Here is a 57,671-nt window from a genome sequence, read left to right as displayed (position 1 = left end):
CGGCAGATGACATCTGTGTAGTTCGATGTTCATCCGCCGCTTTAGCGGGCTGCGCCCACCATGCTTCTGGTGGTGCCAGCCTTACTCAGCCGCAGGAACGTACGGAGTTACCTCGCGGGCAGCACGCAGGCGCGCCAAGGTGGACTCTTTGCCCAAAAGCTCCATGGACTCAAACAGCGGTGGCGAAACCTGGGCACCAGAAATGGCTACGCGCAGCGCACCGTAGGCCTTGCGCGGCTTTAGCTCTAGGTCCTCAATGAGCGCCTTGGATAGCGCGGCTTCAATAGCATCGGTCTTCCACTGCTCTACCGCTTCAAGGGTGTCAATGCCCACCTCGAGGGGTTGGACGGCATCTTCCTTCAGGTTCTTCTTGGCCGCCTTTTCGTCCAAGGTGAGCTCTGCATCGGGCGTGATAAGGAAACTGAGTAGCCCATAGGCATCGGCAAGCGTCTTAATGCGCGTTTGCACCAGGTCCGCAGCGAAGGCGAATTTCTCGCCATCATAATCGGCCGGGAAGTCGGTGTACTCCGTCAGGTAATTGCGCAGGCGGAAGGCAAATTCCTCAGGATCGAGAAGTCGAATGTGGTCGGCGTTGATGGCCTCGAGCTTCTTCTGGTCAAAGCGGGCCGGGTTACCCAAAACGTCGTTTACATCGAAGTTTTCAATCAGCTCATCCATGCTGAAGATGTCCTGATCCGCGGACAGGGACCAACCCAACAGCGACAGGTAGTTGAGCATGCCCTCGGGGATGATGCCGTTATCGCGGTGATTGAAGAGGTTGGACTGCGGGTCGCGCTTGGACAACTTCTTCTTCCCCTCGCCCATCACGAAGGGAAGGTGACCAAACTCCGGAGTAAATTCCGCGATGCCGATTTCCTTCAGCACGTCATACATGGCCAGCTGGCGCGGGGTGGATGAGAGAAGATCCTCGCCGCGCAGTACGTGGGTAATGCGCATCAGCGCGTCATCTACCGGGTTTACCAGGGTGTAGAGCGGAGCTCCGTTGGAGCGCGCCACCACGTAATCAGGCTGAGTTTCAGACTTGAAGGACATCTCGCCGCGCACGAGGTCGGTCCAGGCCCAATCCTTGTCCGGCATGCGCAGGCGCCAGACAGGCTTGCGGCCTTCAGCCTCAAAGGCCTCGATCTGTTCCTGCGTCAGGTCACGGTCGTAGTTGTCATAGCCCAATTTAGGATCGCGCCCGGCTGCCTTGTGCCGCTCTTCTACTTCCTCCGCGGTGGAGTAGGCGGGGTAGACGTGCCCGGCATCGATAAGCTTATTGAGCACGTCTTTATAAATGTCCATGCGCTGGGACTGCCGGTACGGTTCATGCGGGCCGCCCACATTGACGCCCTCATCCCAGCCCAATCCGAGCCAGGTCAAGGAATCAATGATGGCCTGGTAGGACTCTTCCGAGTCGCGGGCAGCATCAGTATCTTCGATTCGGAAAATCAACTTTCCGCCGGTGTGGCGGGCGTAGGCCCAGTTAAATAGGGCGGTGCGCACCATGCCGACGTGCGGGGTACCAGTGGGAGAAGGGCAAAATCTAACGCGAACTTCAGTCATGGCCACCATCGTAGTGGAGCCGCGGGACACAGTCCGCACCAGCCCAAACCAGCGCCTCACTCTACTACCCAAAAGTGCGTCTTCATTTACTTTCTTACACACAAAAAGGGGTAGATGATAACGAGTTTCATTATGAACCCACAGGTAAACGGGAATGAAAATCAACAGATTATCCAGTATTGGGAATCATTTTCTATAGTTTCGAGGTGAACTACTGACAACTGCAGAAAGGTAACGCGCTGGTGGCATCTCCTCGTATCCGCTTCATAGCCACGCTCAGCACGATCGCGCTGATCACCCCGGCTACCGCCTACGCCGGCCCAGACGATGGCAAACACATCGCAACCCAAACCCACGTCGACTCCCCCAAGAGCTTTTGGGAAGAAGACAACTTCCTGCTGAAATCCGAATTTTCCGGCCAAACTCCGCTTATCGATGACACCGTTGCTTGGATAGGCAAAGGCTATACCCGCGAAGACGAGGACGGTAAGCGCCACCAGAACTTTATGTATTCCCTGCCTGAAAACGGCACGCAGGACTACATCGGTGACCCAGGCACCACCTACTACACGGCTCCCTACCAGGCCTCCGCCAACCAAGAACCCATCTGGATCGGTTTCGGCGCAGACACTGGGCTTCCCGTGAAAGATTTCCGCGATAACATCGCCTTCCTCGACCTTTTAAGCGTGGATGGCCCGGGCGACGTGGAGCTTTTTACCAACAAGGACGATGAAGACGGCGCCGAGCTCCATCGCATGTTGGGCTCCTTCCAAGACTCACCGCACTCCACATACCTCAATGCCGGTACCCACACTCATAACGCCACTCTCTTTACCAAGCCCGGCCGTTATCGCTTGACCTATCGCACCACCGCGCGCACGGCGGATGGGCAGCTCGTGGCCAGTAAGCCGCAGACCACCAGCTATCAAGTGGGCGGGCAAAAGCCAAAGGATGAAAAGACCCCCAGTCTCAAGGAGCGCTTCGATAGCGCCTCCTCGGGCGATGCCACCGCTGCTGGATACAGCCTGAGCATGGACAAAAAACAGAATCCGGAAAAGGACGGTGACGATAAGCTCACCACCATTTCCTTCGATGCGGAAAATAAGGCATCCGGTACGCTTACGCTGCTTATCGATGGCTACTTCCTCACCGATCTGCCCGTCGCCGACGGCCACGCCGAGTGGGATGAGTACATGGGCCCAACATCGTCTAATATCCAGGCCGTCTTTACTCCAGAAGGCGATGCGCCGCGCTGGATTTCGGAGCAGGTGGAGTTTACCCCAGGCTCTCCCGCCCACACCGATTCTTCCGCTGAAGCGGAGGCATGGGAAGAAAGCTCCAATCCGCGTGAACTGGCCCCCACCGAAGAGGTAACGCTGCAAGAAACCGGCTACACGGTGCGGATGCGCCAGCACGGTAAAGGCGGGACCAAAATCATCATCGACATGGATGATAATAACTTCAGCGGCGTGATGACCGGTGGTCTCTATGACGACAAGAACGACGCGGAACCCACGGCGCCAGTGGAAGCCCCAATTACCAACGGGCACGGAGAGGCTACTTTTACCAATGGCGAGTACTTTGAGAACAAGATTGCCAAAGTAAACGTCTTCCCGCACTCCACGGTCAAGGCCGGCCACGGTAGCACGGTGCTAGCCGAGCCCTTCGAATTCGGTGAAAACTACGAAGCAGAAGGCGAGCTTTCTACCAGCGCGGACGGGAACGCCGCTACTCCAGGCGAAAAGCCTGGGGCTGGCGATTCACTTGCGCCCGGCGATACGCCGGCACCATCTCAACCGCCACAGGACGAGGAGGCTCAACGCTGCAGCGAAAAGCAGGTACTTGACCGCGGGCACGTCGATATCAAGGCGCTGCCTACTGACGACGGTTTCCGCACTGTCCTACGCGATGACACAGGCCAAGTAGATAAGGAGTCGGTAGACCGCTCGCTGGATGACGTGGTGCTCGGCGTGCACAAAAACGCGCTTACTCCCCGCTCCCGACAGCTGGGTGATAAGGAGTTCGATTTCCTTGGCAATATCGGAGACCGCTTCTACCACCTGCCGCAGACGCAGAACCAAGCCATCATCTGGCCGGGGTATAACACCGAAAAATTGGATTATTCCAAGATGAAAGATGGCACGGTCAATTTGAACCTCAAGTCCACGCACACGCCAGAGGGCGCTGAGTGGGGCGCATACATCGATAAGGCCAGGGGTGTCGGCTATGACGTCCTTGCCAATTCCGCCGAAAACGATCACACGATCGAGACCACTTTCGCATCGCACAAGCATACCCATTGGGCTTTTACCAAGCCGGGCATCTACACGTTTGAGGCAACCTATACGGCGACTACCACCGATGGTAAAGAACTTGCATCCAAACCACAGACGTTGACCTTTGCCATTGGTGATGAGGCGGTGAAGTCCTGTTCTACGGCTGCGCCATCCGATGCCCCATCGGAAAAGCCTTCCGAGACGCCGTCCGAAAAGCCTTCGGACTCGGCAAAGCCATCTAAGCCCTCGAAACCGTCTAAGCCTTCGAAGCCGTCCGAGCCATCTAAGCCGTCTACTCCTGCGGGGCCATCGTTTAATCCTTGGGCTCTGGTCTTGCCTGCGGTTCTTGGCATCACCTTCAAGGCCTTCTACAACTTCTTCCGCGACAACCAAGATCTCATTCGTGAGCGCTTTGGCTGGCGCATCTAACTACTAATCCACAGCTAATGGGAACCCCAGCCCAAACGCTCTAAAGGAATAACAACCATGGATACCAACACCATTTCACGCACCAGAGCTCACCGGCCTGGCAGCCGCATCATCGCGGCGGTAATTACCGCCCTCATCGCGTTTTTCGTTCCGGTCACACCGGCCTTGGCCTTCGATGAGGTCTTTGATTCCGGACATATCGACGCGTTCTACGTCACGGCACCTGATGGCCAGCTACACCTATCCATGCAGGAAGATGTCACCGGCTCGCACGTCCAGCGCCCTGGCGATGACGTGCTGCTCCAGGTCGTGGAATCGGCATGGTCCGATGCCACCGAGGCCGTTCCCGAGATTGGAGAATCGACCTACTTCCTGCCCCAAACCCAAGACCCAAATATCATCTGGCCGGGCTGGGATACTCAGCCGGCACGCGATGGCGGATTCACCAGCGTTGACTTCGAATTCACCAATATCTCTGGGCCGGGCTCAGTCTATGTTTTTGAAACCTCTGGGTTCGGCAACGTCGGTGCCGTGACCAATTCCGGTTCGATGGAGCTGACCAGCGGCGAGGTTATTAACCAGCCGAGTCCTGCACACCGGCACGTCAACTGGGCCTTTAGTGAGGCAGGTACCTATGAGATGACTGTTCAGGCCTCCTCTAATGGCCAAACCAGTAACGCAGTGACCTATACCTGGCAGGTAGGCGAAGGCGGAGAGACAGTCTCCGGTCACCGTTCTGCGGGCGGTTCTGGCGAGGCAGATAACTCCGGCAATGACGCTGGACACAGCAATTCCGAGGGTGGCCAAGGCGGCAACGCTGCAAGCGGCGGACAGTCCACGGATCCAGAGTGCCGTCCGGGTATTATCCCGCAGATTAAAGACGATACGGTCTCGCCGCCGCAGTGGCGCGATGCCGATGGCGCAACTTTTTACCTCTCCGATAATTCCAGCGTCGAGCTGCCAGAAGATGTTGGACCTGTTTCGGCCGGCCAAGCCTGGATGATTGGTTCTACGCAGGTCGATGGCGTGCCGTGGCTCGGTGCGAATACCCAGAGCCCCTCCATGCGCGAACACATTCCAGGTGATGTTACTTGGGAGCTCGTCGATATGAAGGGCCCTGGTGCCATGATGGTCTACAGCCAGGGTGGCCTGGGCAAAATCGTCGGCGATGAATGGTTCCGCGGCGCGAACGGCGCTGTGGAAGGCAGCTACAATATCGCCCCCAATACCCACGTGCACCCTAACTGGGTCTTCGAAAAGCAGGGCACCTATGACGTGACGATCCGCCAGGTGGCCCAGACCTCTGCCGGCAAGCAAGTAGCAGGCCAAGCAACGCTGCACTTTGTCGTCGGCGGTGGCAGGCCAGATGGCTCCTTCGATAATGGCCACTTCGACCTGGGCGCGGAAGTGAACCCGGATGGCGGCGACTGTGGTGTTGGCGCCGCAGCCGGCGCGGGCTCTAATGGTTCCGGTGCTGGCCAGGATGGCGCTGGCGGTTCCGGTGCGAATACGTCCGGTAAGGGCAGCAACGCGGCTCTTGCCAATACTGGGACCCCCACCATGCCTCTCGGAATCGGTGTGCTCGGCCTGGGCATGCTGTTCCTTGGCCTGGGTATTGCACGACTCGCTGTCGCGAGGGCAAAGAATTAATGCCAGTGCCCCACTACCGTTTCGTACCGCGCGGGCTGCAGGCCGTAGGGGCGCTCTGTAGCGTCTCCCTCCTCGCGGCAGGCTGCACGACCTCGGCAGCGGTGGATACCTCTGATCGCTTCAGCGTGGTTGCGACGACGCCGATTCTGGCGGATATGGCCCGCCACGTCGCAGGCGAGGATGCCTCGGTCACCGGCCTTATCCCAAGCGGAAAGGACCCGCACACCTTTGAGCCGACGCTGCGCACGGTGCGCAACGTGGCCAATGCGGATCTTGCCTTGAGCAATGGATACCTCTTGGAACCGCAGTCCCTGATAGATACCTTGCACGAGTCCACGGATGCGCCCGTGGTAGAGGTCGCTGACTCCGCCTCCACCCGCGGCGCTACCCTCGTGCCGCTGGTAGAAGATGTCTCCCTGGATGCCATCTGGTTGGGCCTGCGCATTAGCGGTGCCGAGCAGCGCAACTCCGGCGTGGATTTCCGCATGGTCTCTGCCGAGGGGCCAGGCGATGTCGCAGCCTACGTGGTCTCCACCTTCGGCACGCCGGAAGTGCTGTTTAATAGCGCCGATGGCATCGACTCAGGCGAAGATGCGGTCACCCTCCCGGCCAACGCGCACACGCACGTCTCGTGGGGTTTTTCGGAGCCGGGCATCTATAAGCTGGGCTTTCAGGCAGATGGCACTGAGGTAGAGCATCTAACCGTCGCGGTAGGCGTGAACCCGCCGGAAGATGTGGATGTCATTGATTCCGGCCACGTGGATATTGCCGCTGATGTGGCTAAGGGATCTATTGATCTGCGCGATCAAGACCAGCATTTTGATCCCGCTGATACCGCGGTGGCGGTCCCCTCCTCGGTATTGCAGCCCATTCCGCCGGATCCCGCCTACCGCTTCTTGGGAACCCCCGGTGCGGATACCTACCTGCTCCCCCAAGCGGTCTTAGGTAAACACATCCACGGCGAAGTGGACCCGCACCTATGGCACAACGTGGACAATGCCATTGCCTATGTCGATGTCATCGCTGAAGAAATGGCGAATGCGGATCCGTCGCACGGCGCCGATTACCGCGCCCGTGCCGAGTCCTATATCGCAGAACTGCGCGAGCTTGACGGGTATGTGGACCGCGCGATCTCTTCCATCCCGCAGAGCAACCGGCACTTGGTCACCACCCACCACGGCTATGCCTACTTAGAGCAAGGCTATGGCCTGTCGGTGGCTGGGTTCGTGACGCCCAATCCCGCCATTGAGCCTTCGCCACGGGAGGTCATTGCCCTGCGCCGGACGCTGGAGAACCTGCACCTTCCCGCGGTCTTTGTGGAGCCGGTGGAACAGGCTAGTGCCAGCACGCTGAAGGAGGCCGCCGCGCAGCAAAACGTGGAGCTGTGCCCCATTTACGGCGACACGCTTGATGATGCCGTGCCTACTTATATCGATCTCATGAAATTCAATGCTGACTCGCTGCAGCGTTGCCTACATCCTTCGAATGGAGATAACCATGCTTAACCTTGCCTCTCGTACCGTTGCCCGCGCGGCCACTCGCACGGCGGCCTGCATCGTCACTGCGGGCCTCGCCGTATCCGCAACGCCTGCCTGGGCCGGCGACCTCGCGCAGGTGGTCGGCGCGGATGAGACCGTTGCGCCAGAGGGCGAAGAAAAGGTCATCGATGCGGGCCACGTTGATATCGGCACGCTGCTCAACGGGTCTGATGCCGAGCTATTGGCCCGCGATGATGCGGGCGAATCCCCGGTGTGGCGCCACCTCGATGACCTGGTATTTTCGGTAGGCGATGCGGCCCAGCAAACGCTGCCGGATACCGAGGACTTCAGCTTCGTCGGCGCACAATCCGGCGAGGATGTCTGGGTTGTCCCGCAGACTGAGCAGGTCGGCGTTCCGTGGCTGGGGTGGAATACCCAGGCGCCTTCGCTTGTCGATAACGCCGATCGCGGCGTCACCATGGAATTCCTCGGCCACTCCGGCCCTGGGGATTTTTCCCTCTTTTTGCAAAACGGCGGCTTTGAGGCACCCCAGCTGCTGTGGTCTACGGCAGAAAAAAGCGAGTCTGAGTTCTGGGTAGATCTCAATACGCACACCCACGCCAACTGGACTTTTACTGAGCCGGGCACCCACCAGGTGGGCATCCGGATTAAGGGTGAAACCACAAACGGCGAGGAGTTTAGTACCGACGGCGTGCTGACCTTCGCTGTGGGCGACGATGCAGATACCCAGGCCGCCCAGGATGCGGAGTGGAACCCAGCAGATGCCACGACCGAGGATTCTTCCCTGCCGGTCTGGGTTTATGTTTTGGCCGGCGGCGGAATCATCGTGCTGGTCGCTGGTGTTGCCGTGCTCGTCAAGTCCCGCAAGCGGGGCGATGGCCATGCCTAAGCCGTGCATTCAGGTGCGCGGATTGCAGGTAGCCCTATCTGGCCGCACCGTGATTGAGGGCGCCAACCTCGAGGTAGGTACCGGTGAATTCATTGGGCTTCTAGGCCCCAACGGTGCGGGTAAGACCACGCTGATGCGCTCTATTTTGGGCCTTATCCCCTCCTCTGGCACATGCTCCGTCACCGGCTCTGTGGGCTATGTTCCCCAGCGCCACGAGGTGGAATGGGGTTTTCCCATCAACGTGTACCGCACCGTGCTCAGCGGGCGTACCGGGCTCATCGGGTGGTTTAAGCGCCCTGGGAAAAAGGATCACGCAGCCGCCGCGGAGGCGCTGCGCTTGGTACATATGGAGGAATTTGCCTCCCGGCCCATAGAGGAGCTTTCCGGTGGCCAGCGCCAGCGCGTATTGATCGCGCGCGCCCTAGCCATTCAGCCGGAGGTCTTACTACTCGATGAACCTTTTACCGGGCTCGATGCCCCAAATACCGAGGCCTTATTAGAGCTTTTCGCCGAGCTTGCGGCGCAAGGAAAATCCATCGTGATGTCTACCCATAACCTGTCGGAGGCGGCGCACACGTGCAAGCGCCTGGTGCTTTTTAATCGGACGGTTATTGCAGATGGTCCCGCCGATGAGCTTTTGGCCGAGAAGGATCCGTGGACCCGCGCGTTTGGCGTCAGTGCCTCTTCCCCGTTGCTCGCTGCGATTGGAGTAGCTGCATGATTGATATCTCATTTATCGATTTCTTGCGGGATTTGACCAATCCCCACCTCGATTTCCTCGCCCGGGCGGTGGGAATTTCGCTCATCGCCGCCATCGTGTGCGGGGTCATCGGCTGTTATGTGGTGCTGCGTGGCATGGCCTTTATTGGCGATGCCGTCTCGCACGCCGTGTTCCCTGGCCTGGCCATCGCCTTTGCGCTGCAGACTTCGGTGTTGCTGGGCGGGGCGGTTGCCGGCGCGGTCGTCGCGGTGCTCATCGCTGCGTTTTCGCAACGCAACCACGTGCGCGCGGATTCCATCATCGGCATATTTTTTGCCGCCGCCTTTGCTTTTGGCATGGTGATTATTTCGCGCACGGATGGCTATAGCGCATCGCTGACCAGCTTCCTCTTCGGATCGCTCACCGGCGTTTCGCGTTCAGATATCACCGTCGCGGCGAGTGTCTGCCTAGTGGTTCTGGCCGTGGTCGTGGCCTTTGGTCCGCAGCTGAACGCCACCTGCTTGGACCGGGAGACCGCCCGCGCCATGGGCCTGCCGGTCTTCGCCCTGGATATCATCCTCTACCTGTGCGTGACCGCCGCGGTGGTCATTTCCGTGAGCACCATCGGCAATATCTTGGTCCTCGCCCTGCTGATTACCCCGGCCGCCACGGCGCGCCTGCTCACGGCCAACCTGACCACGATGATGTTCCTCTCCGCCATCATCGGCGCAGTGTGCAGCTTCTTTGGCATCTATTTGGCGTGGGCCATCGATCTTCCCGCGGGCGCAACCATCGTGCTCACGCTCACGGTCCTCTTCCTCATTGTCTGGGCCCTGCATCCCTTCCTGCGCTCTCGCCGCAAACCGGGCCACTCTTCTCCTCGCGTGCCAGCTAACGCCTCCGAGAACACCCCACGAAAGGAAACCATCGAATCATGAAACCCTTGTGCCGTACCGCTCTTGCCCTAGGCACCGCCGGATTCCTCAGCGTGGGAACCCTCACCGGTGTGGGTCTACCCTCTTCCGTTATGGCCACCGCGCATGCCGCAGAGACCTGCAGCGCAGAGGACTTTATCCGCATCACCGAAGGCCACCAAGACATGGCGCTCAAGGATGAAGGCGGGGATATCAGCTTTGTGGTCAAAGACGACCAAAAAGAAAAGGAATACCAGTCCGAAGAATTCGCGGTAGAGGTAGCGGAGAAGAACAAGCAGCGTATTTCTGATCTCAACATCCCTTCCCTGCCTGACGAGGGATGGGTGCTCCCGCAAACCCAGATTGAGGATGTTCCGTGGCTGGGCTTTAATACCCAGGAACTCTCGGAGGAATACCTCGGCTCGAAGCAGACCGCGACCTTGAGCATGGCCATCGCGTCTGGCCCAGAGGATGGGCGCATCGTGGCCTTCCAAAACGAGGGCATCGGCGATCTCAAGGTCCGTATGGATACCGAGGACGGCACCGCTTGGGACTATCCGGGCAGGTCCCACTCCCACCCTGCCTTCGCTTTTACCAAGCCGGGCACCTACGCCGTGAGCTTTACCTTTGAGCTTCCCGATGGCTCCCGCCACCACCTGCACGCCGGATTCCTCGTGGGAGATGACGCGGATCCAGCAGAGCTGTGTGGTGTGGACTACGACGAGTCCGATGATGCCGAGGGAAGCGTCCCTTCCGATGGAACCTCCCGCCCGAAACAGCTGGCCAAGGACATCAGGGGAGTAGATAAAGCCATCGCGGGCCTGGATAAGGAGCTGGAAAATACTTTGAAGGAAGGCCAAAAATTCCTCGAGGGCGATAAAAAGAAGGAGAAAGATTCCAAGGATAAATCCGGCGATAAGCCGTCTAAGCAGGGCCAGTCCGGTGGATCCGGCGGCTCCGGTGGGAAGGCCGCAGAGAAAAATTCTGGTTCGAAGCAGGGATCCAACCAAGGCTCCAAGTCTGGGTCGAAGTCCGGTTCCACCAAGGGCTCTGCTCGCGGTTCTGGCCAGAGCAAGACTAACCAAGCCCACGGTTCTGGGGCAGGCTCTGGTGCTGCGTCGCGCAATTCGGGTGGGGGCTCATCGAAGGGATCATCGGCAAGCAGCGGCTCTCGCTCCGGTTCTAAGGCTGCGCACTCCAAGTCCGGCGGAAGTTCTGGCCAGAAATCCGCGGGCAAGTCCTCCCCGCAATCCAAGAGCAACAAGTCTAAGGACAGCAAATCAAAAGGAACGAAGTCTGGAAAGCACAGTTCAGCTCCTGCGCCCAACGCGTCTGCAGGTGGCAAGAACCAGAACAATGAAGCGCTTGCCGGTGCCGCCTACACCGCCTCACTGACCAAGAGCAGCTTTTGGGCGGGCATCTTGGCGGGGCTCGGCGCATTCGCCCTCGTGCTAGGAATTGGCCTGTTGGTCTATGTCCAATTCTTCCGCAAGAAGAAGCAAGCTGGAGAACAGTCTGAGCAGCCAGAACAGCCTGGGCCGCCGCAAGCAGATGATGCCACGACGCAGATCCCGCGCGTCGACTAGAAGCTCTAAAAGTACTGCCTAGGGCTACACACGTGTCTTGGTGGAAAGGAAGTCCCACACAACATTCGGGGTATCCGGTTGCCAAAACCACGTGTGTTCAGCAGGCACCTTGATCAATTCCACGTCCTTGTGGCAACCGTTGAAGTTCAGGCGCTCGGCTCCTCCAACCTCCGCCTGGGTTTGGAAGGTCATTTCGCAGCGATTGCGGTTAAGATAGCCTCCCAAGACTGTGCGCACGGGAAGATAGCCAGCTTCGTGCCGGTCGCCGCCTTCATAGGTCATCATCTGATCGTGGGTGCCATGCATGATGAGTGTATGCATTGGCGCGTCGCCGCAATTGGTTTCAACGGGGTTATAAAAAGCTCCGGAGACCATGGCAACCGCAGCAAACGTATCTTGCGCGTGACAGCCCAAGACGGAGGTGAAACCGCCTCCATTGGACATTCCCGTGGCGTAGACGCGATTGCGATCCACATGATAGTCCGCATCCACCGCATCCAAGATGTGCTTGATGAAGCGGATATCTTCGCCATCATGGGTTTTGGCATATGGAGCTGCTTCCCAAGCGCGTTCGTAGCCCTCCGGGTAAATGATGATGGCCTCATCGGTGGCTGACGTATTTCCCATTCGTGCGTAACTAGAGAAATTTTCCGGGGAATCTCCCCAACCGCCAAATCCAAAAAGCACCGGGGATGGCTTCTCGGGAGAGTAGTGATCCGGGATACGCACGAGGTAGCGACGCTGTTTTCCCTCGTGTTCCATTTCAAGCGACTCCATAGTTCCCGGTGCAATGGCCGGATCAGGATTAATGCCGGGATCAGCAGAAGGCATGGGTGGAGTCGGCTCCGAATTGCCCGGATGTGGTGACTCACCGGGAGCGGACGTATGCTCCTCAGGATTGCGGGGAGTCGATTCAGTGACACCTTCTGGGAGCAAATGCGAGCCATCTGGTTTTGGAATCACGGGCTCGCCGGAGTGGTGGTCTTGTTCTGGCACAGGTTCCGGGTGCGTCGGTTGTACCGGCGATCCGGCGCCTTCTTGTTCCTGCGCCGTCGCCGGCACACTTATGGCGGCGCCTATCACTAGGAGCGAGGTCAAGAGATAGGTAAATCGAAGAAAAACTTTAGTCACAGTAGCCACTTTGGTAACAATAGTTACATCGGTTGTGTCACAGGGTGCCCACACGCTTGGCGAGGGCAATTTCTACCAACTTTTAACGAGGCACTAAGCTAGATCCCCATGCACGAAGACAGACCAAGCACCGCCCCCGATTTCTTGCTCTCCCGGGCAACGGGGTCTGTCCGTACCCAAGGTGCGCGGAAAACCTTTACCAGTGCCGAAACCGCGGTTGACGCCTTGCACCGAGGCGAGGCCGAGATGGTCGTTGGCGCCATCCCCTTTGACTCCGATACCCCCGCCGCCCTGACTGTTCCAGAATCGATCATCCGCGAAGACGGCCCGCTAGAACCACATGCGTTCTACCGCAATCAAACCCTCAATTCCCGCGTCGTGGGCTTTGACCCTGAGCCCGAAGAACACCTGCGCCGCGTGGAGGCGGCCATCGGCACCATCGAAACCTCGAAGCTAGAAAAGGTGGTTCTCGCCCGCGCGGTCGATATCGAATTTGCCTCCCCCATCGATCCCAGGCTGGTGGCCGCGCGCCTTATCGATCTCTCCGTCAACCGCGATGGCTTCATTGCGGATCTCTCGCCCGCAGGCCGCCCAGGGGCCATGCTGGTCGGTTCCTCTCCGGAGGTGCTCATCAAACGGCAAGGCTCGACCGTGTCTGCATTCCCGCTCGCCGGCTCCACCCCGCGCCGGGCCAATAAGGCGGCAGACCACATTGCCAGCCAAGACCTCTTGCACTCCGCCAAGGATTTGCTGGAGCATTCCTTTGTAGTAGAACACCTGCGCACTGTATTAGAACCGCTGTGCAGCAGCCTCGATATCCCCGAGACCCCGCAGCTCATACACACCAATGAGATGTGGCACTTGGGCACGCCGGTCACCGGCACGTTGCGGGATAAAGACCTCACCGCCCTGGAACTGGCAGAAGTAGTCCACCCCACCCCCGCAATCTGCGGCACGCCGACGGAAGCGGCGCAGGCGCTTATCGAGACCGCTGAGACCGACCGCGGCTTCTATGCCGGCACCGTCGGCTGGTGCGATAGCTCCGGCGATGGCGAATACATGGTAGCCATCCGTTGCGCGGAAGTTGCCGGCGATGGCCTCTCCGCCCGCGCGTGGGCCGGCGGCGGCGTGGTCGGTGCTTCCAATGCCCAAGCCGAGCTGGAAGAAACAACCGCCAAGCTCCAAACAATCCTCCGCGCGCTCAGCCTTTAAACGGTGCGGCTTAGAGCCGTTTCGCCACGAGGACCACGTCGCTTGTGTGGTGGGATCCGGCACCGCTAGTAACATGGCGCGACGATCGCCGCAGGGTCTGCACCGTCAATTCGGTAAGATTATCCGCCAGCCATTCCGGCATGGCAATCTCTTCTGACTCCATATCATGGTGAACATAGAGCAAGGTTCCACCCGGGGCGACGAGTCTTTCTAACAGCGCCACTTCCCCTGCGGTGGCACGGACGCTGCCGTAGTGAACGGTAACCAGGTCAAAAGAATCGTGGCTAAATTCATCAAAGGTAGCAACCTCGGCGGCAACTCCACGTGCCCTAGTCCGCGCTACGGCAGTAGGAGCAAAATCGATGCCGAGCACCTGCCAGCCACGATCCTGTAGCCACTGCGCATCAGCGCCTTCCCCACAGCCGATATCGAGTGCGGTACCTGCCGGAAGGTCGCTGACATAGTCCACCAGCGTGGCATTCGGGCTCCCTGACCACACCTGCGCGGTGGCACGGTAGCGCTCCTCCATCTCCTGCGCGCTCGGCGCGGACCCGCGGTGGCCTTGATGTGAATGATCCGGCACGCCGTTCTCCTTCTACCAATACCTCACCAGCGGCAGCTGACGCGAGATGAAACTATTGCGCCCTAGAGATGGTATTGCGCAAAGTACCAACCCCTGGGATCTCAATTTCAATGGTATCGCCCGGCACCATCGGTGCGGTTCCTGCTGGCGAACCGGTAGTGATGACATCGCCAGGCAGCAAGGTATAGGCGGCAGAGATTTCTTCCAAGATGCCGCCCATCTTGACGATCATCTGATCCGTATTGGAATCCTGCTTCTGCTCACGGGAACCATCGTGGGTCAGGTAAGCATTGATCTTCTGATCATCAAGATCCAAGCTATCCAGGTCCGTTTCAATCCACGGGCCCAGCGGGCAGAAGGTATCAATACCCTTGGCGCGCGCCCACTGGCCGTCCTTGAACTGCAGGTCGCGGGAGGAAACGTCGTTGCAGATGGTATAGCCCAGCACGTGGTCTTTCCAGTTTTCAGCCTGGATATTCTTCGATGGCTTGGAAATAACCACGGCCAGCTCACCCTCAAATTCCACGTTGGTGGCATAATCGGGAATCTTGATGGCCTCATTCGGGCCGATAACCGCAGTCGATGGCTTCAAGAAGATGGTTGGTGGCAGCTTATCGGAGGACTTCTTGAATACCTCCGCGACGTGGTCGGCATAGTTGCGGCCGAGCGCCACTACCTTGGTGGGCAAGGTCGGCGCCAACAGTCGCACCTCGCCCAGCTTCCATTCCCGGCCGGTGGGCTCCGGCGGGGTAAATGGAGTGCCGGAGATTTCTTTAGCTACGAGCTCCTCCATCGGGGCATCTTGTGGCCCTTCAATGATGGCAAAGCAAATTCCTTCTGGGTGTGCAATTCGTCCTAAACGCATAACGGCCATCCTACTAAAAGGTAGCCTTTACATGTGTGCAAAGTTTGCGGTGTTAATTTGCAAAGATTATTCAGTTCCCTGACAACACCGCATTCATGCGAAGGACTTCTTACGCTTAAGCCTGCAGGCTCTCCGCGATGCGGTCCCCCACCTCAACGGTCTTGATTGGGGCATCGCCGCGCTTGGCGATGTCCTCCGCCACCGCCTTTTCAATCCTCTGCGCATTGCCTTCATCGCCCAGCTGCCGCAAGAGCATCGCTGCCGACAAGATGGCCGCGGTCGGATCCGCGATGCCTTGTCCGGCGATATCGGGCGCCGAACCGTGCACCGGTTCAAACATGGAGGGGTTTACACCCGAAGCATCGATATTGCCCGAAGCAGCCAGCCCAATCCCGCCGGTAATAGCGCCTGCTAAGTCCGTTAAGATATCGCCGAAGAGGTTATCGGTAACGATGACATCGTAGCGGGACGGCTCCGTCACCATGTAGATCGTCGCGGCATCGATGTGGTTATAGTCCACTTCCACCTGCGGATACTCTGCCGAGACTTCTTCTACCGTGCGGTGCCACAGATCGCCGGCGTTGACGAGGACATTCGTCTTGTGCACCAGGGTGAGGTGATTGCGGCGCTGCGATGCCCGCTCAAAGGCGTCCCGCACCACGCGCTCCACCCCGAAGCGGGTATTTTGCGAAACCTCGCTGGCTACCTCGTGCGGCGTTCCTTCCCGCAGCGTTCCGCCATTGCCGCAGTACAGACCCTCGGTGCCTTCTCGCACCACGACGAAGTCAATCTCGCCCGGGTTATCCAGGGGCGAGTGGGCCGTGGGATACAAGATGGAGGGGCGCAGGTTCACGTGCTGATCGAGCGCAAAGCGCATCTTCAATAACAGGCCACGCTCCAGGACGCCCGGGGGGACCTCGCCGGGTGCGCCGATGGCGCCCAGCAAAATGGCATCGTGTTCGCGCAGGCTAGCCAGGTCCGCGTCTGTTAAAAGCTCGCCATTGCGCAGGTAGCGCCGCGCGCCCAGGTCATAATCGGTGGTTTCAATATCGCTGCGCACCGCCCGCAGCACCTTCAGGGCTTCCGCCGTTACTTCTGGCCCAATGCCGTCGCCGCCAATAACCGCTAATTTCATTAGATAGGATTCCTTTCTCACATAGTGGATTAGGCTTTAGCTTACCAAAGGAAACCCGCCCATCGCAGCAGAAATCTACGCGATGGGCGGGCACGAGTACGCGGTTAGGCCACTCTCCTAACCTGCGCTGAGGTTATTCATCCATGTCGAATTGCTGGCACGTAGCGCCAAGGGCCGAGTTGATCTCCTCGATGAGAGAATCTGGTACCTCGGACTCCACGCGCAAGATGAGCACGGCATCCGTTTCCTGCTTGCCCTGCGTCAAGGCTGCAGCGATGATGTTGATGCCCGCCGCGCCCAGCTTGGTACCCACGGTACCAAGCGCACCTGGGGCATCGGCATAGCGGAAGAACAAGTTGCGGCCCTCGGCCCGCATATCCACGCCGCGGCCATTGATGCGCACAAACTTTTCGGTGCCATCGATGCCAATGAGAGCACCGGTGAGCGAAGAGGTCACGCCTTCCGCGCTAATGACCTTGACCTGCAAGGAAGAACGGTGCCCCCTGGATTCTGGGTTGGTGGATACCGAAACTTCGACCCCACGGCTCTCAGCAATCTGCATCGCGTTGACGAAGGTAACCGGCTCCGAGGTCACACCGCTAAACAGGCCGCGGACGGCGGAAAGGCCCAGCACATCCACATCCTCAGTGGACAGCTCGCCGCAGGCTTCGATCTCCACGGCGACGGGAGCCTGATCAAGCAGGCGCCCGGCGGTAAGGCCCAGCTTGCGGGCGAGGTCGAGCCAACCGGCAACCTCTTCGCCCACCGTGCCGCCGGAGACGTTGACCGCATCGGGAACAAACTCGCCGGCCAGAGCCTTGAGCACAGATGCGGCGACATCGGTACCCGCGCGATCCTGTGCCTCCACGGTGGACGCGCCCAGGTGCGGCGACACCGTGACCTGCGGCAGCTTAAACAACGGGGAATCCGTGCACGGCTCCGTGGAGTAGACGTCAAAGCCCGCACCGCGGTGGTGGCCGGAAGTAATAGAATCCGCCAAGGCCTGCTCATCTACGAGGCCGCCGCGGGCGGCGTTGATCAGAATCTGGCCTTCCTTTGCCTTGGCCAAAAGCTCCGCATCGAACATTCCGGCAGTCTCGGGCGTCTTGGGCAGGTGAATGGTGACAAAGTCTGCCTGCGCCATCAGCTCTTCAAGCTCGACCAATTCCACGCCAAGCGCTGCCGCACGCGCCGGATTGGCATAAGGATCGTAGGCAATAATCTTCGTTTCAAAGGCGCTCAACCGCTGTGCAAAAAGCTGACCGATGTGGCCGAAGCCGACGATACCAATAGTCTTGCCGTAGACCTCCACGCCCTTGAAGGAAGAGCGCTTCCACTCGCCCTCGCGCAAGGACTGATCCGCCGCTGGAATCTGGCGGGCAGTGGCCAAAAGCAAGGCAATCGCCTGCTCGCACGCAGAGTGGATATTGGAGGTAGGAGCGTTGACCACCATGACGCCTTTGTTGGTGGCGGTGTCAATATCCACGTTATCGAGTCCCACGCCCGCGCGACCCACAATCTTAAGCTTGGGCGCGGCTTCTAGAACTTCAGCGTCGACCGTGGTGGCAGAGCGCACGAGCAGCGCATCTGCTTCTGGAACCGCAGCAAGCAATTCCTCGCGGTTCGGGCCATCTACCCAGCGCACCTCGACAGAATCCCCCAAAGCCGTCACTGTGGATTGGGCCAATTTATCGGCGATAAGAACTACCGGCTTCGACATATCATCCTTCGTTTCAATTCGTTGTGCATTACGCGAAAATCACCGCGTGTGAAGGAAGTGTAGTTCAGTTTGGGGTGCCCTGCCTTATTTTTTCCTTAAATTCTTTCACTTGACCGAATTCCGGGCCCAAAGCAATCAGTGAACCCTCGTCCAGCCCCGCCACCATGGCCATACTCCGCTTATCTTCCAGCGGATCTGCCGTCGGCATCACCAATACCGAGCCACCATAGGCCGCGGCCGTAATGACATTGGCTACCGGGCTATCCGCCGTGGCCACAATATTGGGCGCCATCTGGCCATCGCGCCGCGACTGTGCCGGAACGGGCGATAACTTTTTACCATCGTCGTCGGGCTCACCCTCATAAGGAATCCAGGCAGGGCGCAACTCAACGTAAGGTGTTTTATCCAGCCGCGCGATGTCCTTGACCATTTGTTTCGGCGAGGCGACCACCTTGGACTCATATTGGAATGCCGTGAAATCTCCCAACGCTTCGTGCGTTCCCGGGTCCTTGATGACAGTGAAATCACCGCTGGATTGTGTCCATGGAATATCGCCAATGATGACGAGTCGTTTTACTTCCAAGTCACCTACCAGGTTGAGGATGTCACCGCGGCGCGAGCGATCGTATTCCACGGCCGGCAGGTGCTGGTTAATAGCCAACGTCGCCGCGCGCAGTTCGGATTTAGCATCGGGTGCAAAGAGCACCATCGAGTCAGAATCCTCGAAAAAAGTCCGCGCAGCGTCAATGCCGCTAGGATCATCGATGATTTCAAACTTGCCAGCGAATTTGGGATCGATAAGGCGGTTTTGATTCTCTGACTTGGCGCGCTCAAGCTCAACGTCGGACTCGGAGAGATCCGACAGCCCACGCTTTACCAGTTTGGGCTCCTGCAAGGCATCGCCGCAGCCGACAAGTACAAGGGAGGCTGCGATAACCGCTGCAGCCGCCCGGAACCTCTTAGCGGCCAAATGCATGTGGCCCCTCTTCACCGCCGGCCAGGTTTGCTTCATCGACATCTCGAATGACGGGAATGCCCAAGGTTTCTTCCACCAGGTTCACAAAACGATGGCGCCGATCCGCCAAGAATTCCTGAATCTTCGATTCCCTTAAGTTAGCGACATCGAGGTCGTGCGACGCCAAGACGGCATCAAATTCCTCGTCTTCCATGATGGACTTGGATTGCACGCGTGGCAGGTAGCGATTCGGTGCGAATCCATCGAGGACGACCTCTGTGCGTTTGCCCATCGGGGTAAAGTTCATAACCGACTGCGCCAAGACCGAATCCACCCCGTGGCGCTGGCACCAATTCAGTGGGAATACTGGGAAAAATCCAGGCTTGAGCTCTTCAAAGGTATGGCGAGTAAACTCGCTGCCCGTCCGCCAGTCCTTCGCGCCACGAGCCATGAGTAAGGCGTAGATTCCGTGCCAAACGCCATCGTTTTCATCGACCGAGAGCAGGCGGGATTCCCGGAATCCTGCATCTGCGACCGTTTTGGGAACGTCATCGGTGGCCCCGGCCACCCACTCGGTCACTTCATCCACGTCGCGGGCGGCGCGCAGCGGCACCGCGGAAGAGCCATAGAGCTCACCAAAGACGCCACACCAGAACCACTGGTCGATGCGATCCCATGCCTGCTGGCTAGAAAGCGCCCCAGGCCGCTTGGCCAAGCGCGCGATGATAACCGCCAGCGGCACGATCTGTTCCGTATAAGGAACCTGATCCAGGCTTAAAATACGGCGCTGCGCCAAGAATTCGGCGACCTCGTGGAAGGTGATGCGCAGGTCGTGCGCGGCCGCCTTGTACTCGCATAGGGACAGCTTCAAAATATCTTCGCGCTGGCCGCCGGCATTGCCCTTCTCCCCTGTGACCAAGAGGGATACTGCGGAGAGGAATTCATTGCGTCCGATGCCATCGAGCGCGGGAGAATCCCGCAGGTCCTTTTCCACCTGCTGCCAATCGTTGGCAAGGTGGAAGGTGGGATCTTCAGAAGCAAAGACGGCGGTTAAGAGATCGAAGACATCCATCTGCAGGCCGGCGGAATTCGCCTGGGCAAAGATGGAACCGATTCCGGCCCGCTCCGTTTCGCGGGATAGCCGGATCATCGGGATGTCATAGCCCGCCAAGGGACGCACGATGCGGTTATTGAACGCAGCGAGCTCGGCGCTGTACCGCTCGTGTGTGGCGGCGAGCTCGAAAAGCATGCTGGTGCCTTCCTCGCTGAGTAGCGAGGCCACAGGGATGCACATATTATCCAGGCCATCCTGGCGGCAGGTGATAGCCCCATCAATATCGGGGCCGAAGTGCGAACAGATCTCGCCGTTCTGGTCGACGGCGAAAATGGCGTCATCGGCAAGCAAGTCCCCGCTTACCGCGGCCCGGACGTCAATGAAAAAGCGGCGGCGAACCTTCTTTTTCCGGAAGTCGGTGGTCTTGACAAAACCCTCGCCGTTAAAGCAGTGATAAAGGGAGGTAAGGCGCTGTTGGCCGTCCAAAAGGAGCAGCCCAGGCTCGACGCCAGCCTCGGGCGCACCCGCCAACACTCGGGGGCGGAAACGCATCTTTTCATTGCGGATATCCAGGGCCATCAGTGCGCCGATGGGATAACCACGCAGGACCGTAACGATAAGTGAGCGGATGCGGTCTTCATCCCAGGCATAGCTGCGCTGGAAATCTGGAAGCTGGATATCGCCCCGGTCAATCCGCGAAAAAAGATCCTTGAGATCATAGCTTGGCGTCGTAAAACCCATAGGGCCAATACTACCCGCAACACCTCTGCGATACCTCACGGACTTAAGTGCTGGGATAGCACGTAGCCAAACCGCAAAAGCGGCCCGCCGGGAACCTCCCGCGGGCCGCACTGGCTTCAGCTATTGCCTAGGCAGTAGCGTCCAAAGGATTCTTTACCCAGCTCATGAGATCGCGCAGCTTGGTGCCGGTCTTTTCGATCTCGTGCTGTGCAAATTCCTCGCGCAGGTCTTCCAGTTCCTTGTTGCCGCCTTCAACGTTGGCGAGCAGCCGCTTGGTGAAGGTGCCGTCCTGGATATCGGACAGGACATCCTTCATGCGCTGCTTGGTATCAGCGTTGATGATGCGCGGGCCGGAGATGTAGCCACCGAACTCGGCGGTATCAGAAACCGAGTAGTTCATGTTGGCAATGCCGCCCTCGAACATCAGGTCCACGATGAGCTTCATCTCGTGCAGGACCTCGAAATAAGCCATCTCTGGCTCGTAGCCGGCCTCGGTGAGGACCTCAAAGCCATTGCGGATGAGGAACTCGACGCCACCACACAGGACGGCCTGCTCACCAAAGAGGTCGGTGACCGTCTCTGCCTCGAAGGTGGTGGGGATAACGCCGGCGCGGGCGCCACCGATCGCAGCGGCATAGGACAAGGTCAGGTCATGGCCCTCGTTCTTCGGGTCCTGCTCGGTGGCAATCAAGCAAGGAACGCCCTTGCCGTCAACGAACTGGCGGCGGACCAAGTGGCCCGGACCCTTTGGCGCAACCATACCGACGGTGACGGACGCAGCCGGCTCAATCAGCTTGAAGTGGATATTCAGTCCGTGACCGAATAGCAGTGCATTGCCGTCTTCCAGGTTCGGGGCAATGTGCTCTTCGAAGATCTCCTTCTGGGAGGTATCCGGCGCCAAGAGCATAACGACGTCGGCCCACTTGGATGCCTCCGCGACGGACTTGACTTCGAAGCCAGCCTCTTCCGCCTTGGCTGCGGACTTAGAGCCCTCGCGCAGACCGATAACAACCTCAACGCCGGAATCGCGCAGGTTCTGGGAGTGGGCGTGACCTTGGGAGCCGTAGCCGATAACAGCTACCTTGCGGCCCTGGATGATCGACAGGTCAGCATCGTCGTCGTAGTAGGTATCAATAGCCATTTCAAATCCTCAATTCTTTGGTAGGAGAAGCTGTAATGAAGCGTCCTAACGCAGAGTATATACCACTGCGCGAGACATTGTGTTCACATCGTGAGATTTTATTTACTTTTTGGGAGCTGTCGCCTTCGGGCCGCGCCCCAAGGCTACGTGGCCCGATTGCACGAGTTCACGAATCCCGAAGGGCTCGAGAACTTCAAGCAGCGCCGCGAGCTTGCCCGGCGTACCGGTAGCCTCCACGACAACCGATTCCTTTGCCACGTCCACCACGCGGGCGCGGAAGATATTTACCGCATCCACCACCTGCGCGCGGTTGGAATTATCGGCCGATACCTTCACCAGCATGATGGCGCGAGCAACGGTGGAATCTTCTTTAAGTTCCACGACCTTGATGACCGGAATGAGCTTATTGAGCTGCTTCGTTACCTGCTCAATGATCACCTCAGAGGCATCCACAACGATGGTCAGCCGGTTAATTCCGGGGGTTTCCGTGTGCGCGGAGACCAAGGACACCAGGCTGTAGCCACGGCGGCTAAACATTCCCACCACGCGGGCGATGATGCTTTCTACATCCTCAACTAATACCGATAAGGTATGCCGAGTTACCTCGTTTTGCGTCATGGTTTATGCCTCCTGGATGGTTTCGTCAATCTCAGCCGGGGTTTCCGCGGCGGATTCAGCTTCATCAAAAAGCGGGCGCAGGCCGCGGGCGTATTGGATTTCCTCATTGGAGGCACCTCCACCGATCATCGGCCACACCTGCGCATCTTGGCCGACGATGAAGTCAATGACAACTGGCTTATCGTTAATTGCCTGCGCGCGCTTAATGGCCGGAACGACTTCTTCTTCGCTCGTGACCCGGATGGCTTCACAACCGAGTGCCTCGGCCAAACGGACGAAGTCCGGGGTGAAGGCGTTTTCTTCGCGCAGCTTGGTGTGCGAATAGTGCTGGTCATAAAACAGCGTCTGCCATTGCCGGACCATTCCAAGGTTTCCGTTATTAATGACGGCAACCTTAAACGGGAAGCCTTCCACGGCGGCGGTGGTAAGTTCCTGGTTGGTCATTTGGAAGCAGCCATCACCATCGATGGCCCAGACTTCCTTTTCTGGACGCGCTGCCTTTGCACCCAAGGCAGCGGGAACGGCATAGCCCATGGTTCCAGCACCACCGGAGTTGATCCACGAACGCGGGTGTTCAAAGTCCAAGAACTGCGCGGACCACATCTGGTGCTGGCCCACGCCCGCACAGTAGATAGCTTCCGGCCCCACGGTCTCACTGAGCTTTTCCAAGACGAATTGCGGGTTCAGCAGGCCATCATCGGTGGGCTCATAACCGCGCGGGAAACGCTGCTGCATGCCGCGCAGGTAATCATGCCACTGTTTCACCTCGGCGGCCGGCTGTACATCCTTCTTGCGGTACTCCTTACTCAACGCGGTCAAGCACTTTTTGGCATCGCCGACGATGGGGACCGTAACTTCCCGGATCTTGCCAATCTCAGCTGGGTCAATATCGGCGTGGACGACCTTCGCATTGGGTGCGAATGTTGAGGTATCGCCGGTCACGCGATCATCGAAGCGGGCACCGATGGCAATGATGAGATCGGCGCGCTGCATCGCCGCGACGGCTGGGACCGTGCCGTGCATGCCCGGCATTCCCAGGTGCAGCGGGTGGGAGTCCGGAAAGGTCCCCAGCGCCATCAAGGTGGTAACCACAGGGATATTCGTGAGTTCCGCAAACTCCAGCAACTCTTGGGAGGCATTAGCTTTAACGACTCCGCCGCCGACGTAGAGCACGGGCTTTTCCGCTTGCGACATCAATTCCACGGCCTGGGCCACCTGCCGGTGGTGTGGCTTGGTGACTGGCTTGTATCCCTGCAGGTCAAGCGTTTCCGGGAAGCGATAATCTACAAAGCCGTTTTGCACGTCCTTCGGGATATCCACGAGCACCGGACCGGGGCGGCCGGTGGAAGCCAAGTGGAAGGCAGCCGAAATTGCAGAAGGGATCTCGGCGGGATCCGTCACGATGTAGTTGTGCTTGGTAATGGGCATGGTGACACCGCGGATATCGGCCTCTTGGAAGGCATCGGTGCCCAAAAGGTTGCTGCCCACCTGGCCGGTGATGGCGACGATGGGAACGGAGTCCAGGTTGGCATCGGCAAGCGCGGTAACCAGGTTGGTCGCACCAGGACCGGAGGTAGCGATGCACACGCCCACCTTTCCGGAAGCCTGCGCATAGCCCTCGGCGGCGTGGCCGGCGCCTTGTTCATGGCGGGTTAGCACATGGCGAAGCTTCGTTGAACCATGCAGTGCATCGTAGAGCGGAAGCACGGCACCGCCGGGAATACCGAATACGAGATCGGTGCCCAGATCTTCCAGCGTGCGGACAATAGCATGAGCCCCACTCATTCGCTCCGCAGACGCAGCAGAAGTTGCAGCGGCCGCGGAAGCAGGCGTGGGCGAGGATGTCGTTACCACGGTGTATGTGCTCCTTGGTTTGGTCTGTCATGGAAACTGATCATCGAAAACGCCCTAGTTACAACTAAAGCCCCCGCGGGCCGGTGGTCTGCGGGGGCGAAAGCGTCGACGTTCAGGAAACGTCGCGGTCACCGCCGCGCTCGTACCACCTGAAGTCGAATAATGATCATATTTCCAACTATATACCGATAGAATTATATCTGGAAGCGATTACCCCCTTTTGGGAAAACTTTCCCATATGTTGAAACGCGGTGGAAAAATGGTTCGCTTCCCCACCACATGGTCAATTAGGCTGGCTGACTATGACCCCACCAGCACAGGACAAACAACCTCGTCAGTCCACCACCCAGGCAGAGGTCTTCACCCCTTCCCGCGACCACATCTTGGGCATTTTAATTCTGTCCACGATCGCCTTATTAAGCATTGGCTGGGCGCCCAAATACCTGGGGTGGCTGCTGATTATCCCCGTTATCGGCCTCTGGTGGGTCCTCAAGGCCCGCACACGGGTCTCTGAGAAAGGCATTTCCATTTCGTATGCGTTCCGGAAGAACGTTTCTATCGCATGGGATGATTTCGCCGGGATTGGCTTCCAGCGCGCCCGGGCCTTCGCGCAGACTAAAAATGGTGCGAAACACAACCTGCCTGGCGTAACCTTCAACTCACTGCCCCGCCTGGCGCAGGCATCCCGCGGGCGCATTCCCGATGCCCTCACTCAAGGCCGCGAGGCAGCCGATGACAAGGTCGTCATCGTGCACCGCGACGGTCAGCAGATCCTCCTAAGCAAAGAGGAATATGCTGCATACCTAGAAAAACACCCCGAGCTTAAAGATTCGGCAGAAAACTAAATCTACTTTCTCCTCCCCCCATTGACCAATCTAAAAGGAATGGTGACTTAAACCATGTTCCCACTGCGCTCTAAAGTAACCACCGTCGGACGTCAAGCCTCCGGTGCGCGTGCCTTGTGGCGCGCTACCGGTACCAAAGAAAATGACTTTGGCAAGCCGATTGTCGCCATCGCCAACTCTTATACGCAGTTCGTCCCCGGCCACGTGCACCTGAAAAATGTCGGTGATATCGTCGCCGATGCCGTCCGCGAAGCCGGTGGCGTGCCCAAGGAGTTCAATACCATTGCCGTGGACGACGGCATTGCCATGGGGCATAGCGGCATGCTGTACTCTTTGCCCTCGCGCGAAATCATCTCCGATTCCATCGAGTACATGGCCAATGCGCATACTGCCGATGCCCTCGTCTGCATCTCCAACTGCGATAAGATCACCCCGGGCATGCTCAATGCCGCAATGCGGTTGAATATCCCCACGATCTTCGTCTCCGGCGGACCTATGGAGGCCGGCAAGGCCGTCGTGGTCGATGGCGTTGCTCATGCTCCGACCGACCTGATTACCGCAATCACCGCATCCGCAAACGATAGCGTGAGCGATTCCGGCTTGGCCCAGGTCGAAGAATCCGCCTGCCCCACCTGCGGTTCCTGCTCCGGCATGTTTACGGCCAACTCCATGAACTGCTTGACCGAGGCTCTCGGTTTGGCGCTTCCTGGCAATGGCACCACCCTAGCCACCCACAGCGCGCGCCGTGAGCTCTTTGAAAAGGCCGGCTCCACCATCGTGGATATGTGCCGCCGCTACTACGGCGAGGAAGACAAGTCCGTCCTGCCGCGCAATATCGCCACCAAGGAAGCCTTTACTAATGCCATGGCCCTCGATATGGCCATGGGCGGATCCACCAACACCATCCTGCACACCCTCGCCGCAGCGCAGGAGGGCGAAGTGGACTTCACGCTGGATGATATTAATGACATCTCCTACCGCGTGCCTTGCCTGTCCAAGGTTGCGCCCAACGGCACCTATCACATCGAGGATGTGCACCGCGCCGGCGGCATTCCGGCCATTTTGGGCGAGCTGCGCCGCGCGGGCCACCTCAACCTCAAGGTGCACACCGCCCTCTATGACAATGCGGAGCAGTGGCTCGATGATTGGGATATCCGCAATCCCCGCGTAACCGATCAGGCCCGCGAGCTGTACTACGCCGCTCCCGGTGGCGTGCGCACGACGGAGCCATTCTCCCAGTCCAACCGGTGGGATGAACTAGATACTGACGCGGTCAATGGCTGCATTCATGATGCCGACCACGCCTTTTCTTCCGACGGCGGCCTGGTGGTCCTGCGCGGCAACCTGGCGCCAGACGGGGCCATCGTCAAGGCAGCCGGCGTGGAAGAAGAGCTGTGGACCTTCTCTGGCCCAGCCCGCGTGGTGGAGTCCCAAGAGCAGGCCGTGTCCATCATCTTGAATAAAGAAGTCCAGCCAGGCGATGTCGTCGTCATTCGCTACGAGGGCCCCTCCGGTGGCCCCGGCATGCAGGAGATGCTCCACCCGACGTCCTTCCTCAAGGGCGCAGGTTTAGGCAAGGCCTGCGCCTTGATTACCGACGGCCGCTTCTCCGGCGGCACCTCCGGGCTCTCCATCGGCCACATTTCTCCTGAGGCCGCCCACCAGGGGCTTATCGGGCTCATTGAGAACGGCGATACCATTTCCATCAATATCCACGAGCGCGAGCTCACGCTCGACGTGGACGATGATGTTCTGGAGCGCCGCCGCGCCGCGCAAGAACAACGCGAAAAGCCATGGACGCCGGTGGACCGCAACCGCCCGATTACCAAGGCGCTGCGCGCCTATGCCGCGATGGCGACCTCCGCGGACCGCGGCGCGGTGCGCGTGGTAGACGGCTTTGTGAACTAGCACAATTGGCTGCTAAATCACTGTGACCTCGGTGGGGTGCGAGCTCTGTAGTTAAAAATCGCGTAACTTGTACCGCGATGAAATTCGCTCGTACCCCGTTATTCCGATATACCGTGGCCCTGCTGGGGTTCCTTTTCGGCGCTCGGAAGGTCGTTGAAGACACCCGCATCACAGACTTCCCCATCGATATGGTGGTCTACCGCGAGGGAGTCAAGGCCTTCCTCGAGCACCGCTCCGTCTATAGCGCGCCGATGCCCGCCGGCGATATTCAGCTGCCCTTCATTTATCCGCCCTTTGGCGCCTTAGCGATGGTGCCGTTGACGGCCTTTGACGCCATCGACCACACCCTGGCCGGCAATATCATGGTGATCCTTTCGGATCTCCTAGTGCTCGTGTGCCTCTACTTCGTTTTCAGGGCGGTGCTCAAAAAGCCAGAATTCCTCTTGCCCGTAACCGCCATTACCTGGGCCATTGTCTTACACTTTGAGCCGGTCGACCTCAATAACAACTATGCCCAAATCAATATAGTGGTCATGGCGCTTGTTATCTTCGACCTCGTTCCGCGCAAGCGATTCCTGCCGCAGGGAATCCTCGTCGGCGTGGCGGCCGCCATCAAGATAACCCCTCTGGCGATGCTGCTCTACTTCCTTGTGCGCAAGGAATGGAAGCAGATTGCGACCGCACTTTTCTCCGCCGTAGCGGCCACCCTTCTTGCCGCCGCCTTCCGCTGGGAGGCTTTCGTGGAGTTCTTCAGCTCCACACTGCTCGACATGGGCTCCGGCCGCGACTTCGGCGTGGGAACCGAGTACCAGTCCAATAGCTCCATCAAGGGCGCCATTCAGCGCATGTATCCATCCATCGAACCCATGGAGGCGAATGGCCTGACGATAGGCTTCGCGTGGATCGCGGCCTCCCTTATTGTCATCGTCGTTGCAGCGTGGCTCATCAAGCGCCTGTGTGAGGAGCATTTGCTTGTCGATGCCCAATTGGTCACCGCCCTCACCGTCCTGCTCATCTCCCCTGTTTCTTGGTCCCATCACTGGGTCTGGCTCACGCTTATCATCCCGGTCTTCGCCTACCGCGCGTGGAGCTGGCTTTCTACCGGATGGGCTGCCCGCAACCTCCTGGCCGTCCTCATCGCCTGGGCAGCCCTGTTGCTCACCGTTCCACCGAAGTGGTGGTGGGGAGATCAAGTCGATGTCCATGCCATGAACCACTTCCAGAAATTCTGGGTGGATGACTTCGTCTGGCTCACCGTGCTTACCGTAGCGCTGTATGCGGCCGCATTCTGTGCCGCCCAGCGCAAGCAGACCACACGTAGCGCTACTCCTGCTCCGCTAGCGACTTAAGCGCGGCGAGGTGGGCATCGAATGCGGACTTGCCGGTAGCAGTGAGCATAACCCACACGGTGTCCTTATCGCGGGAAGACCCGTACTCGCGGAATCGGCTGATATAGCCTTCGTTTTCCAAGGCGGTTAATTGTTTAGATAAAGTAGCGGCCGATTGCCCCACTTCTTCCCGCAGCGCCGCGAAGCGCATTTCGCGGCGCACCTGTCCCTCCACCGCACCCCGCGCGTTTAATACCGCGCAGATCTTGAAGCGATTGAGAGGATAGATAACCGGGTCAATATCACTGAGCACTACGGCCTTCTCCTTGCCGCGCTGCAAGGTCCAAGGCACGAGATTGCAGCACCCAGACCATTGCCACTGCCCACACCGCGATGAAGATCACCAAGGCCCACATGTGCTCACGCAGCATGTTGGTGATAAAGATCGGGATAAGTATTACTGCCATCCCCGCGTAGTATTTCTTATCGGCCTTGGGCTGTGAATGTGGGTCCTGGCGATAGCTGGTCCGCACCTTGCTCTGATGATGAAGCAGCGCCCACACGATGAGGCCTATAAGGACAAAGTAGAAAATGAGAAACGCGACGGGGTGTATTATCTCCGCGAATACTGTTATTCCCACATAGAACACAGCGAATGCGATCACTAGGAGGATATTTTGCATAAGCCGCTTTCGCTCAGCGCCTTGATCCTGCAGGCTGTCATTAAACTCGAGCGACTTCTTTAGCTCATCTTCCATTTTCTACCACCATCCCCAAAATCCAGATTCCATACTTTCCGTTATGGCAATTCTTTCACTTTCCATGATGGAAAGCAAGGGTGAAAAGAAAATCCCCACCGCATTAACTGCGGCGGGGTTCCACTTACGCGGTAGCGAGTAACAGGCTAAGCGATGGGGTTTACGGCTGCGCCAAAGAACCACACGGCAACCAAGATGGCGATACCGACCACCACAAAGACCCACGACGTACCCAGCGGGCGCCGCGCCCAAGAGCGACCAAAGTCCAAGGAAATGAAACCAGGACCGGTAAATTGCAGGCCAATCGCGATAACGAAAAGGACCAGCGATAGCCATACCGAGTCCGGCCAGTCAAAGACCTGCAGACCAGCGCCCGATTCCGCCAGTTCGTGCAAGGCGGTGAAACCGGTAACGACCAAACCGAGCATGGCCGCAAGAGGGCTAATCAGGCCCAAAAGGAGGAATGCTCCGGCGATCAGCTGCACGGTTGGTACCGCCAAGGCAAAGGAATTAGCCCAAGCGTACTGCGAGTAATCGCTTTCCAGTCCGGAGACTCCGGCGCCATCGCCCAGCGAGAAGAACGTGGACACGCCAGCGATGATGAGGTAGGCGCTCATAGCCAAGCGGACAAAGAAGAGGCCAAAGTCAATGGTGCCGCGGCGCCCATAACGCTTGTAGCCTTCCTTATCCTCCTGTTCCTGCTGAAGCTTGCGCTCTTGTTCCGCCAGCTCTTCTGGACTCAAGCCGGCATCGTCTGCCGCAAAACCTTCGGCCTGCGACGCCGCTGCGGGATCCAATACCGCGGTATCCTCACCTGCGGATTGCTGGTTTCCCTGCTGCGTGGCCCCATTAGCGGCATTGGGCAAAACCTCCGTCTCCGCCGCCTCTTGCTTCTGCGGCCGAATTTCTTGCGGTTCGGCGCGCCCTGCGCGGGCAAAGACATCGGGGTTATCCTGCCGCATGGAATCGTAGGCTGGAACGTTAAGATCCTCGTCTAAGGGATTGGCTTTATCCGGTTGCTGCTTATCGCTCATATGACCAACTTAAGACAGTTGCCTGCAGTTTTGCGGTACCGTTATCGGCGCGCCGCAATTGTCCCCGCACTCCTCTTCCCCCAGCCCCCATCTTGTTGTAATATCAACAATGTCACATAGTTGACATATAAACATTAATTACCGGCGGGGACACTTTCCCCGCCTTATGAATCCACCAGAATTGGGAACGAATCGATGACTTCACACGACTCCGACTGGGCCGGAGATGCCCGCAATGCTTCACCAGATGGCGAGTTTATTCGCGATACCACCTATATCGAAGACCGCATTTCACCAAAGGTATCCGAGATAACCGCGCAGGATGATGGCACCTTTTACTGGCCCATGGAGGCTGGCCGTTACCGCCTGGTGGCGGCCCGTGCCTGCCCGTGGGCGCACCGCGCGGTCATCGCTCGCCGCCTGTTGGGCTTAGAGGACTCCATTTCCTTGGCCCTCGCCGGGCCCGTACACGATGCGCGGTCCTGGACATTCGACCTCGACGAGGGCGAAGTAGACCCGGTTTTGGGCTACAAGCGCCTGCAGGAAGCCTACTTCGAGCGCTTTCCAGATTACCCCCGCGGAATTACTGTGCCAGCCTTGGTAGAAGAATCCACCGGCCGGGTAGTCACCAATGATTACCCCTCGATGGTGCGCGATTTTATTGAAAAGTGGACGGACTTCCAGGCAGAAGGCGCTCCCGATCTCTTCCCTGAACAGCACCGCGAGGAGATGAACGAGCTCAACGAGTACATCTTCCACGGCATCAATAATGGCGTGTACCGCTGCGGTTTTGCCGGCTCGCAAGAAGCCTACGAAGAGGCTTATGACCAACTGTGGGAGGCGCTCGATTGGGCCGAGGAGCGCCTGGGCACCCAGCGCTATATGGTTGGCGATCACATTACCGAAACCGATATCCGCCTATTTGCCACCCTCGTGCGCTTCGATCCCGTGTATTACTCGCACTTCAAGTGCTCGCGCCACAAGATCCAGGAACTGCCCAACCTGCGCGGCTACCTGCAAGAACTATTCCAGCTACCGGGCTTTGGTGATACCACCGATTTCACCGAGATCAAACAGCACTACTTTGCCACGCACACCGAAATCAACCCCACCCGCATCGTTCCGGTGGGACCGGATATGTCCTGGCTAGCAGAGCCGCACGACCGCGATCGCTTTGGCGGGCAGCCCTTTGCCCCTGGCGTGCGACTCCCGGGCCCCATTCCCTCCGGCGAGGAAGTAAAGAATCCGGAAGACTTTCAGCTTAAGCTCTTCCCAGCCCCGCAGCCGCGTTAATCACAGACCGCGTCAGATCGCTTAAGACCTCGGATTCTAGGCGCCAACGCTGCCAGTAGAGGTCGATGTCGAGCTGGTGGTCATCGAGAAGCAGCAGCTCTTTCGATTCCACCAGCGGCTGGGCCTGGACCTGCGGCAAAAGCCCCCACCCCAGGCCCACGCGCACGGCCTCCAGGTAGCCTTCCGAAGAGGGAATTTGCGAGACCCGTGCGCGCACGACGTGGGAGTCAATAAAGCGCTCGCGCATGGCATCATCGAGCACTTGGTCATTGGGGCCATAGCCCACCAGCGGCATCGTCTCCCAGGTAAACCGCCCTGAATGAAAGCCTTCCGCGATATGCGGGGCGGCAACGGCGAAATAGCGCATGGTCCCCAAAAACGTGGAATCGCACCCGGATACCGGCGAATGCTCCCTCGTTACCGCACCCAAAACATCGCCGCGCCGCAGCATCGCGAGCGTGCGGGCCTCATCCTCAATGCGTATGCGCAGGGCAACGTCTCCCTGCTGCGCGGTATCGCTTAATACCTGCGTAAACCAGGTGGCGAGCGAGTCGGAGTTGATGGCCACCGACAGGGGCACGCGCGCTAGGCGCTGGCCCAACCGGGCATCGGTTTCCGCCTGCACCAACGCCATGCGCCGGGCCGCCTGTACGAGGACTTCGCCGGCTTCCGTCGCCCCCACCGGATTCGCCCGCCGCACCAGCACACGGCCGGTGCTCGCCTCCAACGCCTTAATGCGCTGGCTTACCGCAAATGGGGAAATCCCCAGGACCGAGGCGGCGACCTCAAAGCTTCCTTCCTCCACGATGGCCAGCAAGGTTTCCAAATGTACCGGGTTCATGAAGCTATTCTAAACCATATGAAGATAGATTAACTGGACTTATTTACCGCTTGGATCCACACTAGGGGCATGTCCATCGTGCTTGCTGGTTTTGTGCTTGGTTTATCCCTCATCGTGGCCGTCGGCCCCCAAAATGCGATGCTGTTGAAATACGGCATCCGCCGCGATCACATCGGGCTCATCATCGTGGTGTGCGCGCTTTCCGATGTCATCCTCATTACCTCCGGCACCGCCGGTGTCGGCTACCTGGTTGAGCGCTTTCCCAATGCGCTTGAGGCGCTCAAGTACATCGGCGCGGCATACCTCGCCTTTTTCACCTTCACCTGCTTCCGCGATGCCTTCAAAACCAAGGGCGAGGCCATCGACGTGGAATCCACTTCCCCTAATTCCACCGAGGAAGTCGCGACCTTCGACGGCGACACCACGGGTGGGGCCGGCACCGGGCACGGTTCTGTCGCCACAGCTACCGCCACCCAGCGCCAGGAAATTAAGCGCTCTCCCTCCTGGGTTAAGCCACTACTTACCGCGCTGGCGCTAACCTGGCTCAATCCAGGCGCCTATGTTGATGTGCTGGTCATGCTCGGCGGCATCGCCAACCAGTATGGCGACCCCGGCCGGTGGCTTTTCGCCGGCGGTGCCATTGCCGCCAGCTTTACGTGGTTTCCCGTCATTGGCTTTGGCGCTGCCCGCTTCTCCCACGTCCTCTCCCGCCCCGAGGTATGGCGCTGGATCAACGTTGGCATCGGCGTCATCATGGTTGGCCTGACCCTCAAGCTCCTCCTGCTGTAATCCCTTGGCCAGCTCCAGCCCTAAGCGTTAAAAGGGGCATCGGCAAGCACAAGGCATAGAAAATCCCTCCCCGGGAAATCCTGGGGAGGGAAATTTATTGCTCTAAGGCGAGATTACTTCTGGGAGCTTTCCGCTTCGGAAGACTCATCGTCTTCCTCTGGGTCACCGATAGCACCGGTTTCTTCGATCCACTTTTCAATCTCTTCCGGCGAGCGGTCGTGCTCTACGCCCTCGCGCTCGATGTAGTAGGTGTGATCGTCCTGGTTTTGCTTCTCAAATTCTTCCTTATCAAAGTCCACATCGTCATCACCGTCAAGCTTTTCCGTCACCTCGGTCACGAGCTCTTCATAGAGGGATTCGCTATCCATATTGGAATCCTCGAGGTGCTGGCCAATCTCGTCGTCGTAGCGATCTGCGTCGTATTCCTTGTTCGGGTTCAGCTTCAGGTGCATCAGCGAACGCACGCGCTCGCGGCGCAGCGCCTCGTCCTGAATCTTGGACTGGCTGCGGAACCATGCGAAGACCAAGACGGCCACCATCGCGATGCCCATGTAGCCGATGACCGGGTAGACGTACTGCATCAAGGTCTTGAAGCCGAAGAAGGAGACGCCGAAACCTGCGAAACAGCCGGCGATGAAGATAACGCGGAACTTTGCCTCATTGCCCGCGGAAAGGCGCTTACCCAATGCGTAGAACATACCAATGGCGGTATTGAAAATCATCAGGTAAATAATGATGGCCATGATTGCGCCCAAGACTGGGTTGACGCTATCGACCAAGGACAGCATCGGGATATCGGAGCCCTCAATCTCCTCGGCGTTCATCAGCAGGGAGAAGCCTGCCAGGCCCATCATGACGGAGTAGACGATGCCGCCTACGATGCCGCCCCAACCGGCCTCACGGGGGCTAATGTTATCGCCGCCGATAACCAGCGACATCGAAACCGCCAGCATCAAAGCTAGGCCGTTGTAGTTCAGCGCGGAGACCAACCAGTTGCCGATCGGGGTATCGATTTGGCTGGAGGCTTCCATTGCCGCACCGATATCGTCCGGCATATTGAACATGGTGTAGATGGCCACACCAATGACGGCAATAATGATGGACGGCGTGAGCATACCGATGACCTTGGACACCTTATCGACGTCCATCATACCGACGGCAATCACGAGCCCCAACATCAGCGTCGAGCCGATCCAAGCCTGCCAGCCAAATTGCTGCTCCATATTGGAACCGGCACCGGCCAGCATCACGAAGCCGATGGCGAAGAGCGTGATGATAACGGCGACGTCCAATAGCTTAGACACGATAGGGTGGGTGACCTTGCGGAATACCGTGTTGTGCTCAGTGGCGTGGAAATAGCTGCCCAATTGCAAGAACACGGTGCCCGCCAGCGTCATAATGGCCGCTGCGACCACAATGCCGGCAATACCCCAGGTGCCGAAGGCGGTGAAATATTGCACGACCTCTTGGCCCGTAGCAAAGCCCGCGCCTACCAGCAGGCCCACGAAGGACATAGCCATGGCGAGAATATTTTTATAAGACACAGTTGCCTAACTTTTGTAGCGGATAATTTTCACACACCAGTGCGCGCGTCCTAGGCCCCCTCCTTATCCCCCGACGCGTGCGGGGAGGCGCGGCGCAGGAGTGTGCTCCTGTGCACATGGTACGTAACCCAATAACGAAATCCTACTTGCACGTGCGTGAAATACAATACATCATCTTTTGTCGATGAAGTAGCTTACATACTTAATCCGCGAAAGTTTCCGTATCGATGACAAAACGGAACTTCACATCACCGGCAACAACCCGCTCATAGGCTGCGTCAACGTCATCAACGCCCACCTTTTCGATGACCGCGCCGATGCCGTGTTCTGCACAAAAGTCCAGCATCTCTTGGGTTTCGGCAATGCCGCCAATATTGTTTCCGGTCAATACTTTACCGCCACCAACGAGGTTGCCCATCGTGATTCCCAGTTCCTCCGGCGGCAGGCCGACCACAGACATGATCCCCCGCGGCTTCAACAGCTGCAGGTAGTCATTGAGGGAATAGGAGGCGGAAATAGTAGACAAAATCAGGTCAAACTCGCCCTTGTGGTTGGCAAAGAAGTCGGGGGCCTCACCCGTTGCCAACACCCGCTGCGCGCCGAGCTTGTAGGCTTCTTGTTCCTTGCGCAAGGAGCGGGAAATGACGGTGACCTCAGCGCCCTTGGCGGCGGCGATCTGCACGCCCATGTGGCCCAGACCGCCAAGGCCAACGACGGCTACCTTATCGCCTTCCTTGACCTGCCACCGGGCCAAGGGCGAGTAGGTGGTAATTCCGGCGCACAAGAGCGGGGCGGCAACATCAAAGTCGAGGCCTTCCGGAATCGTCAACACAAAATTCTCATTGACCACGACCTTTTGCGCATAGCCGCCCTGGGTAATGGTCCCATCGACGTCTTCAGAGTTATAGGTTCCCACCGAGCCGTTCAGGCAGCTTTGCTCCTGCCCATTGCGGCACTGCTCGCACACCCCGCAAGAGTTGACCAAGCAGCCCACACCCACGCGGTCGCCTACCTTAAACTTGGTGACCTTGTCCCCTACCGCTTCGACCACGCCAGCGATCTCGTGGCCCACCGTCAGCGGGAAGTGGGCCTCGCCCCACTCATTGCGAATGGTGTGAATATCCGAGTGGCAAATGCCTGCCGCCTTGATATCGATGACGACGTCATCTTCGCGCGGATCGCGCCGTTCGATTTCTACGGTGCGAAAAGGTGCATCTGGGCTCGTTTTTTGCAGAACTTTAGATTTAATTGGCATGTCACATAGTCTACGCTTTGCCGTCCTGACCTGCACAAATGAAAACTATGGTCAATTTAAAAACCACGAAAGCCAGCCTCCGCCCCTTGTGGAAGCAGGGACGAAGACTGGCTAGATTAGTGGCGTATTAGCTCAGCTTTTCCGCGATCAGCTTATTAACCTGACCCGGATCCGCCTTGCCTTGCGTCGCCTTCATCACGGCACCGACGATCGCGCCGGTGACCTTCTTATTGCCGGCGCGGTACTTCTCCACGATGTCCGGGTTTGCGGCCAAGGCATCATCCACGGCCTTTTCGATGGCCCCATCATCGCGCACGACCTCGAGACCGCGCTTGGCGACGACCTCATCAACATCGCCCTCGCCCGCCAGTACGCCATCGACGGCTTGGCGCGCCAGCTTGGTGGTCAGCTTGCCTTCCTTGACCAAGGCGATGACGCGGGCGATGTGGGCCGGGGTGATATCCAGCTCGGCCAAGGTCTTGTCCTGCTCATTGGCCTTACCTGCCAGGTAGGACACCCACCAGGAACGAGCCTCATCCGGCTTCGCGCCGGCTTCAACCGTTTCCACGATGAGATCCAGCGCGCCCGCGTTGACCAAGTCGCGCATCTCCTCGTCCTTAATGCCCCACTCCTTTTGGATGCGCGCACGGCGGATCCACGGCAGCTCCGGAAGGGTTGCGCGCAGCTCTTCAACCCACTCGCGCGGGGCGATAACCGGCGGCAAATCCGGATCATTGAAGTAGCGGTAGTCCTCCGCGGTCTCCTTCGGGCGACCCTTGGAGGTAGAACCATCAGTCTCTTGGTAGTGGCGGGTCTCCTGCTCGATGCTGCCGCCATCGTCCAAGACCTGCGCCTGGCGCTGCATCTCAAAGCGCACCGCCTGTTCGACCGAGCGCATGGAGTTGATGTTTTTCGTCTCGGTACGGGTACCGAATTCTTCTTGGCCGATAGGGCGCAAGGACAGATTGGAGTCCACGCGCATGGAACCTTGATCCATGCGGGCATCGGACACACCCAAGGCGGCGACGAGCTCGCGCAGCGCCGAGACATAGGCCTTAGCCACTTCGGGGGCGCGCTCGCCAGCACCGATGATGGGCTTGGTGACGATCTCAATGAGCGGAATACCCGCGCGGTTGCAGTCCACCAAGGATGCGGTGGCGCCATGAATGCGACCATCGGCGCCACCCAGGTGGGTCAGCTTGCCGGTGTCTTCTTCCATGTGGGCGCGCTCAATCTCCACACGCCATTCCGTGCCGTCTTCCAGCACAACGTCGAGGTAGCCGTCATAGGCAATCGGCTCATCGTACTGGGAAATCTGGTAGTTCTTTGGCTGGTCCGGGTAGAAGTAATTCTTGCGGGCAAAGCGCGAGGATTCCGCGATGGAGCAATTAAGCGCCAGGCCAATCTTGATTGCACCCTCCACGCCCTTGGAGTTAACCACGGGAAGTGCCCCGGGAAGGCCCAGCGATACCGGATCGGTATTGGAGTTAGGGGCTGCGCTGAAGTTCGTGGCGGAGGTAGAAAACATCTTGGTTTCCGTATCCAGCTCCACGTGGACTTCCATGCCCATTACCGGTTCATACTTGTCGAGGACCTCGTCAAAGTCCATCAGGTCATACATCGCAGCAGTCATGCGTGCCATCTTAATACGTCCGTGCACTCTCGCGCGCTAGCCCCTAGGGTGACTGTCATGACGACTCCACATACCGTAGACAATTCGCTTGTCGATGCCCCACTGATTAACATCGCGGTCTTTTCCACCGCCCCTACTACCGATGAGATCAAAGACGCCGTCAGCGGCATCTTTTCTGCGCGCGTCGGCGAAATCACTCCCGGCAAGAACCCAGGCAGCCTTGTAGTTCCTATCGATGGCGCGTTTCTCTTGCATTACCAGACCATTGATTCTGCACCCACCCCAGATAGTTACGGCCTCCACCCCATTTTGAGCGCCGATGCCGGCGACCTCAACACTGCGGGAGCCCAGGTGCTCGTCTCGGTCCTTCCTGATAACAAGGAACACGACCTCTCCCATCAATTTCGCGAGCCGCGCCGCGAGCACCTCGAGCTGCTGTCCCAGGCGACGTCCGCCGTAGCCCAGCACCCCAATTGCCTCATCATCCACAACCCGCGCGGGAACGTCTCCATCTCCCCGGCGATGTTTAATGACGCCGTGCGCAATAACCTCGCACCCATGCACATTGCACCGGTGTGGATTACCCAATCTGGCGGCGAGCTCCGCGGCTATTCCATGGGTCTGGTCCAAGCAGGCCACCCGGAAATTCAGGCGCGCACCAGCTCGATGGATCCGACGAACCTCTATTACAAGCTGGCAAATATCGCTGACCACATCCTGCAAGGCGCCACCGTCAAAGGCGGCGATACCTTAGCCTTCGAGGAAGGCCAACCCCGGCTCACCATTACGGAAGAGCCCTGGTTCGTAGACCAAGACTTCCCCGCTGTCACCATTAATTTTTAGCTGACTGTGCCCTTGCGGGCATCGCTAAAGCGGCACAGCGCTGCCAAAATCGCGCCGGACAAGTTGTGCCACACGGAAAAGACGGCGCCGGGCAAGGCGGCCAGTGGGCTCATGTAGGAAGAGGCAAGGCTGGTAGCTAGCCCGGAATTTTGCATTCCCACCTCCACGGCCATGGTGCGGCGCACCGGAACCGGCTGGCGGGTAAAAGGCCCGCGAGATAGCCCAGCCCATAGCCGCACGCATTGTGAATAACCACGGCGGCAAAGACCAGCGCACCGGCGGTGGCGATATTGTCATGCGCGCCGCCGACCACGATGCACACGATCAAGGCAATCGCGGTAACGGAAATCCACGGCAAAGCCGCCTGAATCTTTGCCACGAGCCGGGGAAGCAGCATGCCGATGACGATGCCCGCGATGACCGGAACGAGGACCACCTTCACGATGGACCACGCCATCGATGCCGCGGAGACCGGCATGTATTCGCCCGCCAACCACAAGGTCAATAGCGGGGTGAGGATGGGCGCCAAAAGCGTAGAGATAGAGGTCATGGTCACTGAAAGCGCGACATCGCCGCGCGCTAAGTAGGACACCACGTTAGAGCTCGTGCCACCCGGGGCGCAGCCGACCAAAATCACGCCGGCCGCAACCGCCTCTGGCAGATCCATTACTGCCACCACGGCGAGCGCGATAAGCGGCATAATGACGAACTGCGCCACCACGCCGAGCACCACCGGGAGCGGCCGGCGCGCCACGAGTGCAAAATCTACGGGCTTGAGGGTAAGCCCCATGCCGAACATGACGATGCCCAGCAACGGCGTTACCTGCGGGGCAAAGGATGCCGCGGTGCCAGGGGCGATATAGCCAATAATGCCGCCGATGATTACGAGTATGGGAAAACCCAGCGCCGCGATGAGCGCTTGCCGTTCTTCCTGTTTTTCTGTAGCGCTATCGGTACTCATATACAAAAGAGTACCCTCCCACCATGTGAGAGGGCGATCTTAATATTCGAGACGGCGGGGCTAAAAAGGCTTTAGCCGAAGAGCGCCTGCGCATTGCGGTAGCGGGCATCGGGCACCGTCTTCAACGTGCCCACGGCCTCTTCCAAAGGCACCAGTTCGATATCTTCGCCGTGCAAGGCCACACACATTCCTGAATCCCCGTTGTGCGCCGCGCGGGCAGCGTGCACGCCGTAGCGGGTCGCTAGGACGCGGTCATACGCGGTGGGTGTGCCGCCGCGCTGAATGTGCCCCAAGACGGTGGTGCGCACGTCATAGCCGGTGCGCTTATTGATTTCATCGCCAATGACCTGGCCAATTCCGTTGAAGGTTTGGTGGCCAAATTGGTCGACGCCGCCGGCTTCAAACTCCATGGTGCCCTCCTTCGGCAGGGCACCTTCAGCCACGCAAATGATGCCGTACTTCTCGCCCATCTGGAAGCGGCGTTCCATCGCCTTGGTAATTTCCGCGATATCAAAGGGCTCTTCCGGGATCACTGTGTAGTGTGCGCCGCCGGCCATGCCGGCATGCAGCGCAATCCAGCCTACGTGGCGGCCCATGACCTCCACGATGAGGATGCGGTTGTGGGACTCCGCCGTCGTGTGCAGGCGGTCGATCGCATCCGTTGCCACCGATACCGCGGTATCAAAGCCGAAGGTATAGTCCGTGGCGTTGACGTCATTGTCAATGGTCTTCGGCACGCCCACGACGGGGATGCCATTATCGTTAAGCCACTTAGCGCCCTTGAGCGTGCCTTCGCCGCCGATGGCAACGAGGGCATCGACTTCGGCCTCGCGCATATTCGTCTTGATCTGTTCCAAGCCGGCCTTGAACTTATCGGGGTGCAGACGGCCGGTGCCCAAGATGGTGCCGCCGCGCAGAAGAATCCGGTCGATGCTGGCATCGTCGTAGAGATCGCGCCGGCGGTCTTCTAAAAGGCCAACCCACCCGTCTTCGTAGCCCACGACGGTATCGCCAAATTCGTTGGATGCGGTTCGCACAACCGCACGGATTACAGCATTCAGGCCGGGGCAATCGCCACCGGAAGTCAGTACAGCTAGACGCATGATCCCCAATTTAGCGCAGGATTTTTATCCATGCAGCGTGTCCACGTAGCGCAGCGAGGAGATAAGCCCCACCACCAGCGCGATAACAATCACGAGAATCGAATTGATGATCGCCGTGGTCGGATTACCCGTTTGCATGACGGCGGAGACTAAAGCCACGCCTACCACGGATCCCACCTGGCGGGAGGTGTTATATGCTCCGGATGCCGCGCCCATGTGATGAGGTGAAATATCGCGCAGCGTCGTTGCCGCGTTGGAGCCCCAGATAAAGGACTGACCAATTCCTAGGGCGGCGATGGGCAATGCCAGCCACCACGGATTGGCATCGGCATGCATGACCCACCAGGCCACACACAGCGAGGCGATCATGAGGCTAAATCCCACCAGCCCCATCAAGCGCGGATTCACCGCGTCCGTAAGGATGCCCGCGATGGGTGACATCAGCATCGAGACCAGCGCCATGGGAGCCACGATGATGCCGGCTTCCCCGGCGGATAGCCCCTTGACCGATTGCAGCCACAACATCACCGGCAACATGACCGAAGCCGCCATAAAGCCCATGGTCAAAATACCTACGGAGCCGGCCGCATAGTTGCGGTTGTGGAAGAGCTCCACCGGAAAGAGCGGCGTGGAGCCGCGATCCTGCGCACTAGCCTGCAGGCGCACGAACGCGATGCTTGCAACTATGCCGATGGCAAGCACCACCAGCACCCGCCAATCCCAGTCCAGCTCTGGGCCTTGTTGGATGCCAAAGACAATCGAGCCAAGCGCAATGAGCGAGACTATGGCCGAAGGTTTATCGATGTCCTGGGCCGTCGTCGGCAGCTTCGGTATCCACAGCAGGGCCAGCACAATGGCGGCGATAACAAATGGAATATGCACCCAAAAGGCCGCCTGCCAGCCAAAAGAAGCCACGAGGAACCCGCCGACTAGCGGCCCGGCCAATGACGCCACCGAGCCGATAATCCCCCACACCCCGAGCGCACGCCCGCGCCGCTCGCGGGCGAATACCCGGTTAATAACGGACATCGTCTGTGGCATCTCCAAGGATGCGCCCAGGCCCTGCACGATGCGTGCCACGATGAGCACTTCTATCGACGGCGCCAGCGCACACGCTGCTGCGCCGATCCCAAATAGCGCCACCCCGATACAAAACAGGGCGCGCTGGCCGAGGACATCACCAAGCCGCCCCGTAAAAAGTAGCGGCACCACCACGGCAAGCAAAAAGGCGGCCGAGACCCACATGATTTCATTGACCGTGGCGCCCAAATCCGTCTGAATATCCGGCAGGGCGATGGCCACCATCGACTGGTCCAACAGGGATACAAAGAAACCGAGGGATAGGGCGAACATGGCGAGCCATGCCTGGCGCTCCGATGGCAGGTTAGTCTCCACAGTCATGGCAAGAATTCTAGCGGGGCACACAAATCAGGCCTAGACTGGCCACCATGTCCATGATTGATATCAAAAAGCCACAAGACGTATCCACCGCCACCACCGTTACCCTCGGCCTTATCGGTGGTTGGGTCACCGCCCGCGAGACCGGCATTCGCCCTCTCGGCGGCGTCATCCTCGGCGCAGCGGGCCTGTGGGCCGGCCGTTCCTGGGCCAAGAAAACCAATCCAGCCACGACCGCGGGCCTATCCGCCCTGTATGTCGGCGCGTTCGGTGCCTCCCACCCATTGGCCAAGAAGATTGGCTCCTGGCCAGCAGTCCTCGCCGTAACGGCCGCCTCTGCCGGAGCCGCCTACGCGCTTTCCGATGCCAAGTAGCCCACCCCGCCACATAAACAACAGCACCATGGTCCCCCACTAAGGAGGATCATGGTGCTGAGTGGTTTTGTGAGTATTTACTCAACAACGTTGAAGACAACGGCGTTGTCCTCAGTGCCCAGTGCAGCCTGGCCGTCAGGCAGAGCATAGAAGGAAGGCTCGGACTCGAGAACGTCACGCAGGGAATCAGAAAGTGCCTGGGTGTGGTCATCGCACGCCGCCAAGGTGGAGGCGAAGTCACCTACGTGGATGGTGCCATCCTTATCCACATCGTAGGAGGTGGTGTAGGTATTGCAGCCATCATCGAGAACCAAGGACTGGTCCTTGTCGAACTGCACGGTGAACTTGCCGTCTTCCTTGACGGAGTGCAGCTCACCGGTGATGGTCTGGCCCTCAATATTCGGCACCAGCTTGTCAGCATCTGCCGGCAGGGATTCCACCAAGTCGCTCTTGGCGGTGGTGTCTGCTACCTCGGTACCGGACTCAGCCGGTGCGGGGTTTGCTGCGGGTTCCTCAGCGTTTGCGACGCCCATGGTCATGAGCGCAGCTGCGGAGACGGACATCGTCGCGGTTGCAATCTTTTTCAAAGTCATACCCAATAATTTACCCCTGCCGGATGGGCGTCCGACAGGGGTGTAAACGAATCGTTATCTAATCCGCAGCTATTTCACAGTGACAACGATTTTAGATAGCGCGGCTATTTTTGGCGCTTGGCTTCATAGGCTGCGCCCACCTTGTATAAGCGGTCATCCTGGAAAGCCGGTGCCATGATCTGCAAACCGGTAGGCAGGTTGGTATCTGCAGCCATACCGGAAGGCACGGACATGCCACACAGGCCGGCCAGGTTCAGCGGCAGGGTGCACAAGTCGAAGTTGTACATAGCCATGGGGTCTTCGGCCTTCTCCCCCAGCTTGAACGCCGTGGTCGGGGTGGTTGGCGAAACCAACACGTCAGCCTGCTCAAAGGCGCGGGCGAAGTCCTGGGCCACCAGGGTGCGCACGCGCTGCGCCTGCAGGTAGTAGGCATCGTAATAGCCCACGGACAGCGCATACGTGCCCAGCATGATGCGGCGCTTGACCTCGGGTCCGAATCCCTCTGCGCGGGACTGGGACATGACCTGCTCCGCAGAGTGAGAGCCGTCATCGCCAGCGCGCAGACCGTAGCGCATGCCATCAAAGCGGGCCAAGTTGGACGAGACCTCACACGGCATGATCAGGTAGTAGGCGGCCAATGCCTCATCGAAGTGCGGGCAGTCCACCTCGACGATTTCCGCGCCCTGCTCGCGCAGCTGTTCCACGGCGGCGTGGTAGTTCTCCATCACGCCGTCCTGCCAGCCATCGCGCTCGAATTGCTTGATGAGTCCAACCTTGACGCCGCTCAGATCGCCATTCGCGCCTTGGCGGGCTGCCTCCACCACGGGGGCAACCGGTTTATCCACAGACGTGGCGTCGAAGGCATCGTGGCCGGCAATAACCTCGTGCAAAAGTGCGGTATCGAGCACCGTACGACCACACGGACCTGCCTGGTCCAGCGAGGAGGCGGCCGCGATTAGGCCGTAGCGAGACACCGTTCCGTAGGTGGGCTTTACGCCCACGGTATTGGTCAGCGCCGCCGGCTGGCGGATGGAACCGCCGGTATCGGTACCAATACCTAAAGGAGCCTGCCCCGAAGCAAGTGCTGCCGCCGTGCCGCCGCCGGAGCCACCCGGGGTGCGCTCGGTGTCATACGGGTTGTGTACTGGGCCAAAGGCGGAATTCTCATTGGACGAACCCATGGCAAACTCGTCCAGGTTCGTCTTACCCAAGATCGGGATACCGGCCTCGCGCAGACGCTTGGTCACCGTGGCGTCGTAGGGAGACATGTAGCCTTCGAGCATCTTGGATGCGGCGGTGGTGGGGGCATCGGTAGTAACCAGCAGGTCTTTCAAGGCCAGCGGCACACCGGCCAATGCCGATGCAGGCTTTTCGCCGGCGTCGAGGGCCTTATCCACGGCATCGGCAGCCGCCAGTGCTTCCTCCTGCCCCACGTGCAGGAAGGAGTTAAGTTCGGGATTGGTTTCCGCGATGCGATCCAAAAAGGCCTGGGTAACCTCGCGGGAGGTCACCTCGCGCGAGTGAATCTTTTCCGCCAGCTCGGCGGCGGTCAAAGAGGTCAGTCCCTCCGCAGGTACGACAACGTTGGTCATTTACTCTCCTCCCAAAATCTGTGGCACGACGAATCGCTCATCTTCCACGGCCGGCGCCTGATCCAAGGCCTGCTCGGCGGTAAGGGTGCGCACGATGACGTCTTCGCGCATCGGTGCATCCACGGAGTGCGGGTGGCTCATCGGTTCCACGCCTTCAGTGTCCACGTTCCTTACTGCGGAAACGGAATCAACAATTTCATCAATCTGGCTTGCGAATTGGGCTAGCTCTTCATCGCTTAATGCCAGGCGGGAAAGCTTGGCAAGGTGGGCTACCTCATCACGCGAAATCTCAGACACGCGAACTCCATCCTTTTTCCATAATCGACGCGCAGGTGAAAATTATTTTCCCGCGCGTACTATGTAAATTGCTAAGGCTCCATAATACTGCACCAACCCGCGCGGTTGCCGAGTCACCCCGAATTATTGCCCCTTGAACGCCGCACTGTGACCCAGGTATCGTAAATGGGACTACAAGCTACTGAAAGCGTGCGACTTAATGTCTTACCTAATCCGTGTCCTGCTTCCCGATACCCCTGGTAGTTTGGGCCAGCTTTCGGAGGCCTTCGGGCTGGTTGAGGGCAATATCCAATCCGTTGACATCGTAGAATCCTTCCCGGATGGCACCGTCATGGATGACATTGTCATTGAGCTCCCCGCAGACGCGATGGCCGATGCCTTAATTACCGCCGCCGCCTCTGTTCATGGCGTGGAAGTAGATTCCATTCGGCCCTTCAGCGGCCGCGTGGACCGGCGCGGGCAGATCGAGTTATTAGCGCGCGTTGCCGCCAATGCCTCCAATGTCACGGCAGCGATGGAGGAAGTCGTCGCGGCCATTCCAAAGGCAGCGACCTCCACGTGGGCCATTGTCATTGACAATAATGAGCCCATTCACCGCGTCGCTTCCTCAAACGCGGCCCCTGCCGATGACGATACGATTCCTGTCGACCTCAACATCGACAGCGCACGCACCTTGCACCCCGATAAGGACGAGTGGGTGCCAGAAAGCTGGGCACTGCTCGATTCCGCCCTGGCGGCCGCTCCCCTGGGAGATACCGGGATGGTCATCGCTATGGGCCGCACCGGCGGGCCAGAATACTTGGCCTCCGAGGTAGAGCACCTTGGCCACATCGGCACGATTTTGGGCGCCTTCCTCAAATAAGCCCCAGCCCGGCGCGCCTATACCTCCCCGGTGTCCAAGAGCGTGTGGAATTGCTCCTCATTCAAGATAGGTACGCCAAGGTCGCGGGCCTTATCCTCCTTGGAGCCGGCATTCGCCCCGGCGACGAGGTAGGAGGTTTTCTTTGATACGGAGCCGGTTGCCTTTCCGCCGCGGCTGATGATGGCTTCCTTGGCGGAATCGCGCGTGAAGTCTTCGAGGCTGCCGGTGACGACGATGGTCAGGCCCTCTAGGGTCTGTTCCTTCCTGTCCTCGGCGGCTACCTCCATGGCTAGGCCGGCTTCAGCCCATTTCTCAACGATGGTGCGGTGCCAGTCCACCTCGAACCAGGCATGGAAGGATTCCGCGATGACCGCGCCTACGCCATCTACCTCTGCAAGATCTTCGGTTTTGGCCGCGCGCAGCTTTTCCATGGAGCCGTAGCGCGCTGCCAAGGCGCGGGCGGCAATGGGCCCGACGTGGCGAATGGATAGCGAGACCAGCACGCGCCAGAAGTCGCGGTCTTTGACCTCTTCTAAGTTCTGCAGCAGGTTCTTGCCCGCGGTATTGACCTTGACGTTGCCCTCTTTTTTGCTGCGCTTATCCTTCGTATCGCGCTTGGCCGTATAGACATCGGAAGCAAGCAGCTTTTCTTCCGTTAGCTCAAAGAGCTCGGATTCATCGGTGAGGATGCCGTTCTCAATGAGGTCCATGGCTCCCTTCTCCCCCAGTGCCTCGATATCGAGGCCCTTGCGGGAGGCGAGGTATTCCAGGCGCGCGGAGAGCTGGGCTGGGCAGGATTGGGTATTGGGGCATCGCCAGTCAGCATCGCCATCCTTTTGTGGGGCGAGCGTCGTGCCGCAGGCTGGGCACTGCGTGGGAAAGCTCCATTCGTATTCGCTGCCATCGCGCTGTTCGCGCACGGGACCTAGTACCTCTGGAATGATTTCGCCCGCCTTGCGGATAATAATGGTGTCTCCGATGAGCACGCCCTTGCGCTTGACCTCGGACTGATTGTGCAGGGTGGCCATGGATACCGTGGAGCCGGAGACAAAGACCGGTTCCATGATGGCAAAGGGGGTAACGCGCCCCGTACGCCCCACACCGACCTCGATGTTTTTCAGCTTCGTCGTGACCTCTTCCGGCGGGTACTTATAGGCAATGGCCCAGCGGGGTGCGCGGGAGGTCGCCCCGAGCTGGCGCTGTGAGCCCAAATCGTCCACCTTGACCACGAGCCCATCCATTTCAAAAATCGCATCGTGGCGGTGTTCGGCCCAGTAAGATACTTCCTCTTGTACTTCGGCGGCGGAGTGCACCTGCTTGGTATAGGGCGAGACGGGCAGCCCCCATGCGGCGATGGCCTTATAGGCATCGTGCTGGGAGGAGGGGGAAAATCCCTCGCGCGCGCCTAGGCCATGGCAAACCATGCGCAGGCGGCGCTTTTTCACCTCTGCGGGATCCTTCATGCGCAGTCCGCCGGCCGCAGCGTTGCGGGGATTGGCAAACCGCGCCTTGCCGTCCGCCGCGCGCTCCTCATTGATTTCTTCGAAATCCTCGGGGCGCATATAGACCTCACCGCGGATTTCAATGAGTTCCGGGACTGGGTACTCTTCGGTGCCCGTAAGCTCGTGCGGGATATCAGAAATGACCCGCGCATTGGCGGTAATCTCCTCGCCCACGGTGCCATCACCACGGGTGGCAGCGGTATCCAAACGCCCATTGCGGTAAACCAAGTCGATAGAGAGGCCATCGATCTTCAGCTCCGTTAGGTAGGTCTTGGCGGGCGTCCTATCCAACCAGTCCTGCATCTCACCGGCGCTAAAGACATTGTCTAGGCTCATCATGCGCTCGAGGTGCTCAATATCCTCACCGGCGTTCGGCGCGGCGCCTACCTGCTGGGTAGGCGAATCCGGAACCGCCAGCTCCGGGTGCTGCTTTTCTAGGTCCACCAGGCGCTGGAAAAGCGCATCAAAATCGGCATCGGGAATCGCGGGTTCACCGTTGTAATACAGGTTGCGGTGGCGGCGTACTTCCTGTGCCAGGTCGTTCCATTCACGTTGCACATCAGCTGGATTAGTCACGGTATCCAAGTCTAGCGGTCCCCCATGTCCTGGCGAGCTACTAAGGTATGGACCATGAACTTCGACGCCTCCCGCATGCTCGCCTTCGACCTTGAAACCACCTCCGCTAATCCCAAAGACGCTCGCATCGTGACTTCGGCCCTCGTCCGCATCGACGGCCGCGATGTTCAGAAGGTAGAGCACCTCGCGGATCCTGGAGTCGAGATTCCCCAAGCCGCCACCGAAGTGCACGGCATCACCACGGAAAAGGCACAAGCAGAAGGCCGCCCACATGAGGAAGTACTCAAAGACACCGTCGATGCCATCAAAACCGCCTGGGACGATGGCTTGACGCTCATTGTCTATAACGCGGCTTTTGATCTTACCGTCCTGCGCAGCCTCACCGGCGATTTCACGGTCACCGGCCCGGTCTTTGACCCGTACGTCATTGACCGCGTGAGCGATAAGTGGCGCAAGGGAAAACGCACCCTCGGCGCGGTGTGCGAGCACTACGGTGTGGAATTGGGCAATGCGCACGAGGCCACTGCCGATGCCCTCGCTGCCGCCCGCGTGGCCTGGAAGCAGGTGCGCCAGCACTACCCCAACCTCGCACAGATGGACGAAAACGAGCTCATGGAATTCCAAGCGGTCAAGTGGTACGAGGACCGCGTCGCCTTCAAGAAGTACCTAGAAGGCAAGGGCCGCGATGCCTCCGATGTCTCGACGGCGTGGCCGCTCATTTCCTAATCCCCTTGCCATATTTCTAGAATTCTGGAAATCTAGAAATATGAACATCGTTGAATCGCGCCTTCATGATCTCGAGGCACGCGTCGCCAGGCTCGAAGGCAAATCAAGCATCCCACCGCAGGCCCCCTCGGAGGAGTCGACCTACTGGCTTGTCGATGCCCTTGCTCCCTCCACTCAGCTACCCGATGGATCGGTAATTTTCGGCGGCAACATTGCTCTCGGCAAGCGTACCTACGCCTATCAGTGGCAGCGTCCCACAACTGCAATAACTGACGAGGAGTGGTCAGAAAACCTCGAACGCCTCGCCGCGCTTGCCCATCCCGTACGTGGCGAGATTCTTCGACGCCTCCTCGCGGCCCCTGCCACCGCCGCGGAGCTAGTGGACGAGGATATTGTCTCTTCCACCGGCACGGCCTATCACCACCTCAGCGCTCTAACTAGTGCAGGTTGGACCACGAAGACAAGTGGCGAGTACTCCATTCGTCCCGCCCGCGTTATTCCTTTGCTCGCCATTATTACCGCTAGCGAGGACCACTAATGCGCAGGCTCGCCCTCAGCATCGTCACCGCTATCGCTATCGCTTCCGTGCTCCTACTGGCTGGTCCTCGGCGCCTCACACTCGCCCTAACAGTTACAGGAGATGCAGCCCTTGCCTCCACACTGCGAGAACACGCGGAGCCGGGTTTTCATCACCTCACGGCTTTCACACTCCGCGACGGAAACGCCGCCTTTGCGGGTGTAGGTAGCAACGAGCACACAGAAGTAGAGATCGGTTCTGTCACCAAAATGTTCACAGGCGAACTCACCCACCAGCTTGTAGAAGAAGGCACACTGCGACTCGATAGCACCGTGGGCGAGTTTCTAGACGTAGACAACGCGCCCGTAGCGGATATAACGATCAAGGAACTACTCGATCACACCTCTGGCCTACCTCCCACAGCAGACGGGAATTTCTTCGGTTTCCTCTGGTCCGCAGTGGCCGGTACGAACCCATATGAGGGCGAAAGCACTCAAGATATCGTCGATGCTGCCGCCGCAGCAGAGCTCAGCAACCGCGGGGAGGAATCCTATTCCAACCTCGGATACGCCCTGCTCGGGCACGTAATAGAAACCGCGGCAGACACGCCTTATGAGGGGTTACTGAAACAGCGAATATTCGAGCCAGCCGGATTAACGGAGACCTACCTTATGACCCCCGGTGCCGTGCCTGCCGATGCCCCGCGCGGCCGCACCGCCACTGGGCGACAGGCCCAGCCTTGGGAGATGGACGGTTCTGCGCCTGCAGGGGCGATCCGCTCGACCGCGAGCGATATGGCTAAGTTCGCGGAGTGGTTTATGGCCCACGGCGATCCCGCATACGGATGGCAGAAGAACGATGACGGCACCGGCTTCTGGCATAACGGCGGAACCTACGGCTATTCCACCATGCTCATCATCGACCCAAAGACAAAGCGAGCCGCATTTGCAAACAACGATTCGCTCGCCGGTACCGAAGAACTTGGCCAAGCACTCTTCGCTGAGCTTTAAGGAAACACCATGCCTACGACCATTATCCTCGCCGTTTTCGTCGCCTCCGAACTCTGGGCCGCATGGAAAGCTTTAAAGAAACCCGGTTCGATGGCATTTCGCGTCTTTGGGGCGGCACTGACCGCCGTCGTCATCATCTTTTTAGGTCACGCTTTACCCTGGTACACCTCCGTGCATTTTTACTGGTGGTATGCACTGGTAGGCTCCTTCGCCCTCCATGTGGGAGCCATGACGTGGAGTGCCACCAGCCCTGCTACAGACCGCACCTAACCTTGCAGGCAACAAACGAGGCGCCCACACAAGAGTGAAAAGTCTCCCAAATCTCCGGTTGTTAAAAAGTCTCCCAAATCTCCGGTTGGACTACGATGGAGACTATGTCCTTTCACGAGAACCCCTTCCGCCCCACATTTGGCGTCCCACCGCTGTTTTGGGTCGGCCGCACCGCGGTCCTCGATACCTTTCGCGCAGCGCTCGATGCCCAACCTGGACACCCCGGTCGCTCACTCGTCATTAGCGGCGCCCGTGGTATTGGCAAGACGGTCCTCCTCAACGAGTTGGAGGACATCGCCGCCGCCCGCGGATGGATTACGCTGCGCGCCTCCGGCCGCAGCGCCATGGTGGAAGAGCTCGTCGAGACCACCATCCCCCGCATCATGGACACGCTTGCACCGGCAGATAAGCACAAAGTCAACCGCATCGGAATCGGCGGCCTTGGCTCCATAGGAATCGAACACAACACGAATGAAGCCTATAAGCCCACCTTAAATACCCGGCTACGCGAATTACTCGCCCAGCTCAAGGGTGCAGGTGTGCTCCTTACCATCGATGAAGTCCAAGATGCCGATGCCCAAGAATTGGCCTCCTTGGCCGTTACTTACCAAGACTTAGTGCGCGATGAACTCGATGTCGCCATCGTCGTAGCCGGCCTGCCACAGGGCATTAACCGGCTGCTGGAGCTGCCCGGAGTAACCTTTCTGCGCCGCGCGCAAAAGTTTGTGCTAGGCCCGCTGTCACCTGCCAACGCTACCGTTGCATTTAAGGAAACCGCCGCACACTCGGGACTCGATTTCAGTGCAGATGCAGTCTCCGCCGCCGTGGAGCTATCTCGAGGATATCCCTACCTGGTTCAGCTCGTCGGATCACTGGCGTGGGCCCACGCACAGCGCTCTGGCGCCACCCGCATAGAAGAAAACACTGTCCAAGCCATCTCGGCCGAGGCGATATCTGTTCTAGGCACACAAGTGCACCAGCCCGCCACCCTCACGCTCCCACCCGCACAGCGCCGCTTCCTTGAAGCCATGAGTGCTGTCATGGACAACGACACTGCAGAAATTCAAGCTATCGCCGCACACCACGACCGCACGGTGCGGTCCCTATCGGCCACGCGCCAGCGGCTTATCGATGCCGATCTCATCGAACCCACCGGTCACGGCCAGCTTAGATTCGTCATTCCCTATATGGAGGCCTATTTCACAGCCACCGACAGCTTGGGTCGAGTGGATTAAAGGTCACCGGCGTCTCGGGCAAGAATGGACGAGGTCTCCGTCACCGAACGCAGGGTTCGGGCAGAGGCCTGCACGGGATACACATCAAAGCGATCGACCAAAAGTTCGCGTGGCATGCCAATGCGGTCGAGATGCTTGGCCAGCGCGATGGCCTCGGCACGGGCATCCGATCCGGAAATCCCCACACCAATGCGATGGCCATCGCTCAGGTGCTCTCCCAAGCCATCGAAATGCTCAGGGGTATCGAGGCGATAACGAGGGCTATGGAAATCGACGAGCAAGGTCGTTGCGGCACCAGCAATGGACCACAACGGCGGGGCATGCAGGTAGTCCGCGTCAAAGCCGAGCAGAGTTTCTAGCGCTACCTCGTCAGCCACGGCGGGGATAGAATCAAAATCCGTGGTACCTGGGATGCGTCCAGCCACGATATCCGCAAGCAAAGGTTCATCAAGCTGCACCACAACTTCGCCGTGGAAGCGGCGTGCCACATCATCTGCATGCGCCCGCAGCCCATGAAGAAGGGCTTCAGAAAGCTCGGCGAAGGCACCGCGGTCACTAAGAACTCGGTGGCCATCGGCAAGCTCAATGCTGGCTGCCAGCGACCACGGCCCTAGCGCCTGGACTTTAACGCGGGGCACGCTTTCTCCCCACACCTGCTGTACCTCGTCGAGGTCACGCTCGAGGCGATCCCACGTGCGACGAGTCAATAGCTGCGGCCGCGCCGTCATGCGCCACGAACGCGGGCCGCGGTCAAGGGAAATGGCCTCAAGCATGCTTGCGGTTCGCCCCACCGCATCGGAGCCAAGGCCACGCTGCGGGAGCTGCGGGAGCGCGGGAAGTTCGGTCTCTCCCATGATGATGTCGGCGGCCTCCACCATGGAGGTACCGGGCATGGGCCCAAGTGCAAAGCCGGTCATTTACACGGTCTCGCAGATAGTGCCGGAACCGATGACGATATCGCCCAGATCATCTGGGGAAGGCAAGTACAGCACCGCAGCCTGTCCACGGGCAACGCCAGACAGTGGCTCCTTGAGCTCTAGGCGCATCGAATCCGCGGCGCGGTCCACGTGGGCGATGCACGGCACGACAGAACCGTGCGCGCGGACCTGCACCTCGCACTCAAAGTCGCCGTCCATGCCTGGGTGCAGGTACTTCAGGCGATCGGCCCGAATGGCAGTGACCGCCAGGTCCTCGCGCGCGCCGACGGTCACCGTGCCCGTTGCAGCGTCGATATCGGTGACGTAGCGCGGGCGGCCATCGGCTGCCGGGGCCTTGATGTCTAGGCCCTTGCGCTGGCCGATGGTGTAGTTCCACGCGCCATCATGTTCCTTAAGCTCCGTGCCCTCTTGATCCACGATCATGCCGGGGCGAAGCCCGATGCGCGATCCAAGGAACTGCTGGGTATTGCCGTCAGGAATGAAGCAGATGTCATAGGAATCCGGCTTCTTCGCTGTGGAAAAACCGTGCGCCGCAGCCTCTTCGCGAATCTGTGGCTTGGGGGTATCACCGATGGGGAAAAAGCAGTGGTCCAACTCCTCGGCGGAAATGACGCCGAGCACGTAAGACTGATCCTTATTCGCATCCTTGGAGCGGCGCATATAACCGTCATCATCAAGCGTGGCGTAGTGGCCGGTCGCAACGGCATCAAAGCCCAGGGCCATACCCTTTTGCAGCAATGCGCGGAATTTAATCTTCTCATTGCAGCGCAGGCAAGGATTCGGGGTTTCACCGCGGGCATAGGAATCCACGAAGTCCGTGATGACCTCTTCCTTGAATTCCTCCGAAAAGTCCCAGACATAAAACGGAATGCCCAACTTATCGCAAATGCGGCGGGCATCGGCGGAATCCTCCAGCGAACAGCAGCCGCGGGCCTTTTCGCGCGTTTGCTGCGCGTCCTTATGCAGCGCCAGGTGCACGCCGACGACATCGTGGCCAGCCTCCACCGCACGGGCGGCGGCGACAGATGAGTCCACGCCGCCAGACATTGCTACCAATACTCGCATTGCATTCCCCTTTAAATACCTCGACTACAGGCCCGAAAGTGTACTCCCTTGCCCCAACGCAGCTTAAATCGATTCCATTCCCTAAGCTTGAACCCCATGGGTAGAAAGCGAGCCGCGAACAGGTCAGGCATCACCGGCACCTACGAGATCTCCACCGGCACCGCCGAGGTTGTGCCGGATGAATTCCGCGACGGGGCCTATATCCTTAACGTCAATGGCGTTCCTAGCAGCCATATCGTGCTGGGCGAGCCGCAGGAACTCGACTTTGAGTACATGCGCTGGATCGCAGCGGCGGTAGAACAGCTTAATACGGTCTCGCCCAATAAACTGCGCGTTACCCACCTCGGCGGGGCAGGTTGCTCACTCCCGCGCTATTTTGCCGACCTGTGGCCGGACAGCCGCCATACGGTAGTCGAGCTCGATGCCAAACTGGGCGAATTAGTCCGCGATCTTTTCGATGTCCCCCGCTCCCCCACCGTCAAGATCCGCCCCGGCGATGCCCGAAAGGAAACCGAAGGTTTTCTGCCCGCCAGCCGCGATATCATTATCCGCGATGTCTTCGCTGGGGATAAAACCCCGAAAGACCTAACCACTGTGGAGTTTTTCCAAGCGGCTAAAGCATCCCTGTCTGCCGGCGGCCTCTACGTGGCGAACTGCGGCGATCACTCGGATCTCCACTTGGCTAAGGAAGAGCTGGCCGGGCTTTCTGAGGTCTTCGATCACCTCGCCGTAATCGCTGACCCGCCCATGCTCAAAGGGCGCCGGTATGGAAACATCATCTTGCTGGCCTCAGACACAGAACTGCCAGCTGAAGGCTCGGTCCAAGCCGCTCAGCTGGCAAAGGCACTCTTAGGCGGGGCCGTCCCAGCTCACTTTAAGGATGAAAGCTGGACCCGAAAATTCTTTGCGGGAGCTACTTCAGTACACGATTGAGCAGCTCGGCCACCTGATTAGCGTCGAAGTCGGGGACATCGGCACCGGCCTTCTTCGCCGCATCCTTGGCTTCTTCTACCTGAGCTCCAGAGACTTCGCCCTTGTCGACGCCATTGACATGGCCAGCGTTTTCTAGCAACATCGCCAAGTCACCGACGGTGAAGTCACCGACTGCCATCTTGCCAAGCTGCTTGAGAGGCAGAGCGTCCTCGTCTTCCAAGGTCTTCACAAAGGCTGCCAAGCCCTCGGCAGCTTGGGCGTCGAGGCCGGCGTCTTTGGCGGCATCGGCAAGCTGGGGCATGGCGATGAGGCCTGCCGCAAGAGCGAAGATGGCGCCAATCAGCGGAGTGCTATCGGCGCTCAGATCGACGCCATCATCAAGCACGAGGCTATCGAGCGCGCCGCCGATATCGACGTAATTTCCGCCGCTAAAGGAATCAAGCTGCCGCTTCGTGCCATTGAAGAGGTTCAAATCCACATCGGTTGGAATACCGGCAACCTTGCCCGATCCGGAGCGCTGCCAGAAGGACAGGTTCTTCCACCCACCCACTGGATCCGGCGCTTCATCCTGGTATGCCGCCAACCACAGTGGCATATTGGAGAACTTCTGGGAGTTATTCATCTCACCGATCCAGAAGTACTTATAGGTATAAATCATTGGCGTGCGGTTGGTCAGGCGCTTGAGCTCGGAGGTAAATTCCTCGATCCAGCTCTCCAACTGGGAGGCGGACTTGCCCTCGGAAACCTCGATATCGAGCACCGGCGGCAACGTCTGATTCGGCGCCAATGCAATCTGCGTGGCAAAGTTTGCGGCCTGCGTCTTCGCATCGCCAGCTGGACGCGCATAGTGGTATGCACCGGTCTTCAGGCCGTGCAGATTGGCGGCTTGAATATCTTTGACGTAGTGCGGGTTAATCCAGTCCCCACCCTCAGTTGCCTTCACAAAGGCAAAGGACTGGCCATCAGACTTCACCTTATTCCAGTCAATAGGCATGCCACCTGGGTGCTGGTGGGCAGCAATATCAATACCTTTTGGTGCGCTGGTTCCCAATGCTGCCTGTGCGGCAGCGGTCCCGCTTACCGTGACTGCAACTGCAGCGATAACCGCGATGATGCTCTTGCGGAGTGCCCTCATAGTTGTCATGCGCGAGAGTTTAACAACCATTCACACTAACCACATTTGCAACACACGCAACTTAGAAAGGAATTTTTCACTCGCGTAGACAAACTCGTTGGAAATGTACCATTTAGAACATATTTTCGCTTTTCGGCTTGCGAGGGTTGAGTGGGCAGCTTATGGTGGAGCTATGGAAATTAGAAACTTAGTGCGAAATTCGGGGGATAATCGCCGTGGAGCCCTACTACCTCATCACTGACCCACACGATGACATCGCGGTTAGTGCAACCTGCAATAGAAAGTCCGACTACCTACTCTGGAAGGAAATTCGACCAAGTTTAGAAGACGATTTCGATATTGCGTGCCATAGCCTGGCGGGTCGCACCGGCTTAAGCGAACGGCGCACGAGGGATATCACCATGGCGCTGTACCGCTTAGAGGAATTGCCGCGCACCCAACTGCTGCAGGAAACTTACTACTTCCTCGATTTCTCTCGGCTTATTACCATTGATGCGGTTTTAAGCAAGCTTGGCGAAGTAGACAACAGCGTCCTCCAGCGCATAGACGCCGAACTGGAAAAATACCTGACTCCCACAAAGCCCGGCCAAAGCTTTCCATCGAATGCCGCCCTGCGTCGAAAGCTCAACGGTCTCATCACAATGGAATCACCGGACGCTACAGGCGACAAGGAATCCGAGGAAGAGGAAGCGCAAAATGATTCCTATTTCATCTACCCCACCGCGGCCGGAAGAGCAGGGTTAAACGTCGAGTTCAATGAAGATGCGCTCATCCTCATTGACGAGGTTGTCCAGCGTACGGCAGAAGAACACGGAATCAGTAAGGCCGATGCTCTGGCCCAATTGATCCTCGGAAATATCGAAGATAAGTCTCAGGTACACCTTTATATGTACCGCGCCAGCGACGTAAATGCGGCTCCAGGTTTTATCCAGGGCTACGGGTGGATTCACCCAGATACCGCAGACCGCCTAACCCCGGCCACCACACGCGATATGGACCAAGCGGCAACAAGGGTCAGCCCGTCCTACTCCACTCCGCCGCTCATCGGTGCTTATGTGGAGGGTCGAGATGGTGTGTGCCGCTGGCCGGGGTGCAACCGCCCGGCCTACAGGGGCCAGAAGGATCACAGGATCGATTTCTCAGAGGGAGGAAAAACAACGGCGGGAAACTTGGCCTCGCTGTGCCAGCACCACCACAATGTAAAGACGGATAAAAGCGCCTTTTACATCATGGATCCGCACAGCGGGGACATTGTCTGGCTCTTCCAAGACGGGCGGTGGGAATACGATGAACCGCAGGGGCCGCTAGCGGCGAAGAATAAGAACTGGGCGCTCACCGTTGCCCAGGCAATCGCCGCGCGGCGCAATGCTGCCAAAGAAAGGGCTGATACCTAAACCGTGCGGGCCCGAGCAACAACATCTGGCAAGTGCGCGAGCACGTAATCCACATCGTCTTCGGAGGTAAGGCGCCCCAAGGTAAACCGGAGGGATCCAATTCCTTCATCCTCGCTGACACCCATTGCAGAAAGCACGTGGGACATGCGGTTGACGCCTGCGCTGCAGGCACTGCCAGTCGATGCCTCAATCTGCAGCGAATCCAGCAGCATGATGAGGCTGTCGCCATCAGTGCCGGGGAAAGAAACGTGTAGGTGCGACGGCAAGCATGGCTCGGTGGAATTCACCACGACGTTGTCAATGGAAGAAAGGATCCGATCCCGCAGCTTGTTCCGTAGTCCAGCGATGCGCTCGCCCTCGGCAGCGCTTTCGGCAATCGACTCTTCCAAGGCAGCGGCGAGCGCCGAGGCGCTGGCGACGTCCACGGTGCCTGGGCGTAGTCCACGCTCTTGGCCGCCGCCATAGGAAATCGGCTGCGGCGCTGGGGTGCGCTTGGCTAATAGCACGCCGATGCCGCGCGGGCCGCCAAACTTGTGAGCGCTGGCGGCGAGCGTTGTGATGCCCAACTCCGCGAAATTGATGGGCAGCTTGCCCGCTACCT

51 protein-coding genes and 1 pseudogene (1 of these 52 running past the window's edge) are annotated in these 57,671 nt (G+C 58.9%); 23 read left to right on the top strand and 29 right to left on the bottom strand.

The window, feature by feature from the left end; all coding sequences use genetic code 11:
• Positions 1 to 81: 81 nt before the first annotated feature.
• Entirely contained in the window at positions 82 to 1,575 is a 1,494-nt protein-coding gene (gene gltX, locus QP908_RS02355; protein WP_284771582.1) for a glutamate--tRNA ligase, read from the bottom strand.
• A gap of 233 nt (positions 1,576 to 1,808) precedes the next feature.
• Here gltX and QP908_RS02350 point away from each other — a divergent pair, with 233 nt between their 5' ends.
• From QP908_RS02350 to QP908_RS02320, 7 genes are read left to right on the top strand one after another with little or no spacing between them, the layout of a single operon-like run.
• Positions 1,809 to 4,271, top strand: coding sequence for a choice-of-anchor M domain-containing protein (locus QP908_RS02350; protein WP_284771554.1), 2,463 nt, complete (start codon positions 1,809 to 1,811; stop codon positions 4,269 to 4,271).
• Between the two features lie 57 nt (positions 4,272 to 4,328).
• Positions 4,329 to 5,921 carry a choice-of-anchor M domain-containing protein gene (locus QP908_RS02345; RefSeq protein ID WP_239267660.1) on the top strand — a complete coding sequence of 531 codons (1,593 nt, stop codon included), beginning with the start codon at positions 4,329 to 4,331 and terminating at the stop codon, positions 5,919 to 5,921.
• Positions 5,921 to 7,426 (top strand): anchored repeat ABC transporter, substrate-binding protein, encoded by a 1,506-nt coding sequence (locus QP908_RS02340; RefSeq protein WP_239267662.1) that lies wholly within the window; start codon positions 5,921 to 5,923, stop codon positions 7,424 to 7,426. Before QP908_RS02345 ends, QP908_RS02340 begins: the two co-directional genes overlap by 1 nt.
• A complete protein-coding gene (locus QP908_RS02335; protein WP_284771553.1) occupies positions 7,419 to 8,309 on the top strand; it encodes a choice-of-anchor M domain-containing protein in 891 nt (296 codons plus the stop codon). The genes QP908_RS02340 and QP908_RS02335 overlap by 8 nt, the downstream gene beginning before the upstream one ends.
• Positions 8,296 to 9,030: an anchored repeat-type ABC transporter ATP-binding subunit gene (locus QP908_RS02330; protein ID WP_284771552.1), complete on the top strand. Its 735-nt coding sequence runs from the start codon at positions 8,296 to 8,298 to the stop codon at positions 9,028 to 9,030. Before QP908_RS02335 ends, QP908_RS02330 begins: the two co-directional genes overlap by 14 nt.
• Complete coding sequence (locus QP908_RS02325; RefSeq protein WP_284771551.1) at positions 9,027 to 9,947, top strand: anchored repeat-type ABC transporter permease subunit; 921 nt, start codon at positions 9,027 to 9,029, stop codon at positions 9,945 to 9,947. The genes QP908_RS02330 and QP908_RS02325 overlap by 4 nt, the downstream gene beginning before the upstream one ends.
• Positions 9,944 to 11,509, top strand: coding sequence for a choice-of-anchor M domain-containing protein (locus QP908_RS02320; RefSeq protein WP_239267670.1), 1,566 nt, complete (start codon positions 9,944 to 9,946; stop codon positions 11,507 to 11,509). Before QP908_RS02325 ends, QP908_RS02320 begins: the two co-directional genes overlap by 4 nt.
• A 24-nt stretch (positions 11,510 to 11,533) precedes the next feature.
• On the opposite strand, the gene QP908_RS02315 is transcribed toward QP908_RS02320, so the two are convergent.
• Entirely contained in the window at positions 11,534 to 12,640 is a 1,107-nt protein-coding gene (locus tag QP908_RS02315) for a CE1 family esterase (RefSeq protein ID WP_239267672.1), read from the bottom strand.
• A gap of 108 nt (positions 12,641 to 12,748) precedes the next feature.
• On the opposite strand from QP908_RS02315, the gene QP908_RS02310 reads away from it, so the two are divergent.
• Positions 12,749 to 13,852 carry an isochorismate synthase gene (locus QP908_RS02310; protein WP_239267674.1) on the top strand — a complete coding sequence of 368 codons (1,104 nt, stop codon included), beginning with the start codon at positions 12,749 to 12,751 and terminating at the stop codon, positions 13,850 to 13,852.
• Positions 13,853 to 13,862: 10 nt separating this feature from the next.
• On the opposite strand, the gene QP908_RS02305 is transcribed toward QP908_RS02310, so the two are convergent.
• From QP908_RS02305 to QP908_RS02265, 9 genes are all read right to left on the bottom strand, one after another.
• Entirely contained in the window at positions 13,863 to 14,381 is a 519-nt protein-coding gene (locus tag QP908_RS02305; protein WP_255716810.1) for a class I SAM-dependent methyltransferase, read from the bottom strand.
• Between the two features lie 106 nt (positions 14,382 to 14,487).
• The gene (locus tag QP908_RS02300) at positions 14,488 to 15,300 is read right to left on the bottom strand and encodes a fumarylacetoacetate hydrolase family protein (RefSeq protein ID WP_239267678.1); all 813 of its coding nucleotides are present in this window, start codon (positions 15,298 to 15,300) and stop codon (positions 14,488 to 14,490) included.
• Between the two features lie 115 nt (positions 15,301 to 15,415).
• On the bottom strand, positions 15,416 to 16,435 hold the full coding sequence (locus QP908_RS02295) for a 3-isopropylmalate dehydrogenase (RefSeq protein ID WP_239267680.1): 1,020 nt from the start codon (positions 16,433 to 16,435) through the stop codon (positions 15,416 to 15,418).
• A 133-nt stretch (positions 16,436 to 16,568) separates the two neighbouring features.
• Positions 16,569 to 18,155: a phosphoglycerate dehydrogenase gene (gene serA, locus QP908_RS02290; RefSeq protein ID WP_023026408.1), complete on the bottom strand. Its 1,587-nt coding sequence runs from the start codon at positions 18,153 to 18,155 to the stop codon at positions 16,569 to 16,571.
• Between the two features lie 64 nt (positions 18,156 to 18,219).
• Positions 18,220 to 19,131: a hypothetical protein gene (locus QP908_RS02285; protein ID WP_023026406.1), complete on the bottom strand. Its 912-nt coding sequence runs from the start codon at positions 19,129 to 19,131 to the stop codon at positions 18,220 to 18,222.
• Positions 19,115 to 20,905, bottom strand: coding sequence for a GmrSD restriction endonuclease domain-containing protein (locus QP908_RS02280; protein ID WP_239267682.1), 1,791 nt, complete (start codon positions 20,903 to 20,905; stop codon positions 19,115 to 19,117). The genes QP908_RS02285 and QP908_RS02280 overlap by 17 nt, the downstream gene beginning before the upstream one ends.
• 127 nt (positions 20,906 to 21,032) lie before the next feature.
• Positions 21,033 to 22,046 carry a ketol-acid reductoisomerase gene (gene ilvC, locus QP908_RS02275; RefSeq protein WP_005280254.1) on the bottom strand — a complete coding sequence of 338 codons (1,014 nt, stop codon included), beginning with the start codon at positions 22,044 to 22,046 and terminating at the stop codon, positions 21,033 to 21,035.
• Between the two features lie 102 nt (positions 22,047 to 22,148).
• Positions 22,149 to 22,664: an acetolactate synthase small subunit gene (gene ilvN, locus QP908_RS02270; protein WP_023026400.1), complete on the bottom strand. Its 516-nt coding sequence runs from the start codon at positions 22,662 to 22,664 to the stop codon at positions 22,149 to 22,151.
• Between the two features lie 3 nt (positions 22,665 to 22,667).
• Positions 22,668 to 24,518: an acetolactate synthase large subunit gene (locus tag QP908_RS02265; RefSeq protein ID WP_023026398.1), complete on the bottom strand. Its 1,851-nt coding sequence runs from the start codon at positions 24,516 to 24,518 to the stop codon at positions 22,668 to 22,670.
• Between the two features lie 302 nt (positions 24,519 to 24,820).
• Here QP908_RS02265 and QP908_RS02260 point away from each other — a divergent pair, with 302 nt between their 5' ends.
• From QP908_RS02260 to QP908_RS02250, 3 genes are all read left to right on the top strand, one after another.
• Positions 24,821 to 25,363, top strand: coding sequence for a PH domain-containing protein (locus QP908_RS02260; RefSeq protein ID WP_023026397.1), 543 nt, complete (start codon positions 24,821 to 24,823; stop codon positions 25,361 to 25,363).
• A gap of 54 nt (positions 25,364 to 25,417) precedes the next feature.
• Entirely contained in the window at positions 25,418 to 27,271 is a 1,854-nt protein-coding gene (gene ilvD / locus QP908_RS02255) for a dihydroxy-acid dehydratase (RefSeq protein ID WP_239267686.1), read from the top strand.
• A 77-nt stretch (positions 27,272 to 27,348) separates the two neighbouring features.
• Positions 27,349 to 28,620, top strand: coding sequence for a glycosyltransferase family 87 protein (locus QP908_RS02250; protein WP_239267688.1), 1,272 nt, complete (start codon positions 27,349 to 27,351; stop codon positions 28,618 to 28,620).
• Here QP908_RS02250 and QP908_RS02245 read toward each other — a convergent pair.
• The 3 genes from QP908_RS02245 to QP908_RS02235 all read right to left on the bottom strand — a co-directional run bounded on the left by QP908_RS02245 (position 28,595) and on the right by QP908_RS02235 (position 30,391).
• Positions 28,595 to 28,912, bottom strand: coding sequence for a transcriptional regulator (locus tag QP908_RS02245; RefSeq protein WP_239267690.1), 318 nt, complete (start codon positions 28,910 to 28,912; stop codon positions 28,595 to 28,597). The two genes, QP908_RS02250 and QP908_RS02245, sit on opposite strands and share 26 nt — an antisense overlap.
• Positions 28,902 to 29,357, bottom strand: coding sequence for a cb-type cytochrome C oxidase subunit IV (locus tag QP908_RS02240; RefSeq protein ID WP_239267692.1), 456 nt, complete (start codon positions 29,355 to 29,357; stop codon positions 28,902 to 28,904). Before QP908_RS02240 ends, QP908_RS02245 begins: the two co-directional genes overlap by 11 nt.
• Before the next feature lie 146 nt (positions 29,358 to 29,503).
• A complete protein-coding gene (locus QP908_RS02235; protein WP_239267694.1) occupies positions 29,504 to 30,391 on the bottom strand; it encodes a DoxX family protein in 888 nt (295 codons plus the stop codon).
• A 195-nt stretch (positions 30,392 to 30,586) separates the two neighbouring features.
• On the opposite strand from QP908_RS02235, the gene QP908_RS02230 reads away from it, so the two are divergent.
• Positions 30,587 to 31,684 (top strand): glutathione S-transferase family protein, encoded by a 1,098-nt coding sequence (locus QP908_RS02230; RefSeq protein WP_239267695.1) that lies wholly within the window; start codon positions 30,587 to 30,589, stop codon positions 31,682 to 31,684.
• Here the strand turns inward: QP908_RS02230 and QP908_RS02225 are convergent.
• The gene (locus tag QP908_RS02225) at positions 31,653 to 32,525 is read right to left on the bottom strand and encodes an ArgP/LysG family DNA-binding transcriptional regulator (protein ID WP_284771550.1); all 873 of its coding nucleotides are present in this window, start codon (positions 32,523 to 32,525) and stop codon (positions 31,653 to 31,655) included. The two genes, QP908_RS02230 and QP908_RS02225, sit on opposite strands and share 32 nt — an antisense overlap.
• A 69-nt stretch (positions 32,526 to 32,594) precedes the next feature.
• On the opposite strand from QP908_RS02225, the gene QP908_RS02220 reads away from it, so the two are divergent.
• On the top strand, positions 32,595 to 33,314 hold the full coding sequence (locus QP908_RS02220) for a LysE/ArgO family amino acid transporter (RefSeq protein WP_239267699.1): 720 nt from the start codon (positions 32,595 to 32,597) through the stop codon (positions 33,312 to 33,314).
• 113 nt (positions 33,315 to 33,427) lie between these two features.
• On the opposite strand, the gene QP908_RS02215 is transcribed toward QP908_RS02220, so the two are convergent.
• The 3 genes from QP908_RS02215 to gatB all read right to left on the bottom strand — a co-directional run bounded on the left by QP908_RS02215 (position 33,428) and on the right by gatB (position 37,746).
• Positions 33,428 to 34,858 carry a YkvI family membrane protein gene (locus tag QP908_RS02215; RefSeq protein ID WP_239267701.1) on the bottom strand — a complete coding sequence of 477 codons (1,431 nt, stop codon included), beginning with the start codon at positions 34,856 to 34,858 and terminating at the stop codon, positions 33,428 to 33,430.
• A 202-nt stretch (positions 34,859 to 35,060) separates the two neighbouring features.
• The gene (locus tag QP908_RS02210) at positions 35,061 to 36,113 is read right to left on the bottom strand and encodes an NAD(P)-dependent alcohol dehydrogenase (RefSeq protein ID WP_239267703.1); all 1,053 of its coding nucleotides are present in this window, start codon (positions 36,111 to 36,113) and stop codon (positions 35,061 to 35,063) included.
• A gap of 127 nt (positions 36,114 to 36,240) precedes the next feature.
• Positions 36,241 to 37,746 (bottom strand): Asp-tRNA(Asn)/Glu-tRNA(Gln) amidotransferase subunit GatB, encoded by a 1,506-nt coding sequence (gene gatB, locus QP908_RS02205; protein ID WP_284771549.1) that lies wholly within the window; start codon positions 37,744 to 37,746, stop codon positions 36,241 to 36,243.
• 57 nt (positions 37,747 to 37,803) lie between these two features.
• On the opposite strand from gatB, the gene QP908_RS02200 reads away from it, so the two are divergent.
• On the top strand, positions 37,804 to 38,589 hold the full coding sequence (locus QP908_RS02200; RefSeq protein WP_284771548.1) for a DUF4261 domain-containing protein: 786 nt from the start codon (positions 37,804 to 37,806) through the stop codon (positions 38,587 to 38,589).
• Here the strand turns inward: QP908_RS02200 and QP908_RS02195 are convergent.
• The 3 genes and pseudogenes from QP908_RS02195 to QP908_RS02185 all read right to left on the bottom strand — a co-directional run bounded on the left by QP908_RS02195 (position 38,586) and on the right by QP908_RS02185 (position 42,054).
• A pseudogene (locus QP908_RS02195) lies at positions 38,586 to 39,550 on the bottom strand (bile acid:sodium symporter family protein). The gene QP908_RS02200 and the pseudogene QP908_RS02195 overlap by 4 nt on opposite strands.
• Before the next feature lie 71 nt (positions 39,551 to 39,621).
• Positions 39,622 to 40,653, bottom strand: coding sequence for an ATP-dependent 6-phosphofructokinase (locus QP908_RS02190; RefSeq protein WP_284609250.1), 1,032 nt, complete (start codon positions 40,651 to 40,653; stop codon positions 39,622 to 39,624).
• Between the two features lie 24 nt (positions 40,654 to 40,677).
• A complete protein-coding gene (locus tag QP908_RS02185) occupies positions 40,678 to 42,054 on the bottom strand; it encodes a DHA2 family efflux MFS transporter permease subunit (protein WP_284771547.1) in 1,377 nt (458 codons plus the stop codon).
• A 47-nt stretch (positions 42,055 to 42,101) separates the two neighbouring features.
• Here QP908_RS02185 and QP908_RS02180 point away from each other — a divergent pair, with 47 nt between their 5' ends.
• Entirely contained in the window at positions 42,102 to 42,425 is a 324-nt protein-coding gene (locus QP908_RS02180) for a membrane protein (protein ID WP_005282483.1), read from the top strand.
• A 77-nt stretch (positions 42,426 to 42,502) separates the two neighbouring features.
• On the opposite strand, the gene QP908_RS02175 is transcribed toward QP908_RS02180, so the two are convergent.
• The 3 genes from QP908_RS02175 to gatC form a co-directional block, all read right to left on the bottom strand.
• Entirely contained in the window at positions 42,503 to 43,018 is a 516-nt protein-coding gene (locus tag QP908_RS02175; RefSeq protein WP_284771546.1) for an META domain-containing protein, read from the bottom strand.
• A 104-nt stretch (positions 43,019 to 43,122) separates the two neighbouring features.
• Positions 43,123 to 44,610: an Asp-tRNA(Asn)/Glu-tRNA(Gln) amidotransferase subunit GatA gene (gatA, locus tag QP908_RS02170; RefSeq protein ID WP_284771545.1), complete on the bottom strand. Its 1,488-nt coding sequence runs from the start codon at positions 44,608 to 44,610 to the stop codon at positions 43,123 to 43,125.
• Positions 44,611 to 44,907, bottom strand: a complete 297-nt coding sequence (gatC, locus tag QP908_RS02165; protein WP_005280231.1) for an Asp-tRNA(Asn)/Glu-tRNA(Gln) amidotransferase subunit GatC — start codon at positions 44,905 to 44,907, stop codon at positions 44,611 to 44,613.
• Positions 44,908 to 45,106: 199 nt separating this feature from the next.
• Here gatC and QP908_RS02160 point away from each other — a divergent pair, with 199 nt between their 5' ends.
• Complete coding sequence (locus tag QP908_RS02160; protein ID WP_005282473.1) at positions 45,107 to 45,769, top strand: ACT domain-containing protein; 663 nt, start codon at positions 45,107 to 45,109, stop codon at positions 45,767 to 45,769.
• A gap of 17 nt (positions 45,770 to 45,786) precedes the next feature.
• On the opposite strand, the gene ligA is transcribed toward QP908_RS02160, so the two are convergent.
• Entirely contained in the window at positions 45,787 to 47,856 is a 2,070-nt protein-coding gene (gene ligA / locus QP908_RS02155) for an NAD-dependent DNA ligase LigA (RefSeq protein ID WP_502868854.1), read from the bottom strand.
• A 45-nt stretch (positions 47,857 to 47,901) separates the two neighbouring features.
• Here ligA and QP908_RS02150 point away from each other — a divergent pair, with 45 nt between their 5' ends.
• The 5 genes from QP908_RS02150 (at position 47,902) to QP908_RS02130 (ending at position 51,605) form a co-directional block, all read left to right on the top strand.
• The gene (locus QP908_RS02150) at positions 47,902 to 48,573 is read left to right on the top strand and encodes a 3'-5' exonuclease (RefSeq protein WP_237792005.1); all 672 of its coding nucleotides are present in this window, start codon (positions 47,902 to 47,904) and stop codon (positions 48,571 to 48,573) included.
• 40 nt (positions 48,574 to 48,613) lie between these two features.
• Complete coding sequence (locus tag QP908_RS02145) at positions 48,614 to 49,111, top strand: ArsR/SmtB family transcription factor (RefSeq protein ID WP_237792004.1); 498 nt, start codon at positions 48,614 to 48,616, stop codon at positions 49,109 to 49,111.
• The gene (locus tag QP908_RS02140) at positions 49,111 to 50,100 is read left to right on the top strand and encodes a serine hydrolase domain-containing protein (protein WP_284771543.1); all 990 of its coding nucleotides are present in this window, start codon (positions 49,111 to 49,113) and stop codon (positions 50,098 to 50,100) included. The genes QP908_RS02145 and QP908_RS02140 overlap by 1 nt, the downstream gene beginning before the upstream one ends.
• Positions 50,101 to 50,109: 9 nt before the next feature.
• Positions 50,110 to 50,370: a hypothetical protein gene (locus QP908_RS02135; protein ID WP_284771542.1), complete on the top strand. Its 261-nt coding sequence runs from the start codon at positions 50,110 to 50,112 to the stop codon at positions 50,368 to 50,370.
• 104 nt (positions 50,371 to 50,474) lie between these two features.
• Positions 50,475 to 51,605, top strand: coding sequence for a DUF8462 domain-containing protein (locus QP908_RS02130; protein ID WP_308444747.1), 1,131 nt, complete (start codon positions 50,475 to 50,477; stop codon positions 51,603 to 51,605).
• On the opposite strand, the gene QP908_RS02125 is transcribed toward QP908_RS02130, so the two are convergent.
• Positions 51,602 to 52,522, bottom strand: a complete 921-nt coding sequence (locus tag QP908_RS02125; protein ID WP_284771541.1) for a uroporphyrinogen decarboxylase/cobalamine-independent methonine synthase family protein — start codon at positions 52,520 to 52,522, stop codon at positions 51,602 to 51,604. The genes QP908_RS02130 and QP908_RS02125 overlap by 4 nt on opposite strands.
• On the bottom strand, positions 52,523 to 53,608 hold the full coding sequence (gene mnmA / locus QP908_RS02120) for a tRNA 2-thiouridine(34) synthase MnmA (protein WP_284771540.1): 1,086 nt from the start codon (positions 53,606 to 53,608) through the stop codon (positions 52,523 to 52,525). It abuts the gene before it with no gap.
• Positions 53,609 to 53,704: 96 nt separating this feature from the next.
• Here mnmA and QP908_RS02115 point away from each other — a divergent pair, with 96 nt between their 5' ends.
• Positions 53,705 to 54,541, top strand: coding sequence for a spermidine synthase (locus tag QP908_RS02115; protein WP_284771539.1), 837 nt, complete (start codon positions 53,705 to 53,707; stop codon positions 54,539 to 54,541).
• Here the strand turns inward: QP908_RS02115 and QP908_RS02110 are convergent.
• Positions 54,522 to 55,685, bottom strand: coding sequence for a glycoside hydrolase family 25 protein (locus tag QP908_RS02110; protein ID WP_284771538.1), 1,164 nt, complete (start codon positions 55,683 to 55,685; stop codon positions 54,522 to 54,524). The genes QP908_RS02115 and QP908_RS02110 overlap by 20 nt on opposite strands.
• Before the next feature lie 206 nt (positions 55,686 to 55,891).
• On the opposite strand from QP908_RS02110, the gene QP908_RS02105 reads away from it, so the two are divergent.
• Positions 55,892 to 57,070, top strand: coding sequence for an HNH endonuclease signature motif containing protein (locus QP908_RS02105; RefSeq protein WP_284771537.1), 1,179 nt, complete (start codon positions 55,892 to 55,894; stop codon positions 57,068 to 57,070).
• Here the strand turns inward: QP908_RS02105 and QP908_RS02100 are convergent.
• Positions 57,067 to 57,671 carry the 3' portion of a cysteine desulfurase family protein gene (locus QP908_RS02100; RefSeq protein WP_284771536.1) on the bottom strand. It continues 511 nt past the right edge of the window, so 605 of the gene's 1,116 nt are visible here — the last part of the coding sequence; its start codon lies beyond the right edge, outside the window; its stop codon occupies positions 57,067 to 57,069. The genes QP908_RS02105 and QP908_RS02100 overlap by 4 nt on opposite strands.

It is taken from the genome of Corynebacterium sp. MSK204, from assembly GCF_030229885.1.
Lineage (GTDB): Bacteria > Actinomycetota > Actinomycetes > Mycobacteriales > Mycobacteriaceae > Corynebacterium.
The sequence above is the reverse complement of the archived record's forward strand: the minus strand, read 5'-3'. Positions and strand labels throughout refer to the sequence as shown.

Coding starts and splice junctions, on each gene's coding strand:
- gltX (WP_284771582.1), bottom strand. CDS start 1,575: ATGGTGGCCATGACTGAAGTTCGCGTTAGATTTTGCCCTTCTCCCACT.
- QP908_RS02345 (WP_239267660.1), top strand. CDS start 4,329: ATGGATACCAACACCATTTCACGCACCAGAGCTCACCGGCCTGGCAGC.
- QP908_RS02340 (WP_239267662.1), top strand. CDS start 5,921: ATGCCAGTGCCCCACTACCGTTTCGTACCGCGCGGGCTGCAGGCCGTA.
- QP908_RS02335 (WP_284771553.1), top strand. CDS start 7,419: ATGCTTAACCTTGCCTCTCGTACCGTTGCCCGCGCGGCCACTCGCACG.
- QP908_RS02330 (WP_284771552.1), top strand. CDS start 8,296: ATGGCCATGCCTAAGCCGTGCATTCAGGTGCGCGGATTGCAGGTAGCC.
- QP908_RS02325 (WP_284771551.1), top strand. CDS start 9,027: ATGATTGATATCTCATTTATCGATTTCTTGCGGGATTTGACCAATCCC.
- QP908_RS02320 (WP_239267670.1), top strand. CDS start 9,944: ATGAAACCCTTGTGCCGTACCGCTCTTGCCCTAGGCACCGCCGGATTC.
- QP908_RS02310 (WP_239267674.1), top strand. CDS start 12,749: ATGCACGAAGACAGACCAAGCACCGCCCCCGATTTCTTGCTCTCCCGG.
- QP908_RS02305 (WP_255716810.1), bottom strand. CDS start 14,381: ATGGAGGAGCGCTACCGTGCCACCGCGCAGGTGTGGTCAGGGAGCCCG.
- QP908_RS02300 (WP_239267678.1), bottom strand. CDS start 15,300: ATGCGTTTAGGACGAATTGCACACCCAGAAGGAATTTGCTTTGCCATC.
- QP908_RS02295 (WP_239267680.1), bottom strand. CDS start 16,435: ATGAAATTAGCGGTTATTGGCGGCGACGGCATTGGGCCAGAAGTAACG.
- serA (WP_023026408.1), bottom strand. CDS start 18,155: ATGTCGAAGCCGGTAGTTCTTATCGCCGATAAATTGGCCCAATCCACA.
- QP908_RS02285 (WP_023026406.1), bottom strand. CDS start 19,131: ATGCATTTGGCCGCTAAGAGGTTCCGGGCGGCTGCAGCGGTTATCGCA.
- QP908_RS02280 (WP_239267682.1), bottom strand. CDS start 20,905: ATGGGTTTTACGACGCCAAGCTATGATCTCAAGGATCTTTTTTCGCGG.
- ilvC (WP_005280254.1), bottom strand. CDS start 22,046: ATGGCTATTGATACCTACTACGACGACGATGCTGACCTGTCGATCATC.
- ilvN (WP_023026400.1), bottom strand. CDS start 22,664: ATGACGCAAAACGAGGTAACTCGGCATACCTTATCGGTATTAGTTGAG.
- QP908_RS02260 (WP_023026397.1), top strand. CDS start 24,821: ATGACCCCACCAGCACAGGACAAACAACCTCGTCAGTCCACCACCCAG.
- ilvD (WP_239267686.1), top strand. CDS start 25,418: ATGTTCCCACTGCGCTCTAAAGTAACCACCGTCGGACGTCAAGCCTCC.
- QP908_RS02250 (WP_239267688.1), top strand. CDS start 27,349: ATGAAATTCGCTCGTACCCCGTTATTCCGATATACCGTGGCCCTGCTG.
- QP908_RS02240 (WP_239267692.1), bottom strand. CDS start 29,357: ATGGAAGATGAGCTAAAGAAGTCGCTCGAGTTTAATGACAGCCTGCAG.
- QP908_RS02235 (WP_239267694.1), bottom strand. CDS start 30,391: ATGAGCGATAAGCAGCAACCGGATAAAGCCAATCCCTTAGACGAGGAT.
- QP908_RS02230 (WP_239267695.1), top strand. CDS start 30,587: ATGACTTCACACGACTCCGACTGGGCCGGAGATGCCCGCAATGCTTCA.
- QP908_RS02225 (WP_284771550.1), bottom strand. CDS start 32,525: ATGAACCCGGTACATTTGGAAACCTTGCTGGCCATCGTGGAGGAAGGA.
- QP908_RS02220 (WP_239267699.1), top strand. CDS start 32,595: ATGTCCATCGTGCTTGCTGGTTTTGTGCTTGGTTTATCCCTCATCGTG.
- QP908_RS02210 (WP_239267703.1), bottom strand. CDS start 36,113: ATGCCAATTAAATCTAAAGTTCTGCAAAAAACGAGCCCAGATGCACCT.
- gatB (WP_284771549.1), bottom strand. CDS start 37,746: ATGACTGCTGCGATGTATGACCTGATGGACTTTGACGAGGTCCTCGAC.
- QP908_RS02200 (WP_284771548.1), top strand. CDS start 37,804: ATGACGACTCCACATACCGTAGACAATTCGCTTGTCGATGCCCCACTG.
- QP908_RS02190 (WP_284609250.1), bottom strand. CDS start 40,653: ATGCGTCTAGCTGTACTGACTTCCGGTGGCGATTGCCCCGGCCTGAAT.
- QP908_RS02185 (WP_284771547.1), bottom strand. CDS start 42,054: ATGACTGTGGAGACTAACCTGCCATCGGAGCGCCAGGCATGGCTCGCC.
- QP908_RS02180 (WP_005282483.1), top strand. CDS start 42,102: ATGTCCATGATTGATATCAAAAAGCCACAAGACGTATCCACCGCCACC.
- QP908_RS02175 (WP_284771546.1), bottom strand. CDS start 43,018: ATGACTTTGAAAAAGATTGCAACCGCGACGATGTCCGTCTCCGCAGCT.
- gatA (WP_284771545.1), bottom strand. CDS start 44,610: ATGACCAACGTTGTCGTACCTGCGGAGGGACTGACCTCTTTGACCGCC.
- QP908_RS02160 (WP_005282473.1), top strand. CDS start 45,107: ATGTCTTACCTAATCCGTGTCCTGCTTCCCGATACCCCTGGTAGTTTG.
- QP908_RS02150 (WP_237792005.1), top strand. CDS start 47,902: ATGAACTTCGACGCCTCCCGCATGCTCGCCTTCGACCTTGAAACCACC.
- QP908_RS02145 (WP_237792004.1), top strand. CDS start 48,614: ATGAACATCGTTGAATCGCGCCTTCATGATCTCGAGGCACGCGTCGCC.
- QP908_RS02140 (WP_284771543.1), top strand. CDS start 49,111: ATGCGCAGGCTCGCCCTCAGCATCGTCACCGCTATCGCTATCGCTTCC.
- QP908_RS02135 (WP_284771542.1), top strand. CDS start 50,110: ATGCCTACGACCATTATCCTCGCCGTTTTCGTCGCCTCCGAACTCTGG.
- QP908_RS02130 (WP_308444747.1), top strand. CDS start 50,475: ATGTCCTTTCACGAGAACCCCTTCCGCCCCACATTTGGCGTCCCACCG.
- QP908_RS02125 (WP_284771541.1), bottom strand. CDS start 52,522: ATGACCGGCTTTGCACTTGGGCCCATGCCCGGTACCTCCATGGTGGAG.
- mnmA (WP_284771540.1), bottom strand. CDS start 53,608: ATGCGAGTATTGGTAGCAATGTCTGGCGGCGTGGACTCATCTGTCGCC.
- QP908_RS02115 (WP_284771539.1), top strand. CDS start 53,705: ATGGGTAGAAAGCGAGCCGCGAACAGGTCAGGCATCACCGGCACCTAC.
- QP908_RS02110 (WP_284771538.1), bottom strand. CDS start 55,685: ATGACAACTATGAGGGCACTCCGCAAGAGCATCATCGCGGTTATCGCT.